Annotated in this window: 56 protein-coding genes and 1 pseudogene (2 of these 57 running past the window's edge); 32 read left to right on the top strand and 25 right to left on the bottom strand. The window is 42.8% G+C overall.

Features of this window, described 5'->3' with window-relative positions; all coding sequences use genetic code 11:
• A protein-coding gene (gene gcvT, locus M9194_RS01440) for a glycine cleavage system aminomethyltransferase GcvT (protein WP_250610509.1) crosses the window boundary here: on the bottom strand, positions 1-60 show its beginning. 1,068 nt of this gene lie to the left of the window's left edge; 60 of the gene's 1,128 nt are visible here — the first part of the coding sequence; its start codon is at positions 58-60; its stop codon lies beyond the left edge, outside the window.
• A 295-nt stretch (positions 61-355) separates the two neighbouring features.
• A complete protein-coding gene (locus tag M9194_RS01445; RefSeq protein ID WP_250610510.1) occupies positions 356-979 on the bottom strand; it encodes a helix-turn-helix domain-containing protein in 624 nt (207 codons plus the stop codon).
• Between the two features lie 385 nt (positions 980-1,364).
• Between M9194_RS01445 and M9194_RS01450 the strand changes: the two genes are divergently transcribed.
• The 3 genes from M9194_RS01450 (at position 1,365) to gcvP (ending at position 6,101) form a co-directional block, all read left to right on the top strand.
• A complete protein-coding gene (locus M9194_RS01450; RefSeq protein WP_250610511.1) occupies positions 1,365-2,660 on the top strand; it encodes a serine hydroxymethyltransferase in 1,296 nt (431 codons plus the stop codon).
• Between the two features lie 39 nt (positions 2,661-2,699).
• Complete coding sequence (gene gcvH, locus M9194_RS01455; RefSeq protein WP_250610512.1) at positions 2,700-3,080, top strand: glycine cleavage system protein GcvH; 381 nt, start codon at positions 2,700-2,702, stop codon at positions 3,078-3,080.
• 141 nt (positions 3,081-3,221) lie between these two features.
• The gene (gene gcvP / locus M9194_RS01460) at positions 3,222-6,101 is read left to right on the top strand and encodes an aminomethyl-transferring glycine dehydrogenase (protein ID WP_250610514.1); all 2,880 of its coding nucleotides are present in this window, start codon (positions 3,222-3,224) and stop codon (positions 6,099-6,101) included.
• 65 nt (positions 6,102-6,166) lie between these two features.
• Here the strand turns inward: gcvP and M9194_RS01465 are convergent, their stop codons facing one another.
• The 5 genes from M9194_RS01465 to M9194_RS01485 form a co-directional block, all read right to left on the bottom strand.
• Positions 6,167-7,105 carry a LysR family transcriptional regulator gene (locus M9194_RS01465; RefSeq protein WP_250610516.1) on the bottom strand — a complete coding sequence of 313 codons (939 nt, stop codon included), beginning with the start codon at positions 7,103-7,105 and terminating at the stop codon, positions 6,167-6,169.
• Between the two features lie 305 nt (positions 7,106-7,410).
• Positions 7,411-8,130, bottom strand: coding sequence for a substrate-binding periplasmic protein (locus M9194_RS01470; protein WP_250610518.1), 720 nt, complete (start codon positions 8,128-8,130; stop codon positions 7,411-7,413).
• Positions 8,127-9,863 (bottom strand): ABC transporter substrate-binding protein, encoded by a 1,737-nt coding sequence (locus M9194_RS01475; RefSeq protein WP_250610519.1) that lies wholly within the window; start codon positions 9,861-9,863, stop codon positions 8,127-8,129. The genes M9194_RS01470 and M9194_RS01475 overlap by 4 nt, the downstream gene beginning before the upstream one ends.
• A 195-nt stretch (positions 9,864-10,058) precedes the next feature.
• Entirely contained in the window at positions 10,059-10,268 is a 210-nt protein-coding gene (locus tag M9194_RS01480) for a hypothetical protein (RefSeq protein ID WP_250610521.1), read from the bottom strand.
• Positions 10,269-10,474: 206 nt separating this feature from the next.
• The gene (locus M9194_RS01485) at positions 10,475-11,050 is read right to left on the bottom strand and encodes an aldolase/citrate lyase/malate synthase family protein (RefSeq protein WP_250610523.1); all 576 of its coding nucleotides are present in this window, start codon (positions 11,048-11,050) and stop codon (positions 10,475-10,477) included.
• Between the two features lie 161 nt (positions 11,051-11,211).
• On the opposite strand from M9194_RS01485, the gene M9194_RS01490 reads away from it, so the two are divergent.
• The gene (locus tag M9194_RS01490; RefSeq protein WP_250610525.1) at positions 11,212-12,732 is read left to right on the top strand and encodes a DUF3612 domain-containing protein; all 1,521 of its coding nucleotides are present in this window, start codon (positions 11,212-11,214) and stop codon (positions 12,730-12,732) included.
• Between the two features lie 320 nt (positions 12,733-13,052).
• Here M9194_RS01490 and M9194_RS01495 read toward each other — a convergent pair whose 3' ends face one another.
• Positions 13,053-13,487, bottom strand: coding sequence for an Mpo1 family 2-hydroxy fatty acid dioxygenase (locus tag M9194_RS01495; protein ID WP_250610527.1), 435 nt, complete (start codon positions 13,485-13,487; stop codon positions 13,053-13,055).
• 187 nt (positions 13,488-13,674) lie between these two features.
• Between M9194_RS01495 and M9194_RS01500 the strand changes: the two genes are divergently transcribed.
• Positions 13,675-14,193 (top strand): GNAT family N-acetyltransferase, encoded by a 519-nt coding sequence (locus tag M9194_RS01500; protein WP_250610529.1) that lies wholly within the window; start codon positions 13,675-13,677, stop codon positions 14,191-14,193.
• A gap of 5 nt (positions 14,194-14,198) precedes the next feature.
• On the top strand, positions 14,199-14,807 hold the full coding sequence (locus tag M9194_RS01505; RefSeq protein WP_250610531.1) for an alpha-ketoglutarate-dependent dioxygenase AlkB family protein: 609 nt from the start codon (positions 14,199-14,201) through the stop codon (positions 14,805-14,807).
• A 24-nt stretch (positions 14,808-14,831) separates the two neighbouring features.
• On the opposite strand, the gene M9194_RS01510 is transcribed toward M9194_RS01505, so the two are convergent.
• Positions 14,832-15,758, bottom strand: a complete 927-nt coding sequence (locus tag M9194_RS01510; RefSeq protein ID WP_250610533.1) for a DMT family transporter — start codon at positions 15,756-15,758, stop codon at positions 14,832-14,834.
• 119 nt (positions 15,759-15,877) lie between these two features.
• Between M9194_RS01510 and M9194_RS01515 the strand changes: the two genes are divergently transcribed.
• Complete coding sequence (locus M9194_RS01515) at positions 15,878-16,765, top strand: LysR substrate-binding domain-containing protein (RefSeq protein WP_250610535.1); 888 nt, start codon at positions 15,878-15,880, stop codon at positions 16,763-16,765.
• Between the two features lie 190 nt (positions 16,766-16,955).
• Complete coding sequence (locus tag M9194_RS01520) at positions 16,956-18,140, top strand: GGDEF domain-containing protein (protein ID WP_250610537.1); 1,185 nt, start codon at positions 16,956-16,958, stop codon at positions 18,138-18,140.
• A gap of 82 nt (positions 18,141-18,222) precedes the next feature.
• Here M9194_RS01520 and M9194_RS01525 read toward each other — a convergent pair whose 3' ends face one another.
• A complete protein-coding gene (locus tag M9194_RS01525; protein ID WP_250610539.1) occupies positions 18,223-18,507 on the bottom strand; it encodes a hypothetical protein in 285 nt (94 codons plus the stop codon).
• Between the two features lie 292 nt (positions 18,508-18,799).
• On the opposite strand from M9194_RS01525, the gene M9194_RS01530 reads away from it, so the two are divergent.
• Positions 18,800-19,246 carry a DUF2850 domain-containing protein gene (locus M9194_RS01530; protein WP_250610541.1) on the top strand — a complete coding sequence of 149 codons (447 nt, stop codon included), beginning with the start codon at positions 18,800-18,802 and terminating at the stop codon, positions 19,244-19,246.
• Between the two features lie 50 nt (positions 19,247-19,296).
• Here the strand turns inward: M9194_RS01530 and M9194_RS01535 are convergent, their stop codons facing one another.
• Together M9194_RS01535 and M9194_RS01540 are read right to left on the bottom strand one after the other, a co-directional pair.
• Positions 19,297-20,664, bottom strand: a complete 1,368-nt coding sequence (locus M9194_RS01535) for a TrkH family potassium uptake protein (protein WP_250610543.1) — start codon at positions 20,662-20,664, stop codon at positions 19,297-19,299.
• Positions 20,661-21,323, bottom strand: a complete 663-nt coding sequence (locus M9194_RS01540; protein WP_250610544.1) for a potassium channel family protein — start codon at positions 21,321-21,323, stop codon at positions 20,661-20,663. The genes M9194_RS01535 and M9194_RS01540 overlap by 4 nt, the downstream gene beginning before the upstream one ends.
• Positions 21,324-21,593: 270 nt before the next feature.
• Between M9194_RS01540 and M9194_RS01545 the strand changes: the two genes are divergently transcribed.
• Positions 21,594-22,697, top strand: a complete 1,104-nt coding sequence (locus M9194_RS01545; RefSeq protein WP_250610545.1) for a mechanosensitive ion channel family protein — start codon at positions 21,594-21,596, stop codon at positions 22,695-22,697.
• Positions 22,698-22,766: 69 nt separating this feature from the next.
• Here the strand turns inward: M9194_RS01545 and M9194_RS01550 are convergent, their stop codons facing one another.
• The 3 genes from M9194_RS01550 to M9194_RS01560 form a co-directional block, all read right to left on the bottom strand.
• Positions 22,767-23,318 (bottom strand): disulfide bond formation protein B, encoded by a 552-nt coding sequence (locus tag M9194_RS01550; protein ID WP_250610546.1) that lies wholly within the window; start codon positions 23,316-23,318, stop codon positions 22,767-22,769.
• Positions 23,319-23,330: 12 nt separating this feature from the next.
• Entirely contained in the window at positions 23,331-23,486 is a 156-nt protein-coding gene (locus tag M9194_RS01555; RefSeq protein ID WP_250610547.1) for a DUF5993 family protein, read from the bottom strand.
• Between the two features lie 153 nt (positions 23,487-23,639).
• Positions 23,640-25,541 (bottom strand): methyl-accepting chemotaxis protein, encoded by a 1,902-nt coding sequence (locus tag M9194_RS01560; RefSeq protein ID WP_250610548.1) that lies wholly within the window; start codon positions 25,539-25,541, stop codon positions 23,640-23,642.
• Between the two features lie 265 nt (positions 25,542-25,806).
• Between M9194_RS01560 and M9194_RS01565 the strand changes: the two genes are divergently transcribed.
• From M9194_RS01565 to M9194_RS01600, 8 genes are all read left to right on the top strand, one after another.
• On the top strand, positions 25,807-26,004 hold the full coding sequence (locus M9194_RS01565; RefSeq protein WP_250610550.1) for a hypothetical protein: 198 nt from the start codon (positions 25,807-25,809) through the stop codon (positions 26,002-26,004).
• A 204-nt stretch (positions 26,005-26,208) separates the two neighbouring features.
• Positions 26,209-27,090, top strand: coding sequence for a LysR family transcriptional regulator (locus tag M9194_RS01570; RefSeq protein ID WP_250610552.1), 882 nt, complete (start codon positions 26,209-26,211; stop codon positions 27,088-27,090).
• A gap of 140 nt (positions 27,091-27,230) precedes the next feature.
• Entirely contained in the window at positions 27,231-28,235 is a 1,005-nt protein-coding gene (dgcN, locus tag M9194_RS01575; protein WP_250610553.1) for an N-acetyltransferase DgcN, read from the top strand.
• An 11-nt stretch (positions 28,236-28,246) separates the two neighbouring features.
• Positions 28,247-29,215, top strand: coding sequence for a dipeptide epimerase (locus M9194_RS01580; protein ID WP_250610554.1), 969 nt, complete (start codon positions 28,247-28,249; stop codon positions 29,213-29,215).
• Positions 29,216-29,604: 389 nt separating this feature from the next.
• Positions 29,605-30,138, top strand: a complete 534-nt coding sequence (locus tag M9194_RS01585) for a spore coat protein U domain-containing protein (RefSeq protein ID WP_250610555.1) — start codon at positions 29,605-29,607, stop codon at positions 30,136-30,138.
• Positions 30,139-30,231: 93 nt separating this feature from the next.
• Complete coding sequence (locus M9194_RS01590; protein WP_250610556.1) at positions 30,232-30,927, top strand: fimbrial biogenesis chaperone; 696 nt, start codon at positions 30,232-30,234, stop codon at positions 30,925-30,927.
• Between the two features lie 5 nt (positions 30,928-30,932).
• Positions 30,933-31,430: a spore coat protein U domain-containing protein gene (locus M9194_RS01595; protein ID WP_250610557.1), complete on the top strand. Its 498-nt coding sequence runs from the start codon at positions 30,933-30,935 to the stop codon at positions 31,428-31,430.
• 32 nt (positions 31,431-31,462) lie between these two features.
• Complete coding sequence (locus M9194_RS01600) at positions 31,463-33,889, top strand: fimbria/pilus outer membrane usher protein (protein ID WP_250610558.1); 2,427 nt, start codon at positions 31,463-31,465, stop codon at positions 33,887-33,889.
• 53 nt (positions 33,890-33,942) lie between these two features.
• Here M9194_RS01600 and M9194_RS01605 read toward each other — a convergent pair whose 3' ends face one another.
• Positions 33,943-34,806, bottom strand: a complete 864-nt coding sequence (locus M9194_RS01605; RefSeq protein ID WP_250610559.1) for a hypothetical protein — start codon at positions 34,804-34,806, stop codon at positions 33,943-33,945.
• Between the two features lie 198 nt (positions 34,807-35,004).
• Between M9194_RS01605 and M9194_RS01610 the strand changes: the two genes are divergently transcribed.
• The 4 genes and pseudogenes from M9194_RS01610 to M9194_RS01625 all read left to right on the top strand — a co-directional run bounded on the left by M9194_RS01610 (position 35,005) and on the right by M9194_RS01625 (position 38,645).
• A complete protein-coding gene (locus tag M9194_RS01610) occupies positions 35,005-36,240 on the top strand; it encodes a methyltransferase domain-containing protein (protein WP_250610560.1) in 1,236 nt (411 codons plus the stop codon).
• A 308-nt stretch (positions 36,241-36,548) separates the two neighbouring features.
• Positions 36,549-36,676, top strand: a pseudogene (locus M9194_RS01615) (IS1 family transposase); the annotation flags it as partial.
• Between the two features lie 163 nt (positions 36,677-36,839).
• A complete protein-coding gene (locus M9194_RS01620; protein ID WP_250610561.1) occupies positions 36,840-37,307 on the top strand; it encodes a type III secretion system chaperone in 468 nt (155 codons plus the stop codon).
• A 36-nt stretch (positions 37,308-37,343) separates the two neighbouring features.
• Positions 37,344-38,645, top strand: coding sequence for a hypothetical protein (locus tag M9194_RS01625; protein ID WP_250610562.1), 1,302 nt, complete (start codon positions 37,344-37,346; stop codon positions 38,643-38,645).
• A 242-nt stretch (positions 38,646-38,887) separates the two neighbouring features.
• Here M9194_RS01625 and M9194_RS01630 read toward each other — a convergent pair whose 3' ends face one another.
• The 3 genes from M9194_RS01630 to M9194_RS01640 all read right to left on the bottom strand — a co-directional run bounded on the left by M9194_RS01630 (position 38,888) and on the right by M9194_RS01640 (position 41,562).
• A complete protein-coding gene (locus M9194_RS01630; RefSeq protein ID WP_250610563.1) occupies positions 38,888-39,730 on the bottom strand; it encodes a DUF3626 domain-containing protein in 843 nt (280 codons plus the stop codon).
• Between the two features lie 103 nt (positions 39,731-39,833).
• A complete protein-coding gene (locus M9194_RS01635) occupies positions 39,834-40,610 on the bottom strand; it encodes a phosphotransferase family protein (protein WP_250610565.1) in 777 nt (258 codons plus the stop codon).
• A 52-nt stretch (positions 40,611-40,662) separates the two neighbouring features.
• On the bottom strand, positions 40,663-41,562 hold the full coding sequence (locus tag M9194_RS01640) for a type 2 periplasmic-binding domain-containing protein (protein WP_250610567.1): 900 nt from the start codon (positions 41,560-41,562) through the stop codon (positions 40,663-40,665).
• 231 nt (positions 41,563-41,793) lie between these two features.
• Between M9194_RS01640 and M9194_RS01645 the strand changes: the two genes are divergently transcribed.
• Positions 41,794-42,966 (top strand): CyaA/EF/ExoY family adenylyl cyclase toxin, encoded by a 1,173-nt coding sequence (locus M9194_RS01645; RefSeq protein WP_250610569.1) that lies wholly within the window; start codon positions 41,794-41,796, stop codon positions 42,964-42,966.
• 45 nt (positions 42,967-43,011) lie between these two features.
• Here the strand turns inward: M9194_RS01645 and M9194_RS01650 are convergent, their stop codons facing one another.
• Positions 43,012-43,866, bottom strand: a complete 855-nt coding sequence (locus M9194_RS01650; RefSeq protein ID WP_250610571.1) for an AraC family transcriptional regulator — start codon at positions 43,864-43,866, stop codon at positions 43,012-43,014.
• 143 nt (positions 43,867-44,009) lie between these two features.
• Here M9194_RS01650 and M9194_RS01655 point away from each other — a divergent pair, with 143 nt between their 5' ends.
• Entirely contained in the window at positions 44,010-44,411 is a 402-nt protein-coding gene (locus tag M9194_RS01655; RefSeq protein ID WP_250610573.1) for a hypothetical protein, read from the top strand.
• 5 nt (positions 44,412-44,416) lie between these two features.
• On the opposite strand, the gene M9194_RS01660 is transcribed toward M9194_RS01655, so the two are convergent.
• A complete protein-coding gene (locus M9194_RS01660) occupies positions 44,417-45,766 on the bottom strand; it encodes an MATE family efflux transporter (RefSeq protein WP_250610575.1) in 1,350 nt (449 codons plus the stop codon).
• A 152-nt stretch (positions 45,767-45,918) separates the two neighbouring features.
• Between M9194_RS01660 and M9194_RS01665 the strand changes: the two genes are divergently transcribed.
• Entirely contained in the window at positions 45,919-46,866 is a 948-nt protein-coding gene (locus M9194_RS01665) for a LysR family transcriptional regulator (protein WP_250610577.1), read from the top strand.
• Between the two features lie 9 nt (positions 46,867-46,875).
• Here the strand turns inward: M9194_RS01665 and M9194_RS01670 are convergent, their stop codons facing one another.
• Positions 46,876-47,796, bottom strand: a complete 921-nt coding sequence (locus M9194_RS01670) for a LysR family transcriptional regulator (RefSeq protein ID WP_250610579.1) — start codon at positions 47,794-47,796, stop codon at positions 46,876-46,878.
• A gap of 113 nt (positions 47,797-47,909) precedes the next feature.
• Between M9194_RS01670 and M9194_RS01675 the strand changes: the two genes are divergently transcribed.
• Both M9194_RS01675 and M9194_RS01680 read left to right on the top strand, forming a co-directional pair.
• The gene (locus tag M9194_RS01675; RefSeq protein WP_250610580.1) at positions 47,910-48,833 is read left to right on the top strand and encodes an SDR family NAD(P)-dependent oxidoreductase; all 924 of its coding nucleotides are present in this window, start codon (positions 47,910-47,912) and stop codon (positions 48,831-48,833) included.
• A gap of 29 nt (positions 48,834-48,862) precedes the next feature.
• Complete coding sequence (locus M9194_RS01680; protein ID WP_250610581.1) at positions 48,863-49,243, top strand: DUF4345 family protein; 381 nt, start codon at positions 48,863-48,865, stop codon at positions 49,241-49,243.
• Between the two features lie 46 nt (positions 49,244-49,289).
• On the opposite strand, the gene M9194_RS01685 is transcribed toward M9194_RS01680, so the two are convergent.
• A complete protein-coding gene (locus M9194_RS01685; protein WP_250610582.1) occupies positions 49,290-50,414 on the bottom strand; it encodes a GGDEF domain-containing protein in 1,125 nt (374 codons plus the stop codon).
• 357 nt (positions 50,415-50,771) lie between these two features.
• On the opposite strand from M9194_RS01685, the gene M9194_RS01690 reads away from it, so the two are divergent.
• Positions 50,772-50,975, top strand: a complete 204-nt coding sequence (locus tag M9194_RS01690) for a hypothetical protein (protein ID WP_250610583.1) — start codon at positions 50,772-50,774, stop codon at positions 50,973-50,975.
• 29 nt (positions 50,976-51,004) lie between these two features.
• On the opposite strand, the gene M9194_RS01695 is transcribed toward M9194_RS01690, so the two are convergent.
• Positions 51,005-52,126, bottom strand: a complete 1,122-nt coding sequence (locus M9194_RS01695; protein ID WP_250610584.1) for a threonine synthase — start codon at positions 52,124-52,126, stop codon at positions 51,005-51,007.
• 343 nt (positions 52,127-52,469) lie between these two features.
• On the opposite strand from M9194_RS01695, the gene M9194_RS01700 reads away from it, so the two are divergent.
• A complete protein-coding gene (locus tag M9194_RS01700) occupies positions 52,470-52,931 on the top strand; it encodes a hypothetical protein (protein ID WP_250610585.1) in 462 nt (153 codons plus the stop codon).
• A 62-nt stretch (positions 52,932-52,993) separates the two neighbouring features.
• Here the strand turns inward: M9194_RS01700 and M9194_RS01705 are convergent, their stop codons facing one another.
• Complete coding sequence (locus M9194_RS01705) at positions 52,994-53,773, bottom strand: sulfite exporter TauE/SafE family protein (protein ID WP_250610587.1); 780 nt, start codon at positions 53,771-53,773, stop codon at positions 52,994-52,996.
• Between the two features lie 888 nt (positions 53,774-54,661).
• On the opposite strand from M9194_RS01705, the gene M9194_RS01710 reads away from it, so the two are divergent.
• From M9194_RS01710 to M9194_RS01720, 3 genes are all read left to right on the top strand, one after another.
• Positions 54,662-56,404 (top strand): ABC transporter permease, encoded by a 1,743-nt coding sequence (locus M9194_RS01710; protein WP_250610588.1) that lies wholly within the window; start codon positions 54,662-54,664, stop codon positions 56,402-56,404.
• A gap of 56 nt (positions 56,405-56,460) precedes the next feature.
• Complete coding sequence (locus tag M9194_RS01715; protein ID WP_250610589.1) at positions 56,461-57,267, top strand: ABC transporter ATP-binding protein; 807 nt, start codon at positions 56,461-56,463, stop codon at positions 57,265-57,267.
• A gap of 149 nt (positions 57,268-57,416) precedes the next feature.
• A protein-coding gene (locus tag M9194_RS01720; RefSeq protein WP_250610590.1) for a DUF819 family protein crosses the window boundary here: on the top strand, positions 57,417-57,671 show its start. Its footprint extends 978 nt past the window's final position; the window shows 255 of its 1,233 coding nt (coding positions 1-255); it begins with the start codon at positions 57,417-57,419; its stop codon lies beyond the right edge, outside the window.

Below are 57,671 nucleotides of genomic sequence, written 5' to 3' on the forward strand. Positions count from 1 at the left end.
ACTCTCTACGTGTAGTGAGAACAATGGCGTTTGCAATAACTTTTCGGATTCTTGAGTCATTAGTATTCTCCATATAAGGGTTAATTCGTGACCCCGAATTAGCCCCTATCCAGTTTCGGTTGTTTTCAGTGTTTCCTATAATCAACAAGAGTGCCCGGCTTTTTCGATTTTAACAAGTAAAAAACCAACACAACCCCACATTGATAACATTTAAGAAACAAAAGTAGCATTGCTAAATATTGGTAATATCGCCCCTAATAAAGAGGAAGTTTCATCGTCCAGATTGTGAGCAAACGATTGCTGCATTTTAAGCAAACGTTTGCCTTCACTATTGGAAATTTAGTTTTATAAATAACTATCTTGCTGTAACCCATAAAATGTGCGCGTCATCATCACTTACTGACACCAACATATGCCCCATATTGGCGTCGTAATAAACACTATCACCTTGCGCCATTTTTACCGGTTCATAAAACTCAGAGTAAAATAAAATCTCCCCAGAAAGTATGAGAAGAAACTCTTCTCCGTCGTGTCGAACCCAATCGTTATACTCTTCAAAATTGCGAGCTCGGATACGACTTTTGAACGGCATCATCTTCTTATTTGAAAGTTGTGTTGCCAAGAGCTCGTGCTCATAAGTGGGGGTTGGATGAGGCTTCCCTTCCCCTACACGGTTTAACTCCCTTCGCCCTGTTGCCACTTTTTTCTTAGGTGGTTCAAAGAGTTGAGGCATGTCGATTTGTAGGCCATTCGCAAGCTTTTGCATTGCTTGAAAGGTTGGGGAAATCTGTTCGTTTTCGATTTTACTCAGTGTAGAACGCGCAAGCCCTGTTCTCTGACTTGCTTCTTCCAAGGTGATTCCGAGCGTTAAACGTATCTTTTTAATTCGCTCTCCTAGCTGCATTGGCGCAATGTTTCCTTCGCCAGATTCTCTGGATAACTTTATCGATGGATATTCACTCAAGGTGTCTTTTGACATACCTTTTCCCTCTCAATATTAGACGTCCTACTCAACAATTCAGCGACGGCAATAATCGGCAATTTCTCACCTTACCTGTTCTTCTATTAAAGCGTACTTTAATCAACTTTTAAAGAATTCATGTTTCGTATAGGAAATTTTTGATTGATTGTTGGCAAAACACAGGGTATGTTACTGGCTTGTTAGTTGATGAGATGTGCGCTCTATTTTGAGCAAATGAGAATGTTAACATTTACATTACTCATTTTTGCCCAACTTTTAGGGAAAATAAGTTGCCTGCTCTGACTCCTAATCATTGAGTCAACGTGCAGTTGTTAGTATAGGCCTAGCAAACCGACAACCACATAGAACACTCGGTGTGCTACAAAATCGGAAGGTCCTCAGTATGAATAACACATACAACAATCACAGCTTAGAAAGCTTTTTCACTACCAATTTAAACGCTACCGATGATGCGGTCTTCGCTGCTGTACAAAACGAAAACCAAAGACAAAATGAGCAAATCGAGCTAATTGCCTCTGAAAACATCGTATCTAAAGCCGTCATGCAAACACAAGGCACGTGCTTAACCAACAAGTATGCAGAAGGTTATCCAGGCCGACGTTACTATGGCGGTTGTGAACATGTAGACACAGTAGAAGCGATTGCTATCGAACGCGCCAAGCAGCTATTTAACTGTGAGTACGCAAATGTTCAACCTCACTCTGGCGCTCAAGCCAACGGCGCGGTTAAACTCGCACTATTAAAGCCAGGTGACACGATTTTAGGCATGTCATTAGACGCTGGTGGCCACCTAACGCATGGCGCGCGCCCTGCACTGTCTGGAAAGTGGTTTAACGCCGTTCAATATGGTGTCAGTCAAGACACGCTAGAAATCGATTACGATGCTGTCCGTGAGCTGGCTATCGAGCACAAGCCACAGCTTATCATTGCGGGTGGTTCTGCTATCCCACGCACTATTGATTTCGCTAAATTTAGAGCCATTGCTGATGAAGTGGGCGCTTTGCTCATGGTTGATATGGCCCACATCGCGGGATTAATCGCAACCGGTGCACACCCTAGCCCACTTCCGCATGCTCACGTTGTCACTACGACAACTCACAAAACATTGCGCGGCCCACGTGGTGGTATGATTCTGACTAACCACGAAGATATTAATAAGAAAATCAATTCCGCAGTGTTCCCCGGCTTACAGGGTGGGCCTCTCATGCACGTTATCGCAGCAAAAGCCGTAGCTTTTGGTGAAGCGATGGGGCCTGAGTTCAACTCTTACATTGATTCGGTCATCAATAACGCGAAAGTGCTTGCCGAAGTACTTCAAGCGCGGGGCTGTGATATCGTCACAGGTGGCACGGATACCCATTTGATGCTGGTTGACCTACGTCCAAAAGGCCTGAAAGGTAACCAAGTCGAAGAAGCCTTGGAGCGTGCTGGGATCACATGTAACAAAAATGGCATTCCATTTGATACTGAAAAGCCTATGATTACTTCGGGTATCCGTTTGGGTACACCAGCTGGAACCAGTCGAGGTTTTGGTGCAGACGAGTTCAAACTCATCGGTGAGTGGATAGGTGATGTATTGGATGGGTTAGTAGAGAGCCCAGAAGGTAATTCAGACGTTGAAAGTAAAGTTCGTAAACAAGTGAAAGAACTTTGCCGCCGCTATCCCCTTTACCAATAAATAATTTTAAATCCTTTTAGCTATTTTGGAGACAAAGCAATGGATAACACACTGAAGTTCGCAGATAGTCACGAGTGGGTTAGAGACAACGGCGACGGCACTGTAACTATCGGTATTTCACAACATGCGCAAGAGATGCTAGGTGACGTCGTATTCGTAGACCTGCCTGAAGTAGAAAGCGAAATTGACGCAGGTGATAGCTTCTCTTTGGTTGAATCTGTAAAAGCAGCTTCTGACATCTATGCCCCCGTCACTGGTGAAGTCATTGAAATCAATGAAGAGCTAGAAGACAGCCCAGAGCTCATAAATGAAGAGCCGTATGAAGGTGGTTGGATAGTGAAAGTCAAACTTTCTGACGAATCAGAGCTTGCTAATCTGAAAAATGCAGAAGAATACCAAAACTCTATCGAAGAAGAGTAAACAATAAACATTATTAAGCTGTCCATTTTTGGGCAGCTTTTTTACAGGTTCTCGTTTTTGTACCAATTGGTATACTTAAAGATATCAATGTAGGCACTGCGCCAATCATTGATAACTGAACCTTTAGAAGGTAAAGGATCCATGACTGATATACTTCAAAGCCCGCTTCTTAAGCAGCTGGGAACTCAAAATGAATTTGTTGGCCGACACAATGGCCCCAACAAAGCTGACCAACAAAAAATGTTGGATGCGATTAATGTTGCTAACCTTGACGCACTAATCGATGACACAGTCCCAAGCCAAATTCGTGTAGAAAAACCACTGTCTCTTGCTGAGTCCCTGAGCGAAGCAGATATGCTTGAGACAATGAAAGCGTTCGCCAGCCAAAACCAAGTGAAGCGTACGTTTATCGGTCAAGGGTATTACAACACCTTTACGCCAAACGTCATCCTACGCAATGTGCTAGAAAATCCAGGTTGGTATACCGCATACACACCTTATCAACCAGAAATATCTCAAGGCCGCCTAGAAGCTCTGCTTAACTTCCAACAGATGGTCATGGATCTCACGGGCATGGAGATCGCTAATGCATCTTTGCTCGACGAAGCCACTGCCGCCGCAGAAGCAATGACTTTGTGTAAACGTGCTGGCAAAAGCAAAAGCAAAGTATTCTTCGTTGCAGACGATGTTCATCCTCAAACGATAGAAGTCGTTAAGACGCGTGCTGAATACATAGGTTTCGACGTACAAATTGGTGCTTTAGAAACATTGGCTGAACAAGACGTATTTGGCGCGCTGGTTCAATATCCAAGCACTACCGGCGAAATCCGTGATCTGACGGATCTTATTGCTAAAGCTCAAGCTAATAAAATCGTCGTTGCCGTTGCCACAGATCTACTCGCAAGTGCGTTGCTAAAACCTGCTGGCGAAATGGGTGCAGATGTCGTCATTGGCTCAGCTCAACGCTTCGGTGTACCAATGGGTTATGGCGGTCCACATGCAGCATTTATGGCGACTCGCGATAAACATAAGCGTACTATGCCTGGCCGAGTTATTGGTGTGTCTATTGATTCAAATGGTAACCAAGCTTTGCGTATGGCGATGCAGACACGTGAGCAGCACATACGCCGTGAAAAAGCCACTTCAAACATATGTACAGCCCAAGCTCTACTGGCCAACATGGCAGCATTTTACGCGGTTTTCCATGGTTCAGAAGGTTTACGTACCATCGCTCGTCGCACTCACCACATGACTGCGATTCTTGCTGCAGGCCTCACTAAGTCCGGCTACGAATTGGCCCACAATAGCTTCTTCGACACAATCACCATAAATACTGGCACTCAAACCGCCGATATTTACAGCAAAGCGCAACAATCTGACATCAACTTACGTAAGTTCTCAGATAAACTTGGCATCAGCCTTGATGAAACAACGACCGTTGCTGATATTGATGCCCTCTTTAAGGTGTTTAACATTAAAGAAGACATTGCTGCGCTTTCCACAGAAATAGAGCAAAACGAATTTGCTGCTATTCCAGAAGCATGTCGACGCCAGTCTTCTTTCCTCACACACCCTGTGTTCAATACTCATCACAGCGAAACGCAAATGATGCGTTACCTGAAGCAGCTAGAAAATAAAGATTTCTCCCTCACACACGGCATGATCCCGCTAGGCAGCTGTACGATGAAACTCAACGCGGCTGCAGAGATGATTCCTGTGACTTGGCCAGAGTTCGGATCTATCCACCCATTTGCTCCTCTAGAGCAAGCGGCAGGCTACACTGCTCTAGCTGAAGATCTAAAGCAGAAGCTTTGTGAAATTACGGGTTACGATGATTTCTCACTGCAGCCAAACTCAGGCGCATCTGGTGAATACGCTGGCCTTATCGCTATTCAACGCTACCACGCAAGTCGCGGCGAAGGTCACCGTAACGTATGTTTGATCCCAAGTTCAGCGCACGGTACAAACCCAGCAACTGCGTCTATGGTTTCGATGAAAGTCGTGGTGGTCAAGTGTGATGATAACGGCAACATCGATATGGCCGATCTTGAAGCTAAGATTGAGAAACACCAAGACAACCTGTCTAGCATCATGATCACTTATCCTTCTACACACGGTGTGTACGAAGAGCAAGTCAAAGAAGTGTGCGAGAAAATTCACGCAGCAGGCGGTCAGGTTTACCTAGACGGAGCCAATATGAATGCTCAGGTTGGTTTAACCTCTCCAGGATTCATCGGTTCTGATGTTTCTCACTTGAACCTGCACAAAACATTCTGTATTCCACATGGTGGTGGCGGTCCAGGTATGGGGCCAATAGGCGTGAAATCGCATCTCGCCCCTTTCTTACCTGGACATATTGAAAATGGTGTGCAAGGAAAAGACTACGCGGTTTCCGCAGCCGATCTAGGCAGCGCTTCAATCTTACCAATTTCATGGGCCTATATTGCCATGATGGGTGCAGAAGGACTTACCGATGCAACGAAAGTCGCAATTCTGAACGCGAACTACGTGATGGAGAAACTGCTCCCTCACTACCCTGTTCTTTATCGCGGCACCAATGGCCGTGTCGCTCATGAATGCATTATCGATATTCGTCCATTGAAAGAAGAAACTGGCATCAGCGAAGAAGATGTGGCTAAACGCTTAATGGATTACGGTTTTCACGCGCCAACCATGTCTTTCCCTGTTGCGGGTACACTGATGATTGAGCCAACAGAATCAGAAGATCTGGAAGAGCTTGACCGCTTCTGTGAAGCCATGATCGCAATTCGCCATGAAATGACCGCGGTAAAAGAAGGTAAATGGCCGTTAGATAATAACCCATTAGTGAATGCGCCTCATACACAAGTTGACCTGTCTGCCGATGAGTGGAACCGTCCATACTCACGTGAGTTAGGCTGCTTCCCGTCAGCATCGACAAAAATTTGGAAGTATTGGCCAACAGTCAACCGTGTCGACAATGTTTACGGCGACCGTAACTTGATCTGCTCATGCCCTAGCATCGAGAATTATGAAGATTAGTACTCTTCTTTAATTAAAAAGGCGACTTAAATGTCGCCTTTTTTAATTTTTCAATCTGTTTATTTCTAACGTTTTAACATCTCAAAATAGCTTTTCATCATATCCAATATTTGATACGCACTATTTGACAGTGGTTTAGTACTTAAGTGGAAAACTGACAAAGGTATATCGTCAATTTCTATAGGTAGCTTTTGCAATATCCCACTCTTGACGTACTTTCTGGTTGAAATACTGGTCGACACCATAGCGGCTTGCCCAGATAGTACCAGCTTTAATCTCGCGTCAATATTATCAATTTGATAAAGCACACTGCCGTTAGCAACGATTTCCTTGTAATAATCGTTATAGAAATTATTCTTTGACGTTGCCAGCACCTCGAGCTTTGGAAATGCCCATGGGAACATCGTCATATTGTCTTCTGTTTTAAGAAATGTGGCTTTCGGCGACACCACCGCGTTAACTTCAACGTCAATAAAAGGTTTACATACCAACTGATCAACGCTATTTAAAATTTCTTTTGCGTCATCGTGGCAAATGAAAAAGTCTAGGTTGCCTTGCAATAAGTTTCGGTGCAAGGATGAAGGGTTACCCTCGGTAATAGAGACGCGTAGGTCGCTATATTTATCTGAAATAATTTTAGACATCAGCACACTACCAAGCGGTCCAACAATTTTTCCAAAACCGATTTTTACTTCACCAAAATCACCGTGATTGATCACATCAAGCACATTACAAATCGCTTTAGCTGAAGAGCACAGTTCTAAACATTTGGGGTACAATTGCTGTGCAGCATCCGTTGGATAGAAAAGTCGAGTATCTCGGTTAAACAACACGACGTTAAACTGCTTTTCTAAACTTTTTAGGCTTTTAGATATGGTTGGCTGCGAGACATTACAATCCTTTGCAGCCTTTGAGATACTACCAAGCTCATAGACACTGACAAAGTATCGTATGTGATTAATGTTGATATTTTCAAACCCAGTTTTTCCAACCTTAGCCGTCATAGAAATACTCTTAAAATTTAAAACGCAGCACACTGTATAATTAGAAATGTCAAAAGATTGTGAATTCATTCCAAATGAACTCACAAAACTAAGCGCGCGATACTAACTGCTGTTACCAAATAACACAAGGTGAACCCGCTATTTACATCATGTAAACAAACGACAATCAAGGCATTTAAAAGCCAATGGTTGACTTTCAAACAACCGTATTAAGTCTAAGATACTTATTACATAACAAGGTATTAGTACCCATGTATATTTATATATCAAAGTGCTGAGTGATCAAAAGGCTTGTATTGATTTTTTTACATCTGAGTATACGGCTTGAGCATGGCCTCGATCGTTCCATCCAAATACATTTGTTTAAGTTGTTCGGACAATCGATTGATCACTTTGATTGGCACTTGTTTGTTACAGGCGATTCCGCGTAGTGTACTAAAAAAAGCTAGCCGCTGCTTGATTGAGTCACTTTCTGACGACTGTCTCAATAAATAATTTGCGACGAGTATATCCGTCGCCCACACGTCGATACGTTGTCTACGTAGCTTATGTATATTTTGTTCATCTCGAATCGTCAGCTCAACATGAAACCCCTGACTTTGCAGGTATTGAGCAGTGGCACTTCCTAGATACGAGCCTATCCTTAACTTCGCAACATCATTAAGAGTCCGAATCGATGTGGTCGAGTCGGCATTAGTGAAAAACGCCGTCAGCGTTATTAAAATTGGGCTTACCCAGTGAAACTGCGATTCTCTTTCTTGGCTACGCTGAACGGGAAAAACACAACTATTGGGAAAGTGTTGCGCTGTCGCATAAGCTCGCTTCCACGGCATGATTGCAACTTTATACTCTAAACCTACATCTTTGAATAACTTCGACACAATATCAACGGCCACGCCTGATATTCGCCCCCCAGATTGTTCTGCATAGGGTGGCTGCGCCTCGGTCAACAGTGTATAGGTTTGGGCACTTACCGTTAACGAAGCAAATAAGAATGTGGCTACAAATGGTTTAAGCAGGTTCATGGGGTTACCTGATCTATCTCATCCCAAGCTTTCAACGATTCTTGGTAAGACAATGTAATGCCTGGTGGCTTTTCCTCATCCAGCACAGGTTTGGGAGCGCCGGGGCGAGCAAGCCAATAACTGGGCTCTCGACTTTTATTGAGCTTAGGCTCACAAAGCTGCTGCCCGTCCTCTGCCAATTTTTGTAAACGTCCATCCATTTCACTCGCCATCTTATTCATAGCTTGCTGCGGTGTTAACTCATCGTTTGATACCAGTGCTATATTTTTCCACCACAGATCAGCCAACTTAGGATAATCCGGAACATTTGTCCCAGTTGGCGTCCAAACATTACGAGCAGAACTTCGGTAAAATTCAATCAAACCACCATATTTATGAGCAACTTGAGTGAGTACATTCGAATGGATATCCGAAAAACGAATAGGCGTCAGTCCAACAAGCGTTTTTCTCAATGAAACCGTTTTTGATACTACAAACTGAGCATATAGCCAGGCCGCTTTACGACGCTCTAACGGCGTGCTGGTAAGAAAAGTCCACGCCCCGACATCTTGATATCCTAACTTCATACCCTGCTGCCAGTAAGCGCCTCTGGGAGAAGGTGCCATCCTCCACTTAGGCGTACCATCGGCATTAGCGACTGGCAAATCAGGTGAAGTGAGTGAAGCGGTAAATGCGGTATACCAGAAAATTTGCTGAGCAATATTCCCTTGTCCCGGCAAAGCGCCCGCTTCAGTAAAATTCATTGAATACGATTTTGGAGGAGCATACTGTTTTAGCCATTCCACATATTTACGAATAGCATAAACGGCTGCCGGGCTATTTAACGCTCCGCCTTTTTCAACCGATGCCCCAACAGGATGGCAATTTTCCACACGTATGCCCCATTCATCAACGGGCCTACCATTAGGCAGACCCTTATCGCCCGCCCCTGCCATAGACAGCCAGGCATCAGAAAATCGCCAGCCTAATGAAGGGTCATACTTACCATAATCCATATGACCATAGACTTTCTTGCCATCGAGCTCTTTTACATGAACCGTAAAAAACTCAGCGATATCCTCATAAGCAGACCAATTTTGTGGCACATTGAGCTCGTAGCCATATATTTTTTTGAATTTCTGCTTAAGTTCAGGTCGGGTAAACCAATCGTGTCGGTACCAATATAAATTGGCAAATTGTTGATCTGGAAGCTGATATAGCTTTCCATCTGGCGCGGTGGTAAATTGAATACCAATAAAATCTTCTATATCCAACGTAGGCAATGTGACATCTTTGCCTTCCTTAGCCATAAAATCACTTAAAGACACCACTTTACCTGATCGATAGTGCGTACCAATTAAATCACTGTCATTGATGTAAGCATCATAAATACTATAATCAAGCTCAGCTTGAGTGGAGATCTTCTTAACCACATCGTCCTCACCAGTAATTTCATGTATTACCTTCAACCCGGTAATATCTTCAAAAGCTTTGGCCAATGTATTAGCTTCATACCAGTGGGTGTCAATCCTTTCAGAAACGACTCTTATCGTCATATTTTGATAAGGCTTCGCAGCTTCAATAAACCAAGCCATTTCTTGCAGTTTTTGTTCATGGGTAAGAGTACTCTGCCCAAACTCTTTGTTAATCCAATAGTTAGCTTCATCTATTCCTGCATTGGCATGAGAATAAAATAGAAAATTAATGGTTAGACCAAACAATAGACTTTCCCTGCCAAATGATGCCCACCTCATAGCAAAACGCCTTAAAATCACCCTAGTGCATAACTGTAAAAATAGTCGTAAAAGCCTACTAGTGATAGATTTATCTTTAAAATACGTAAAAAGTATCAAGGCCTAATGAGATAATTGACAGGTAGGAGGTGTCGTGGCTAGAGGACATGATATCAATGAGATTAGCCTCCCTAGGTTCAGAGCGATGTGAGTGGTTCAGTCTTGATTAATTTTTTCTAAACCTGATATGAGTAAAATATGCGAATGCTTTTGCTGGTACTGATCGTAATATTGACATTCTGCGACTCCACCGTCATCGTCAATAAACATTACATCCATGACTGGAACCGTTTCTGAGATCAAGCCGAACACATCCGCTTGGGGCTTTACGTGATCACCAACAGCTAATCGATCTTTCTCACTCATTGCCAATACCATTGCACTTAATTACCGCTAAATGAGAGATAGTTTTCACCGAAAAGCACACAACTCATTAAACAGAAGCAGCGAAAAACACTGTCTAGGTAATTTTAAGTCTACATCAAATTTTGCCAAGCGTACGGACACCATCTGTGATAAAAGAAAGCCTCGGACTTCTACATCCGAGGCTTTCTTATAAGTCTATGATTTAGTTATAAGCTGTAGCAGTAACCTAAACTATAATCATCACCATTTTTGGCAACAAATTCTTTGTCTTCACTGCATACATTGGGTTTGCCGTTTTCATCACCTTTTACTAGGCTCACCCAGTGGCGCATGGCCGCCACCATTGTTTCACTTGAGTTTGCACACAACTTGGTACATGTTTCCAACTGCACATCCGCGATATTGACCAACTCAATATTTCCCGTACCTTTATGACAGCCAAACGTCACCTCAACATGACTACCCGCTGCGTCCTTCAACAAAATGGATGCTGGGTTTTCTTTCTCACCGTTGTAGGCCACGAAATGTTTAGGGTGCTGGAGACCACTGTGGCTCCCATCTTTAAAATAAGCCATGACGTGACGGTAATCGATAACATACGCCGTCACATTTTGGTGCGAGCCGCTTTCAAGAGGGAAAAGAGTATCTAATAATTGCTTTGCTTTGATTTGTTTTTCTTGTTGCTTCTTCGCGCTAATTGTTTCCACTGCAAACACAGCTTCAGCAACGAATGATTTTTCTTGATTTTCAATCTCATTTTTACCAAAAGTAAGCATGTTCATGGTCATCCCCTCGTGGATAATTCTTCAAACTCCGTAATGAAGCAAACATTTAATATTTAGTGATCTTGACTTCGCAATTTTGTGATTTTGCTTACTATGTAGCCTAGCTAATTTTTTACTACAATTTCACAACAAAAATTTTACAATGTGAATTTTACAAAATGTCGTTATCAAAAAGCTTAGTTCGCCAATCCCATTTCTTAGGCACGAAAATTCGTAACCTAAGGAAACGTAATCACTTGACGATGGAAGACCTGTCAGCTCGGTGTATTCGTTTGAATCCAGAATACGCTCCTTCTGTCTCCTATTTATCTATGATCGAACGCGGAAAAAGAGTCCCCAGTGTCGATATGCTAGAGGTCATCGCAGAGGTGTTTCAAAAAGACCCAGCTTGGTTTCTTGACGATGAACCCGAACAAACCGACATCACACCAGACAAGGGGAACCGAGGGGGAATCAGTGGTATGGCACTTGAGCCAAGCTTTCTCTTTTCCAACGAGATTTTGCAAATTGCCATACCTGAAATGTTGTCACAAACCGGAATTACTGGCAGACAGTTTGCACACCTGCTCATTCGAGCTCATCAAGAAAAAAACCAGAACCATTTTCCTGATTTAGAGAGAGCCGCTGAAGAGATCGGACACAAAAGGTTAAATCTAGCCGTCGATGATTTGACCGACGTCGCCAAAGGTCTTGGCATTGAAATTCGTTGGGTAAGTCGAACACCACAAGATGTGGTCGATGAACTTGGCGTCAGTGCGAAACAGCTTGTGACTTCCTTTTTTGAACCACCAAGTACAATTTACCTCAATGAAATTCTTAAAGAGTACCCCACGCGTTTAAAGTACGACTTAGCGGTTTATATTGGACATTGCATACTGCATAGCAAAGAAGGGTTGAAAAGTGTGCTATCTGTCGGGCATACCAACAGCTGGGAGAGTAACGAAGCCAACCAAGGTTCATCAGAGCTGAACTCAAAAGATATCCTCCAAGCGTGGCGTGATTTCGAATCAAGCTTTTTTGCTGGCGCTTTGCTCTGCCCTAAAGTCCCATTCAGACAATTACTAGACCGTACTGGATACGAAATTCAAGTACACAAAAAAGCGGGTGTCTCACCTTCAGTGGCAATGAGAAGAATGACGGTAGTGTCTCCCTACCCTCACTGGCACTACTTTGATGCCTACGGTCAAAATAAACTTAAGGCCGTTTACCGAGGAAATGGCATCCCCCTTCCTTGGGGGAATATGCGGAAAGTAAACGATCCATGCCAACACTGGGCGGTGTTTCGGCGCTTGTCTGAGGCTCAAGAAAGAAGTTCTTCACAAATTTCCATATTAAATGTTGGAGATGAGCCACGTATCTACTGCTGCGAGTCTATTAACATGACAGATCCCGCTGGGAACAATCGCGTATTGTGTGCAGGTATTGATTTAAATCCAGCTATTGATGCTCAAGGTGGAGATTCACGTCAAATCGCTGAAGAGCTGAAAAGCTCGTGCGTTTCCAATGGTGGAAGCGCAGATATTCCTAGACACATTAAAAAGGAATTCACTACTATTGCAAAAATACTAAATATCAACTGGATAGAAAGAGGAATTGAGTCCAGTGCTAGGCTCATTTGCTCCCGGGGAGCGGTCTGCCCTAGAAAACCCAGTTGCTATCAAGACTGTCAAAATACGTAGTTTCGAGGTAGGGAGTATTTTGAAAAAATCGCGAAGGCTTAAAAAGAAAAAAGCCAATCACAAAAGGGGTGATTGGCGGATATAAAATTGTGAACAAATACGTTCACTAACAACGTCAGTTGGCTAGGTAACCCTCGGCTTAATAAGGGTTACAATATACTAAGCACATAGTGTGCCAACTTTTGTAATTCATAAAAATCATAATTTTACAGTCAATTTCAATCAGTTTCAGCCTGATCGCGTGCATATGATTTTCGCATTTTGCAAACAATAATGAAAAACATAAACACCCCCTTGCATAATGCAAAGGCTATCGCTGACTAATTTTTATTAAAAACCCATATGGGCCCAATTAGCAAAAACAAACTACGCGTGGACAGTGATGGAATGTGACCTTCTACCTTATAACCGACAAATTGCGCCAGCCAAAAGAAGGAAAGAAAGCTAAGGCTTAAATGAAAAATGGGAAATATGAGTATAGATAGAGACCAAATAAATGCGGTTGAAGCTAAGGTAAAACCTAGCATCAGTATGAATACGGATAAAGATAATCGGAAATAGAATACCAGCACAAGGATATTGAAAACCCATACCCAATTAAGTGTCACTCCCAGAAGTTGAACCGGTGGAATAGACCAAATTAACCCCACAATACAGACAAAGATACCGGGTACGGTTACCTTGTGTATTTTCTGATTGATTGGGTTTTGGTGGCTTGATGAATATTCATCGAGCCAACATGACAGCTCTCTCATATTCCATTCCTTCAACAGGTTGAGTGTTTTATAACCACATATGGATATCGGTACTTGGTAATAAGCTTAGCTGAGACTAGGGACAGAGTTAGACTTTAAAAACATAGGTTTTGGGAAATATAGGGTCATAGTAAGCTATGATAACGAAGACAAGATCACTTAATCATATAACTACTCAGGTTAATTCATGCAAGATATTCGCGTTGAACTACTAAAAGCTAGTGATTTAGAGGACATTCTGGAATTCGAGCGCATCAATAAGGCTTGGTTTGAGTCCCAAATTCAACCGAGAGGAGACCAGTTTTTCACCCAAAATGGCGTTTTGGAGCATGTTAATGAATGTTTGTTATTTTATAAATGCCAAACCATGTTACCACTTGTTGTTAGAAACGCGTTGGGCCACCTTATCGCTAGAGTCAATTTGCACTGTTTGGATGTGAATAAAAAGTCCGCTCTTCTTGGCTATAGAGTCGACCAAAGAGAAGTGGGTAAAGGGATCGCTAGCGCAGCTTCATACCATATTATTTCTATGGCGAAACGAGAGTATGGCATCAACAACTTTGTCGCTATCGTCGCCAAAAACAACATTGCTTCGCAAAAAGTGTTAGCGAAAAATGGCTTTTGTCGCACTCGCTCATTTCAAAAATACGCAAAAATATCCGGCGAGTATGTGGATTGCTATGAATATGTTCTCGATACGGACTGAACATTGTGGACTTGTTTAGCGATATACAAAACCAAGGTGAATGGCTACCCATTGAGAATGGGCTCTTGTTTTGGTCGCCCAATTTTATACAAGCGCCGCTCGCGACTCAGATGTTTCATCAACTGAAAAGTGAAATTCAATTTGAACAAAAAGCGATCACTATTTTCGGGCAGCCAAGATTACAACCAAGGCTCCAATCTTGGCACGGCAGCGCAAGCTACTCCTACTCAGGCCTCACACTCACTCCCAAGCCTTGGACAAACACACTTTTCAAGCTAAAAGAGCTCTGTGAGAATACGTGTGACAGTGAATTCAACTCGGTTTTGGTTAACTTATATCGAGATGCTCAAGACTCAATGGGGTGGCACGCAGATAATGAGCCAGAACTTGGCAAGAATCCCACGATTGCTTCCATTAGCCTAGGTGAGACGCGAACGTTTTGTTTAAAGCACACTAAGTCGAAAAAACAAATTAAATTAGATTTGCCTAACGGCTCTTTACTTATTATGACTCAATCCACTCAGCACTTTTGGCAGCATTGCCTACCGAAATCCACCACACAAAAGTCTGAGCGCCTCAACCTTACCTTTAGATATGTCCTAGACAATGGCTAGTGCCTCCTAACCTCCATTCGTCATCTAAGAAATGGCATGATCTTTTCTATGTCGCCACTTTTCAAACACGATTGGTGTCGCCACGTTAATAACGTTAGCACTGACAATCACGACCAAACCAGCTAATTGTAAGTAGCTAAAACTCACATCAAAAAACAGCGCTTGCCAAATAGAGGTAAACAACAAATTGGTGAACAATAGTGGCGCTAACTGCGAGCTGGATTCAACAAGCTTATACGCTTTAGCTCTAAATACTTGAGTATTGATAATCAACACTGATACCACGAGTAGCGTCAATAAAATAATGATGTCACTGCTATTCCCAATATTAAAATGCGCTCCATGGTTGAAAAACCACCCCGTAAGCAATAACGGAATAAAAATGAGAGAAGCGAAGGCCAATGTCCAAGCATTAATTTCTACCGGACTTAAATCGCTTTTAGTCGCACGATGCAAACTCAATTGCGAGCCCGCATTAAAGACTCCAGCCGCTAAGCCTACCAATAGCGCGGGTTGAAAATGAAACCCAGACACATTACCCGACAACATCAATACACCAACAAAGGTCATTCCTAAACCAATAACCGTGCCCAGTTTAAGCCTTACACCAAATATTAGTTTTTCTAACAAAGGGATAAAAAGAGGCCCTGTCGCAAATAACACCACGCCTTCCACTAAGCTTAATGTGGAAAGAGAATAGATAAAGCATAATTGGCAAGCAGCAATACAACCGGCTCTGATACATAACGGAAGTAGCATCTGTTTAGGAGGAAAGCGGAATTTAGAGCAAAACAATATCAACATTAACAGCATTGAAGGCATGAAGAATCGAAGGAAACCTAACCATTCTATGCTTACCTGATCAGCAAGAAATTTTGACAGTAGCCCGCTTATCGAAACGCTAAACGTTGAAGACAGAATAAAAATATAAGGCAGATATTGGCGTTGCATAAGCCCTCCTTTCGCATAAATAAGCGGCATCAAAGCGCTGAAGAATAAATAAATTGTAAAGGAATGAAATCTTGTATAAAAACGATTAATATTAACCAAACAGTTAAGAAAAACTTACAATGAATAAGACGACGCCACTAAAATCTTTGTACTCCTTTGCCGCGGTAGCACAAACTGGCAGCATGTCGGCCGCAGCCGATATGCTTAATGTTAGCCACTCGGCTGTAAGCCAATCGATCAAATCGTTAGAGGAATATTTAGGAATTGAGTTGTTCCAACGTGTTAATAGAACCGTGGTACTTAACGCGAAAGGCAGGCGGTATTACAAGCAAATCTCACCAGCTTTAGAACAAATATCGAAAGCAACTCAATCGCTTATGGATAAAGGACAGTCACATAGGCTGACGTTGAACATGATCAATTCACTAGCCATGCATTGGTGGATCCCTAGAGTAGATAGATTTAATCAGTTCTCAGACAAATTGGATGTGCGCCTTTCCAACTTGCCAGGGCGCTTCTCTCTAGAACAAGAAGGCGTAGATATCGCTCTTATCCATGACTCGGCACAAGAATGGCAAGACTATTACTGCGAAAAGCTGGGCAGTGATGAATTAGTCATGGTAGCTAGCCCAGACATTGTTCCTGATAACGCCACTATAGAAGACTTGTTACATCAATTTCCCGCGATTTCAGTGACCAATGACAGGCGAAAAAATGATTGGAATATTTGGTGTAATGCACAGCGTCTGCCCATACCAAATTTTGGCCACAACCTTTCATTTGTCGCAACCATTCAGGCGCTGCAAGCCACCATTCGTCAGCTAGGGGTTTGCATCACTCATAAGATTTTTATCAAAGATTATGTGGCGCAAGGCTTTTTGATGGAAATTGGAGAGCCCGTTCCGAATCCTTACCAAGACTTCTATTTTGTCTGTCCACCGGATCAACTCAATAATGAATTTGTTTTGTTACTGAGATCATGGATCAAAGCTGAGTTTGCTAACTAACTTATTATTAATGGTAAATTGATGTAAAATCATCCACTCGAACTAAATTTACCCTAACTTAAAATTCAGCCCCATACGCATCAACACCCATATCGTAGGTGATTGATTATTTTGTTAATTTGGTTCAAATATTATTTATCTTCTATTATTAGTATGAGGCAATCTAAACTAGCGGTATAGAGTAACCAAAATGGATAATCTCGCGGGCACAAATTTGGAAGAAATGGCAGATATTCGGCTAAGCCGAAGACGCAATATTTTGCTGCTGTGTTCTTTATTGTGCAGCATCATTTTGTTCATATCCGGATCGCTCAATATTTCGGAAGGTCGATATGGCTTCGGTTTTTTGGAATTAACCGCCCTGATAACCATCTGCGCCATAGCGTGGTACTCACTCTACAATTTTAAAGCGAATTTTACTGATGTTATGTTTAGCGCCGTTTTGTTGTTTTTGGGTACAGCTTTACTATTTTATAATGGACCTATTCCCGGACGCTTTCTTTATTTATATCCGCTGATTGGCTGCTTAGTCTATGTCAATGACTTCAGAAATGGGCTAATTTTCAGTGTTACATTTTGCGTTCTTGCCGTTGTATCTGTGCTTTATACGCCTACCGTACTCCTACCTGAAAGCTTTTCTAGTACGCACTTTCTACTCAGCTTACTGGCATTGAGTGCGGTCTTTAATATCTCTTCCTATTACTATTCAAAAGCGGTTGATTACATTCATAGTCTGTATAAAGAAGGGATAGAAGACCTCGCGTATATGGACCAAATCACTGGGCTTGCCAATCGTTGGAGCTTCGAGCAGTGGGCATGCGATAAGTTAAAAGAAATCCGAACCTCTAAAGATTACACCGCGCTTGTTTTCTTGGATATTGACAATTTCAAGATGATAAATGATACCTATGGGCACGATATCGGTGATAAAGTCTTGAAGCACTTTGCTCATCGTTTAAAAAACAAGATCAGAAACAAAGATAGGAAAACGGGAAAACATGATTACTCCATTGCTCGATTTGCTGGTGATGAATTCGTTTTGCTTCTGTATGGGGTAAAAACTCAACGAGATTTGGACAATATTTTAGAAAGAATTTGTCATTTATTTCGCGATGGCTATCAAGGGACACAAAGGATTAACGAGTTAACGGTCAGCGTAGGTGCAGCACTTTTCCCAACTGATGCAGACTCGCTACCTGAGCTAACCCGCTGTGCCGACAAGGCTATGTATGCCGCCAAGCACGCCGGGAAAAACCAATATTGCTACTACAACCCACCTAGGCCCAACCCACCCCGTGAACAAGACCATTCAAATAATTCAGATGAATCAACCGTAGTTCCAATGAAAAGCAGTCAGAGTGACCTAGGCTCTTAAGCACATCTTCAACGCGCCACAACGCCAATACCCAAATCACTTCGAGATGTGAGCTTCAGTAAGATAGATAAGGCTAGTGTTGTTAGTTTGTGCTTGTCATGTACATCAACCAAAGGCCGGTGACACAAGCCACAACCAACCATATGGTATAGCGAAGTGTATTAACTTTTTCTTTTTTGGGTCTAACGATAGGCCGCATCGCTTTCTCTTTAACGGATGCGAATGTGGAAGTGCGACTACCCAGGGCTTCTTTTCGTTGCTGGGCTTTGTTTGCAACTTCTGTAAATCGATGCATCTGGTCGTTAGTAAAGTCCTTTTTGGGATCATAACGAGGATGCTGGTCTTCATGCTTTGGAACGACAGCCATCTTATCTCCCGAGTTTATTGCGTCATAAAATAATTATAGTCAAAAATTTAACGCATCATTGGCACCTAATTTTCACTCTCACTTGCAAAAGCTTTCGCACAGCTCTCAGCTATACTTATGAAAGAGACAATCTAGTATGACTTTAAGGTAAAATCGGCACACTTGCACACTTTTTGAACGCAAAGGAATGAACACAAAGGCTCAAAAGATTGCCTAGACATGTTGTGAAAGCGCTAGCAAATACAAGGAATACATTCAAAAACAAGCAATTGTTAGAATAAAGTGGCGAAACATGACTAAATCAGAAACGAGAAAAGCGATTCTATTCAGTGTGCTTGCTGTACTTACAGTAAGCTTTAGCACGTTAGTTTACGTGAGCTATCAGGATTATGTGGATCCTAAACATGTTTACGGCGATTGGATAGAAATTGGCGCCCCCTCTTACGACACGGATATTATTACCCTCAACGAAACAGGAGTGTACAAGAACTCACGTCTTGTCACGACCGAGTTCGAGTTCGATGGAAGTGAAATTTCTATCAAAACTGGTGGCGGCGAAACTGTCTATATCATCGCTGGCTCATTCGATTCCCCCCAGTTAAAAAGAGTGGTCCCCGCGACACCGAGTAAAAGGTTAATCAAAAAGGGTTACGAAAAAACCGTGCAGATGGATGGTGGTATTGGCGGAGCGAAAGCACGAAGAGCGGCACTCAGTGATCACTTCAGCGGGCGAAAATAAGCCTAGGTGACGTTCCGTTACAAACAACATTCACCTAGGCACGTATGTGTTTAACCTGTTAAGACGGAATCTTCAGGGTACTTCACCAATGAGGGTTCAGGCCTTGCCAGCATAAAGGCCAATGTCAGTGGGCCAATACGCCCAATAATCATGACAATGATTAGAATGATTTTTCCAGGCTCGGATAAATGTGCAGTCAGGCCTGCTGTCAGCCCAACCGTCGAGAAGGCCGATACCGTTTCAAAAACCACTTTCACAAAGCTGGCTTTTTCGGTAATCATTAACAAGAACATTGCGGTGGTCAAGAGAGCGCCGCTCACCACGATGATAGCAAGAGACTTGGTCACGATTTGCCAGTTCACAGTACGCTTAAACATGACAACATGCTTCTTTTGACGCAAAAATGCCCATGTTGCAACCACAGCGACGGTAAAAGTCGATACTTTAATGCCGCCCCCTGTCGAGGTAGAGCCAGCCCCTATCAGCATCAACACAATGACAACAAGCAGTGCCGGATGGGTGAAATAGCTCAAGTCGACGGAGTTGAAACCCGCGGTTCTCGCGCTAGCGGATTGGAAAAACGCTGACAGCCATTGACTCGATTCGGAAAGCGGCCCCAAGGTGAGTGGGTTATTATGCTCTAGTGCCCAAATCAATACCGTACCGGATATCAATAGCACAGGAGTCATTACTATCATGATCTTGGTGTGAAGTAGAAGCTGGGAAAAACCTTTGCGCCAGTTTTTCGCAATATCAACCACCACAGTAAAGCCCAAGCCACCGAATATAAACAGCCCAGCGAGTGTCAGTAGCACCAAAGGATCATTGACATATCCCATCATATTGTTGGAGAACAGCGAAAATCCCGCATTGTTAAACGCCGAAATCGCATGAAACAAGGCATAAAACATCCCCGTTTCCCACCCCAATTGTGGAACAAATCGAATAGACAATAAAACAAAGCCAACAAACTCCGTTGCAAAGGCAAATATGACTATTTGATTGACCAAGCTATGGATATCGACACTGGTGTCTTGTCCAAGAGATTCTTTTGCTAACGACTGCTGTTTGAGGCTCAATTTTACCCCAAACAAATACAGTAAAACCGCCGATAAGGTCATCTGTCCTAAGCCACCGACTTGCATCAGAAACATCAGCAAAATTTGACCTTCCGTTGTGAAATGCTTACCTGCATCGACCACGCCTAACCCTGTTACGCTGATCGCAGACGTTGCGGTAAACAGAGCATCAGTGACACTAAGCCCAGATACAGAGAAAACGGGTAAGGTTAGAAGCAAAGCAGAGGGAATAAGAACGCCGAGAAAAGTCAGTAGGATGACCCTAGGCTCATTACCTTTTCTCTGTTTCCTCTTGCGCTCAGTCGGAAACAGAGACGTAATTTTATCGTATGTGCTCATAACGATTTAATTTTTTTCGCCAAGGTGATTTTGGGTCCAACAATGATGATAACATCTCCAATTTCCAGCGGAGTGTCTAGTTCAGGGGCTTTTGTGATTTCTGGTCCGCGCTTGAAGCCAAGCACTTGAACATCACAATCTTTACATAGGGAAAGGTCAGACAGCGTTTTACCCATCAAACGAGAGCTGACAATGATCTCAGTCATAGCCATGCCACTGCCTAATTCATGAAACTCCAGTACGCGTCTATCTAACATCTTGCGTGCGACACGAATACCCATATCACGCTCTGGCATGATGATATGGTCGGCACCAATTTTCTGTAAAATCTTAAAGTGAAACTTATCGTTCGCTTTAACCCAAACCGATTGTGCACCTGATTCTTTTACCACTAGGGTTGCTAAAATACTAGAGTTCACATCAGAGCCAATGGAGATCATCACCATATCGTAATCTGCCAATTGTAATTCGGCAACGGTGTCTTCATTGGTACAGTTAGCTACGATTGCCTGAGTTACATAGGCAGATGCTTCACGGACTCTGTCTTCATCGATATCTACCGCTAATACTTGTACACCAGCGTCTTGTAGTTCTTTACAAACAGATAAACCAAAACGGCCTAGCCCGATGACTGCAAACTGCTTATCACTTGGTCTCATACTTTTGCCTATATATCGTCAAAAAAGCGGAGCTAAGTTTGCTCCTATAAGTTTCTCTTATCAAACTTTAAAATTACATTCTGACATGAAATTGACATAAAAATGTGAACCTCGTATGGATAAATTTCAATCGTCAAAATTAGGTTGATTTTTAAAACTTAGATTAGTAATTATAATCTGACTAGAACGATTAAAATCACCTAATTATGCCAGTGAAGGGCAATATTGGAAGCAATTGCACCTTTATTACTAACGAAAAGATGGAACATTATGAATGAATTATTGGCCCAGTTAAGGTCATATATCACGACTTTACCCGCGGATTGGGATACAAATGTCATTTTTATCACAGCAGCAAGTTTTGTTGCATGGATTGCATGGCGTGTTTTATATAGCCGGCTAGATCTATTGGTCGATAAGACCAAGTTCCAATGGGATAATTTGACATTGCATGCATTAAAAGCCCCGATCAGTACACTTATCTGGCTTTGGCCTGCCACGGTGTCAATTGGAATTTTGATACAAAATCGATTTCAGTCTGAATTGAACTGGCTCAGCACCCTCAAACATCTACTTGTTATTGCCATTTTTGTCTGGATTGTCATTCGCCTGATTAACAATGTCGAAAAGCATGTCCTGAGCCAAAAGAAAAGAGACGAAACAACGGTACAAGCTATCGCCAAAGTCACGCGACTTATCTTCCTCGTTATCGGCGGCTTAACCATAATGCAGTCGTTTGGCTTGAGCTTATCCGGATTACTTACCTTTGGTGGTGTCGGTGGTTTAATCGTCGGTTTAGCCGCCAAGGATCTTTTGGCAAACTTCTTTGGTGGATTAATGATCTACTTCGATAGGCCATTCAAAGTCGGCGACTGGGTCCGCTCTCCTGATCGTCAGATAGAAGGTACCGTCGAAAGAATCGGCTGGCGCATGACAATAGTGAGAACCTTTGATAAGCGCCCTTTATACATTCCGAATTCCGTGTTTAGTAACATAGTGGTAGAAAACCCTTCCAGAATGCTCAACCGAAGAATCAAGGAAAACATTGGCCTTCGATATGATGACAGCAAACGACTGTCAGACGTGGTGAGTGGAATAAAATCGATGTTGCAAAACCATCCAGATATCGATAACAACCAAACGCTCATTGTTAATTTAGTCCAATTTGGTCCTTCTTCGCTCGACATCATGGTGTACACCTTCACCAAGACGGTCAACTGGATACGCTATCAAGAGGTGAAACAAGATGTGATGTTGAAGATACTTGAAGTGATTCATAGCCATGGTGCCGACATCGCCTTCCCGACTCAAACCATCAGAGTCGACCCCCAAAGTGCTTCTGCCGTAGAAAGTTCAATACAGATAGAGCGTTAAACAAATCAAAAGAGCTACTGAACTTTCAACTCGCAGTAGCTCTTTCTAATCTAAAGTCACACTGTATTTTTATTTCATGTTATCTAACAACCAATAGCTGACCGGGTTGTCGGGGCACTGGAACGGACCACATTCAACAAAGGTAGAAATGACATTCAGCGCTACCACACACATCGCCAACAAGCAGGCAAATCGCCCAAATGTTGTCATCTCAAAGGTGCCATCTTTATTCCACTCTTCTCGCCATAAGATAAGTAAAATCGACACCGCAAAAATTGTGGCGACAAATAAAACAAACGCCCAAGTATAATAATGCATACCTAAAATTGGGCTTCCGTATCCTGGTGTACCTGGAATGACATGTAAGGATACCTGACGTAAAGCCGCAGCGGCACCAAACAATGCACCAATCAGTACGATCCCGTAATGACGCTGCTGTGGACCATATATGGCATTGAGCATAAGACCAAACATCACCATCGCAAAGCCCACTCTTTGCAATAGGCACAAGGGACAAGGTAGCTCATTAAGAGAAAGCTGCATCACAAATGCCATCAATAAAATGGCAGTCATGCCCAACAAACCTAAGATATTAAGCTGAGTAATTCGAGTACGGTTCATGAGGACTCTCCTTTACAATAATATGGAGAGTGTGTCGGTGGCATGATGTTTGAGCCAATAAAGACTCAGCACAAGCCCAACAACGAAAAATAGGTAGGATTTACACTTCTTACCCTTCCATGCCAAAACCATCGCAATAAACACGATGAGGAACAATAAGCTCATCATAATAGTGAGTCCTCTCCTAGCTGGTTAGATCCTCATTAAAATATAGTCGCTAATTGATTGATTCCAAGAATATTGATTAATTTGAATATATTCAATACGGATAAATAACCGACAGCCGTCTTTTTCACAAGGTGTTTTACGCAACTAGCTGGGTTACTTGAGCTTAAACTGGGTGAGTAAATCTCTCAGCTTGTGGGACTGCTCAGCCAGCTCGCTGGCTTGACGTATGCCACTTTCTGATTCAGCAAGAAATTCACATGCGACTTCACGTATCGTTTCTGTGTTTCGACCAATTTCATCGGTTACCGACGTCTGTTGCTCGGCTGCAGTCGCGATGTGAGCAGACATATCACTAATCTCATTCACTGCCTGAGATATTTCTTGGAAGGAGTCACTCGCATTTTGTGCGTCCGTCACACTCGTTTGGGCGAGATCATGGCACTGATTCATCACTTGAACGGCATCTTGAGTGGTAGACTGAAGGGTCGTGATCATAGCGTTGATCTCTTCAGTAGACTTATGCGTATTTTGTGACAATACGCGTACCTCATCGGCGACGACAGCGAATCCTCTCCCCGCTTCTCCAGCTCTCGCCGCTTCTATCGCTGCATTTAAGGCAAGTAGGTTGGTTTGTTCTGCAATATCACTTATGGTGCTGACAATGGAATTAATTTCTTGACCATGATTTTTTAACTCCATAATAATTTTAACTGCATCATTCACCTGATCGGATAAATTACTGATTGATGCCTGACACGTATTCGCGACCTGCTGACCCTTCGTGCTTATTTTTACCGACTCCGCTGAAGCGTTAGCCGCTTGCTCAGAGTTGGAAGCGATTTCTTGGGTTGCAGACGACATCTGGGTCACCGCAGCGGCGACCATAGTGACTTCATTTTGTTGATTATTAGCGCTTTCCGATAATTTTTCTGCGCTACGGGATGTATCGGTTGCTTGATCATCCACTTTATCTGTCACATCGTGCACATGAGCCAATAATGTCTGTAATTTCTCTACAAACTGGTTAAAATTCTCGGCAAGCAACCCGACTTCATCATGAGTTCGCACCTTAATTCGCTGGGTAAGATCGCCTCCTCCACTGGCTATTTGTTTTAGCGCATCGGAGACTTTGGTCAAGTTAGACAACAGATAACGAATCAGTGGATTTGAAGTAACGGCAACGATAGCGATCATTATCAACGCCGCGAGCAATAAAAATAGCGTTGTTGTTTTGATTGGCGCTAACATGACACTCTTCTTCCCTGCCATCACCAGCAACCATTCACTGCTTGCTATTTTTGCGCTCGAGAACAAGTAGGCTTCCCCACCGAGTTCTACCGTAGCTAGCTCACCAAATTGGCTTGATTTATTAATCATGCTTTCAAGTGGAATATTGGCACTAAGATCAGAATACGGCTTATTTCGTAACTCAGAGTTAGAGTGCGCCAAAATTAGCCCGTCATTAGTGATGAGAAACGAGAACCCCTTTCCTGGCGCGGGTAAGTCGCTAACATCTCGTGCCAGCGTATCCAAGTTGACGCTGGCCCCCACCGCTCCGACAAATTTGCCATCACGGTAGATGCCTTTGGCAATTGTGATGGTCAACTTTCCCGACGTCGCACCAACGAAAGGCTTCGTCACTATCACATTCTTTGACGCTTTCGCCATTTTGTACCACGCCCGAACTCTAGGATCGTAGTTCACCAGATGATTCGTAATTCCAGTATTTCGATACATCTCACCCGTCTCTGTACCGAAATACGTCAAATCAAAGTTTGAAGACTCATTCGCCTGAACCAGATGACTGGTTATCTGCTGTCTATTGGTCGTACTTTCCACCGCATCCGCCAACGCATCAATACCTCTTTTTTGTCCCTCAAGCCACAGCGATATCGCGTGAGCGCCCAACTGATTGTAGCTAGACACACTGCTAGCCAGAGACTGATGGCTTTGAGTCGACACACGAAGATAAGTAATGGTGGTGAGCAAAATCGTGGTGGCGACCAAAGCACCGATAAACGCAATGGTAATTTTATGAGTCAAATTGAGGTTCATTTACGTCTTCCCTGAATGGCAAATATCGTCAAATTACAGGAGCTACTGATACACTTCAGAATAGACATAACTTCAAATTTTCGCCTGCTGGAAGACAAGTGAAACGGGAACAGTGAATATAACTCACATTTATTGGGCGAGAATCCTGTGTTATTGCCGTAAACTGAGACTCAATATGTGTAAAGTGCAATTTTTCAACTATTTGTAAGCATTTTTTTCAGCCTATCCTATTCTTAAATAGGAACCTCTAAATAGGACTGTAGATATGCAACGTAAAGATCATGAACAAATGCCAATGACGATTTTGTTGGTCATCATTTCTATGATTTTCGTGTCATCGCCGCTGATTGTAAGTATCGCCTTTGACATTCATCCGCACCTTCATATCAGCTCTATGACGTTAGGTGTCATTGCTCTAGCAGGTGCTATCACATTTGCCTTAATCAAAAAAAGAAAAAAATAGGCATATACCCAGTGATATGAATATACCAACAACGATTGTAAAGTGAGAGGCGATGTACTCTCACTTTCGTCTGCTGTCCACCTAAATACTTCCTCCTATTGAAGACCAACCTACAAATACCTTAAAGTGTTCAAAGATTCGTCGGCGGCTACAAAGAAGTCGTTAGGCTTACCAAACAGCTCGTAAGCATTATAGGGTGTTTCAGTGAATTTACGTCAGTTAGAAGTGTTTTACTCCATCATGCAAAGTGGCACTGTTTCTGGAGCCGCAAAGAATTTAAATGTGTCTCAACCCAATATCACCCGCGTTTTGGCTCACACGGAGCAACAACTTGGTTTTCCATTGTTTGAACGAGTCAAAGGGAGACTCGTAGCAACCAACGAAGCGCGCGCCCTGCTTCCCGAAGCTGAGCGTGTTTATCAGCAGTTGGGTACCTTTCGCTCAATGACCAACAAGATAAAAAAAGGTGAACAACATATCAGGGTGGGTGCTCCCCCTGTATTGGCCTCCACAGTTCTAACGCCAATTGTCGCCAAGTGCTTAAAAGAAGAGCAGTTTTCAGTTGAATTATTGACTGGACATCAAAACCAAATGTGCGACAGCCTACTTAAAAATGAAATTGACTTAGCCATATGTTTTGGCGGGGAGACTCCTTACTCGATTGAACAAGTGACATTATTTGAAAAAGAGCTGGTCGCCGTTATCCCGGCCTCTCATGCTAAGGAAGCACAAAAAGCTTCACCTCTCACCATCTCTCACTTGTTGAATCTAGGCCTACCATTGATCGGTCTGGATGAACGCGATCCTCTTGGCAGACAACTGAATAACTTAGTGCAATCTTGCATTCCAGATTATCAATATGTGGTCAATGTAAGGAGCCATAATATCGCAGCGGATCTCGCCCTTCATCAAGCGGGGGTTGCGGTCGTAGATCCATGGACTGCCAGCCAATTTGCCCACTATTCTCAGGTCTCTTTGTTTAGCTTTACACCAAGCATCACCATTTCGGTTTCTCTGCTTCACGCAGAAAGTTATCCGCTCTCCATTACAGCTAAATCCTTTATTGAAAAACTAAAAAAGCAATAACTTCTTGTTATAGCAGAGCAACGGATAAGTATTCTACATTCGCAGATGGCGCGCCTAATATCTCTGTATCCAAGTCATTTCATGATTCGCATTCACAATGACTTGGGTATAGATTAAATAATAATATAGGCGGATAAACCATGAAGATAGCTCAACCTTACGTACTTTTCCTCGGTGATGTGACCGATCCTCTATCAGCAAAAACTGCACGTGGTATTTTGAAATGGCGTCCTGATGCTTGTGTGGGTCAAATTAGACTAAATGAAAACACCATCTCACTCGGCTTACCTGATTTCACCCTACAACAAGCGCTATATAAAGGTGCCAAAACTCTCGTTATCGGTACCGCAAACGCAGGAGGCGTCATCCCTGATAATTGGTTAGGTACGCTTATTCAAGCTGCTGAATTAGGCTTCGATATTGCTTCAGGCATGCATCAACGCTTATCCGATATTCCCGAGTTAGCTCAACTGCAAGATAAAACGCAAATTCGACTATTCGATGTACGACATTACGATGAGCCGTTAAAAGTTGGCAATGGTAAAAAACGCCAAGGCAAACGTCTTCTTACCGTAGGTACCGACTGCGCAGTTGGAAAAATGTTCACAGCCCTTGCCATAGAAAAAGCGCTAACCGAAAGCGGTACCCAAGCTCAATTCAAAGCAACCGGGCAAACAGGTATTCTAATCGATGGACATGGCATTTCTGTTGACGCTGTCGTGGCTGACTTTATTTCTGGTGCTGTGGAAACGCTCAGCCCAGCATTTAATGACCATGAATGGGATATTATTGAAGGTCAAGGATCACTGTATAACCCTTCTTTTGCTGGTGTAAGCCTAGGGCTATTGCATGGCGCACAACCTGACGCTTTAGTACTGTGCCACGAAGTCGGACGCCAGCACATTCGTAATTTACCGCATGCAGCACTGCCATCTATCGAAGACACCATCACTGCAAACTTGCAAGCCGCTCGTGTCACCAACCCTAAAGTGCAATTAGTTGGTATCTGTTTGAATACTTCTGCTATAAGTGAACAAGAGGCGCAAACATTGTGTGCAGATTGGAGCGAAAAGTATCAAGTGCCAGTTACCGATCCGGTGCGCTTTAGCATGGCCCCAATCGTACAACAAATCAAAGCAGTTTAAGGACAGTTAGGATGCATGTTAAAAGCGAACACCTACACATTCCGTTAGAGAGACCTTTCATTATCTCTCGCGGAGTGAGAACACATTGCGATATTATCCAAGCCACTTTAACCTACAAAGATTTTTCAGCGGTTGGGGAGTGCTCCCCAACCTCTCGTTATGGTGAAAGCATTGATTCTGTTTTAGAACAGATCCAGATCTTCAGCCAAGGGTGGCAAGATCTTACTCCGCAGCAGGCACGTACCGCTCTACAAAGCCAACCAGCAGGTGCCGCTCGAAACGCTTTGGATTGCGCACTGTGGGATCTAGAAGCACAAGTTAATGGCACCACATTTCCCAATCCATATTTTGCTATCGCGGCAAAAATCGAAACCGCAATGACCGTGTCGATAGACCAACCCGATGCGATGGCGAAACAAGCCAGAGATTATGTGGAAATAGGAGCCACATTACTAAAGGTCAAAGTCGATGCAGCAGATGTCGTAGAACGTTTGACCGTCGTACGCAATGCTGCCCCCAATTGCAAAATCATTGTTGATGCCAATGAAGCCTGGCAAGACCTTGATTTGGAGAACCTATTTGAAACGCTGACACCACTCAATATTTCTATGATAGAGCAACCCGTTCCTAGTGGGAAAGAAGCGCTATTAAGAAACATTCCCCACCCTATCCCGATTTGCGCAGACGAAAGCTGCCATACTGAGCAAGATATCCCTGCTCTCGTTGATTGTTACGAAATGATCAACATTAAACTCGACAAAACGGGTGGACTCACCGAAGCACTAAAGCTCGAACAAACGGCTCGCTCAAATGGATTGGACATCATGGTCGGATGCATGGTGGGTACGTCAACAGCAATGCAAGCGGCTTTTCCAATCGCTACCAAGGCTAAAATCGTCGACTTAGATGGCCCGGTATTGATTGGCAATGATTATCTAGCCGATCTGACGTACAAAAACGGGCATATCGTCGTTTATTAGACAGCCTATAATAAATAGAATATTAGAATGAGAAACCATTTCTAATATTCTATTTATTGATACTTTTACTTTCAAAAACCTAAAAAACAATAAAAATTCTTCCAAAAGACAAACTTGTGATGCAGATCTTTCTGTAATTAATCTATCAATGTTACAAGTAACTATTCTTTATAATTTTAAACATAATAATTTCTATCGTTATATTTAGCCCAACTCTTATTATTTTTCTTTCTAGTGAAGTGAAATAAATAATGAGTTGCAGTAGTCGTATATCGCGTACAACTTAAGCATTAAATTCATTAATAATTCAAGTTCTCACTTCATTATTTTGTTATTTAAAAAAAGCACAACCAGTGTGTTTATTTATCTAGCCAATAGGAGTATAAGCAATGAAGTCTTTAAATAAAATCGTGGTCGCTACTGCCATAACCTTTACGTCCATTTCCAGTTTCGCAGCATCGCCACTGTCACACACATCAAATAGCCAGATACTTGTTGTTAAGGCCACGGTACCCGCAACCTGTACTCTACAAATGATTCCCCCTATGGATTTCAATCAACTCAAGAACCAGCAAGAAGCCACAAGTACCACTGAAGTATCTGTGACCGATTGTTATACGGCTGATGGCAATACCCCTGTCGCCTATATAAGCACCAACACTGGTGAAGACAATCAGTACATTATGACAGCCACGGATAAGTCGGGAGCCACTATAAACTATGGGTTGTATACTGACTCCAGTTATAAGCCCTCAGAGATGATTACTCCATATAACGATGGTAAAGGGCACGGACAAGAAATTAGCTTAAAGAATGGACAAGGATCAGCAACCATCTATGGTGAAGTGCCAGCGGGGCAAGACTTATCGGCTGATGCCGACAAATCATTTACACAAAATGTAACGGTTGAAGTCGAGTTTTAGTCATACATTAATACCCAAGCAAACTGAATGTCATTATTCTTTTGTTTGGGTATTAAATCTTTATTTTTACGGTTACATCATTTCGGACTTATAATGACAAATAACGTTTTAAAATCAATCGCTCTTCTTATTCCTGTTATTGGGATTTCATTTACTTGTAATGCGCTACAACTCAATACGACATCATTAACGTTTAAGAATAACAGTAAACTGCAAACTTTAAATCTATATAATGAGTCTGACCAACCTGTATCCTTTCAAGTTGTCATATTTAAATGGCAAGTTGAAAACCATTCAGTAAAAAAGATTAACAGTGAGGACTTATTCCCTTCTCCCGCTATTTTCACTTTACCTGCACATGAATCACAAGCATTACGAGTTGGCCTGTTTGCTAACAATAACAGCAAACACGTAGAAACCTATCGAATTCAGCTAAAACAGATCCCTGACAAAGCCTCTGACACCCAAGCTAAAAATAGTATCAATATTCTTTACAACATTGAATTTCCGGTATTTGTCTACCCTAAAAACCCAATCAAGACTCAATGGAACTGGCAAAAAACAGGGCCTCAGCAACTCACGTTCACCAATTCTGGTGAATCTGTGCTGTCCTTTGAATCCATCAGCTTTATTGACAAAAATGGTCATCACGTCAAAGAGCAACCAAGAAAATATATACTGCCTGGTGTAAGTGTCAGCTTCCATGTTGATAACAGCAAAAACATCGTTTCAGTTCAACAAAAATTACGTGACCTATCATCGACCAAATCCACGCTCGTGACACTATGAAGCCAATGAGCAAAAAACAAATGAAGCTGGTCGCTCATATACTTATAATCTGCTGCGCGGCAGTTTCATTTGTGCCTACGGCAAAGGCAAATACTGACATCTCCTTGATGCTTCATACCTCGTGCCAATTGCAGACTAAGCCGCTTGATTTTGGCAATGTGCGCCGTTCTTCAACCGTAAGGCAAACCACAGCGTTCCAAATCACCTGTGGCTCAGCCAAGCTACCCAATGGCATTATCCGCTACCGTGTCACCATGTACTCAGTCGGAGCAAGAGCTAAGCTAGGTAGAGGGATGCCGTTCAAGATATTCAAAAAACCAGATTATCGACAACCGCTACTCAATGGTAAACGCGCTATCACCGGACAGTTCAGAATAAAAAATCACCACGGCGCAACACCATGGATCTCGGTTTACGGGCAATTAAAAGTGAGGCCCAATGTCACTGTATCTAGCCGTACCTCAGAGGTCATTGTCTACTATCAATTAAGTTACCTCGCCTAGTTTTACCCACTGTATCGCTACCAATGAATCCGATGAAACACGCAAAGCCGAATAACCTTGTTGTCACCTTGTTTCTGCTCTGCGCCATAACATCAAGTCCTGCAGTATTTGCGATATCCGTTCCCAAGATTTGCTTAAACATCAAAGCAAGTCCTCTATTACCTTCTATCAGTATCAATGGCAGTGCATCGCAAGTTTGGGCAGCCTGTCAGAAAGAGCAACAACTTTGGTTACCAAAAGAGGCATTTACCAAGGCCAATGTCGTGAATTTCAGCGGACTCGATATCCAAGAAGAAAAACATCAACCATTCGTCATCATTGATAAGAATTCCAAGGGCATTACATGGGATCCACGCTCTCAAGCTCTATCGTTAATCTTCCCTAGTTGGAGATTCAAAAAAGACCGGCAAAACTTACAGCAAAATACGCAAAGCAATTCGATCCAGCCTAGTTCTACAAATGGGGCATTTCTCAACTATAACGTGTCTGGATCCATGGTCGATCGGTCACAATACTATGCAGCTATATCTGGAGAGTTAGGGGTATTTACCCACCAGCAAGGCTTTTTTTCTCAGGCATTTGTCTACACACCGAATCAACTCAATAATCAAACTGATGATACGGAAACACCAGATTGGCTTCGCTTAGACACAAGATGGAGAAAAGATGATTGGTATCATTTAACAACGTTAGTGCTCGGTGACAGTACGACTTCCTCAGCACATTGGGGGGGAAGCGTTAATTTTGGCGGAATAAGCTTCTACAAGAACTACCAACTCAGACCCAAACTCGATATACGCTCACTGCCACAAATCAATCAAAACGCAACGTTACCTCAGGATGTCCAACTTAAAGTCAACGGTGTCCCAGTTGGTAACTATCAGGTCAATCCTGGTGCTTACCAGTTCTATAATATTCCCGTCACTGATGGCTCTGGCACCATTACAGTTACGTCGACAAACAGAAATGGTCAAGTCTCCACCTATAGCATTCCCTACTTCGCTGACACAAATCTACTAAAAGCAGGATTATCCAGTTATTCTTATCAATTTGGTTGGCTAAGGCAGCACTACGGCGAAAGTAACTCTGACTACGGCCCTGCGGCGGCAGTGCTCAACTACAACTATGGCGTGACCCCGATATGGACATATCAACTCCATGCAAGTCTGCTGCAAGAGCAGCAAACACTTGGTTCAACACAGTATCTTAGAACCGGCTCATTTGGCATACTGTCTGCCGATATTACGGCGAGTATGCAACACTCTCAATCCGGAACTCTAACTGGGCTTGGCTATAACATTCGCTGGGGAAACCTATCGTTAAACTCCAATGCTCAATATAGCTCTGAGCACTTTACGCAAATCTCAACGGCAAGTGATGAATCCACCCTGAATAATGGCCTACAAACCAGTGTTGGCGTCGCTTATTATCTCGGTGCATGGGGACACATTGCAACCAACGCCATGTACATTCACAACCAATATTCAGACAATCCGTCATCCCATATTTACACTGCCACCTACACCTTGTCACTCTCCAGCGGACTTAATCTCGTTGGTAGCTACCAAGCACAATATGGAGAGCAAAAGCAGTACTCATTTGGCATTAACTTGAGTTATCAGTTTGATCGCCATAGCTCGATGTCGAGCAGCAATGAACATACGCAATATGGAAACAGTCAGCTTGCTTCGTATATGACAAACCACGAACTGGGTGGAGGAAAGAATTTATCAACCAGTCTTTCAATGGGCCGTAGTGATGGACAAAACCAAGTCAGTGGAAGCGTTTACTTGGGCAACACGCCAAGTGGCGATTACAGCCTAAATTTTTATCAAGAAGATGCGAATAGACAAATCATCGCCAATGCTGATGGCGCTCTGTTGTGGATGGATCACCACCTTATGCTATCCCCCTCTTTGTACGATGGTTTTGCCCTCATCGAAACGTCTAAAATCGGTGGCGTTGGCATAAAACAAAACGGCCTTTCTCTCGGCCTCTCCAATGATGAAGGCGACTATGTCATCCCTAACCTAACCGCATACACCAGCACCAATATCGGTATTTCTCCAAACTTACCACTCAACATGAAAGCCATGGACCACCAATTTGACATCATGCCCAGCTATCGCTCAGGCATATTGGTCAAATTTGATATTAAGCGTATCCACCAAATCTTAGTCCGTCTGGTTGATCAGACGCAAAACCCCTTAGCGCTAGGGACTCATATTCAAGTGACAATTGACGGCAAAGAGCAAAAGCTGCTCGTTGGAAGCCATGGCCTCGCCTATTTCTCAGGCGAGGGGCACCTGTTTAAAGGCTCGGTATTAGATGGCGCTAAAAAACGGAGCAAGTTTACCATTCGCTTTCCGCAAAGTAACAACACAGTGATTAGAACTACGGCCGTGCTTCACCCTCCATTACAACTGGCTCGAAAACAACAGAATATAAACCGAACTTAGATGCGAAAAGTGGGTGACCAAACACCACCCACTATTCCTAAATTTGAATAGAATTAAAACTTCAGCCAATATTTGTCTGGGATATTTCGAGTGGCGTCAGATAAATTTGGGTTGGGGATATTGAACACACGGCGCTGCTTCATCTTCGCTTGCTCAAAGGTTTTCTTCACTAAGGCTGAATTGTCGAAAAATTCCAAAAAAGAGCCGTCTTGATAAGCTTTTTCAAAACCAGTGTTGAGTAGGTCAACTACAACCTTGTTCTGTGCGGCAGGTGAAACAAACAAGAACATAGGAAATTTATAAACCAACATCAACTTACTATCGACCACTAAGTTTGAATATTGTTTACGTTGGGCCAATTCACTATAGGGTTCAATGACTGCTCGGGGAAACAAGTCCGCACGACCTGCATCAACGATTTTAAAAATATTCTCAAAGCTTGGTACTTCTTTTACCTTAAATCCACCCGCTTTGAGCACACCGACATCAGCCCAACCTTCCCCTTGAATCATGCTAAATTTTTCAAGTTCTGCTTTTGTTGTTACGTTCGCCAGCTTAGCTTCTGTGGTTTTATTTGTAATAAATATTCGATGTCCTAACAAACCGCGAAAAACCGGGTAACGAATAGGAACCAGCTGACTTTCGAGTTTCTTATCGGCTCCCAACCAATCTACCGTCATTTTGCCCTCTTTGAGCAATTGCACTTTTCTCGATTGGGAGTCAACCGGGCGAGAATACGGCTTAATGGTGACTTGCTGTCCTGATTTTTTGGCAAGAAAGCCAATCAATTCGATGGCGTATTTATCAAGATCAGAGCCATCACGTGGAATTGGGTGAATAATTTCAACTGCCGAGATACTTGTAGCTGAAAACAATATCAATACGGCATAAAGCCCGCTGCGAAATAGTGTGCTCATCAGACATTCCTTTTTTGCTAGAACACTATAAAAACTAGTCAATAAATTCTTGATGTCAAAATTATCAATTGAGGGTTTTGGAATTGGTTTCTCGTTGTATCTAGTCATGCGTAATAAAAGATATTTTTCTTGCGCTTGCATAATACATTAGTGCTAATGTATTATGCTTGGCGCCTCTTGACTACATGGGTTTTGAATATGAAAGAAACATACACTCCAGGATTAGGTGAACTGTTAAGGCATTTTTCTGAGTTACTCGACTCTGGTGCTGCTAAAGCTTACCAAGACAAATCTCTTCATTATCGACCAAGATACACGCCAATTATGAGAGCCCTCGCTGATGGAAAAAGTACCGTCAGTGACATGACCGATTACCTTGAAATAACACAAGGAGCCGTTAGTCAAAGCTTGAAGTTGATGATAGAAGATGGTTTAGTCACCAAAGAAAAAAACTCTGATGGAAGAAGTTCCTATATTAAGCTCACCAAAACAGGTCAAACTTTGCTTGATGATCTCCAATCACATTGGCACAGCACTTTTACTGCCATCGAGCAACTAGAACAAGAAGTACAAACTCCAATTAGAGAAGGCCTCTTAAAAGGAATCGATGCACTAAAAAGTGAGCCTTTTAACGAGCGCTTAAGGCGTACTGAGAAAAGACAATTGCCCCTAAATACCAACAGCGCCGCGACTGTCAAACAAAGTCATTTCATTGCTGGTGGTAAAGACTACGCCACGTTTAGACCTAGTTACCCAAACCCTTTGGCAAAAGCATTGGCAGAACTTTCTCAACGTTCACAAAGAGTGCTAGATGTAGGTTGTGGGACAGGTCAGCTTTCCATTCATTTGGCTGACTACTTTGATGAGGTAATAGCAACTGATGTCAGCCCTGATCAACTCGAAAATGCCAGTAAAAAATCCAATATCAGTTATTTTCATTCCAGTGCAGAATCCCTTCCTGTCACAGACAATAGTGTTGATTTAGTGGTTGCAGCCCAAGCGGCCCACTGGTTCGAATTGCCGCAGTTTTACCAAGAAGCAAAACGTATAGCAAAACCTAGGGCTCACCTTGCGTTAATCAGTTATGGTGTGCCGCTTCTCAAAGGTGGATTAAACGCAGCATTCTCTCGACTTTATTGGCAAGCATTGGGATCGCATTGGCCACAAGAGCGCCGCCATGTTGAGAACGGCTATTTGGATCTCCCTTTCCCTTTTAACGAAATTGAATTTCCAGAATTTCAAATTCAGCAAAACTGGGACTTCGACCAACTAGCAGGTTACATCGGCACCTGGTCTGCCACCAAACAAGCAATAAAGAAAGGCGAGCACGCTGACCTAGAGAGTGCGATGAGCCAGCTAAAATCACTTTGGGGTGATGCAGAAGTGAAAAAAGACATATATTGGCCGATTTCTGTGAGGGTTGGGCAATTGTAGGGTTTTGTGACACTTTGAGTTACCTAGACACTTAAGATCTCATTTTATAGTTCATCACACCTTTGGTGGTGCATATGTACCTGCGAGTATGACGAAATAGTATGGCAGTTAGGGTACGGAAAAATTGCTTGGAAATAACAAATAACATCGAACCATCAAAGCTGTTTTTGGACAAAAGCCATTAAGTGAAAATACACTCAATGGCTTCATATATTCCAGAAAGGTTAATGAAAATCGATACCCTGTAGCGTCTTTACTGACGCCAGAATCAGTTTGAGCAAGTTAGTTTAACGATCTCTCATCCGAATTTCCGCACAGATGACTTCTAGTTTACTCATCCCAGTTACCGCTAGATAAGCATATCTTAGGTAAAAGGTATACACAGAAAATTAAGCGCACAAATCTAACATTTCGAATTCGGTTGAAACGATTGATATGGTCATTGAAAAATGAGTTTGATGTGTCGCTCTACAGGTTGGCGTCACACACTCTAAAGTTAATAAAATAGAATATCCTGCTATTTTTTGATAGCTTTTCATAGATACATCTATAATATTTATTTTTGAGTAATAATTCCATAAAATATAAGTTACCCAGCAATGATAAGTACTAATGTAATAGATGGTTATCTTATTGAAGCAGCTGACCTACTACCTGTTGAATCAATTGTTAAACATAATGATTTAAGTTGGAGTGTGCATTTTGAAAGTGGTGAAATAATCGAAGCTTTCTATTCTCCAGAGCAACACAAAATAACCCTACAAACAAATCTAGGTATACCACCAAAAAAGATTAGTCATTTTGTTAATCGTCTTTTACTACAATATAGCTTCAATTGGCCAGAGTCAGGAGGAATACAAATGGCTTTAAACCCTGATGACGACTCTGTTATACAAATTTTTCAGCTTTTCTCTCACGAGCTGACGGTACAGATACTAATTAACACGTTGTTGGCTTTTTTTGAACGCGCAAAAACATTTAGTGAAATGATCATAGACGAGAATTTTCTAAAGAGTTCAAATAGTGATGATAACCACTCAATTTCTAATAAATTCATGATCGTTTAACTATATTCCATAATTTATTCCCACTATGAAACCCATATGACTAATAATACTATCAACCCAAATTCGTTTAGTTTTAATGACTTATATTCATTGAAAAGCACGATCCCAGTTGGCCATGAAATTCGAGGTAGAAATTCTCGTACGACAAATGGAAATATAGTCTTATATAGTAAGTCTGGTGTAAAGGATAGTAGTATTACAATAAAAAATAAGACCAGTAAATGGCCATTCTCTACTAGTTTTTCAGCCAGGCAGAACAGTTATGACAAAGGACGAACCGAATTCAAAGCCGCGTTGTTACATTTATGTGGTCAATCCGATGCGAAAAAGAAACAAGTAGAGCAACTATTTCAAAGTATCGTGTCTAGAGAACCAAGATCTGATGGACATAGTGGAATTGTGACAGGCAATGATGTTCAATCAGCATATAACATCTTCAATCAAAGCACTAAGCCACTTTCTTCTCACAAAGTGTCTGATACTTTGGAGGTTTCTAGCCCGGAAGTTTCGGAGGTACATGAAGCAAAAGAGGTAAATTTAGTAAAAACCTTGAAAACTGCTCCTAGGTTAAAATCTCACATATTACCTAAACATGAACTGCTTCGGCAGAGTAAACAGTGTGAGGTAGCAAAGCAATCAATACTAAAGAATACAAAGCTACAGTCAGATGATATATGTATTGTTAACCCCAACATGGAGACTGGCGTTTGTCACAACTATGCGCTGCACAACGAGTTCCACTCCAAAGAAGTAAAGCTATCAAGTTCATTGGTTCCAAGTAAGAGCTCTCTCCATCGAGATTATCTAAAGTTACTGGAAAAAGATCCAAATGCTGTGGTTGCTGTTTTTTATCAAGGAGGACAAATTGGACATACTGCTCGCTACGACAAGGGCCTTGACGCGTTTGTACATACCTTACCAGAAGAAGCCTTATTTACTTGTCCACCTGAAATTTTTAAGAAAAGGGGTGGATACACAAAATTAGAAATTCTAACACCTGACATGAAGCCAAAATTAGAGAAAGAAATAAGGGAGTTAGATTTTCAGGAACAGAAACAGCAGCAAAGTGTGAAATTGAAGGACAATCAAGTTGTAGCATTGTTACAGAAAAGGCTTGAGGATGCTGGCCTCTATGATGTGGGGCAGCTATTAGAAGATGAAGTAGAATATGCGTCTCCAAACGATCAGAAACTAGCTGCTTTATATAAAGATATTGAAGCTAGGCAAATAAAATCTGGAGATGAGGGTATGGTACAATATTTAGCCGAACAGATAGTCGCTCGTGATATAGATTTTGATGTCGATGATTATTTTAAAAGTAACTCCGTTTGGCTTTAAGGCCCTGTAAATAATTTGTATTATACCCGAGCTACTTCAAGACACAGGATTAACATCATTCCAAATGCGTAAATACGAGTAGATAAGGCTTTACTACCCTTTCACTTGTCAGCATTTTTAGTAGGCTAGCATTGAATGAACAAATATGCATATCAAAGTATTGAGATTCGTGCTTTAACTATTCAGGAGAACTTCATTTGGGCAATAACTAGCCCCTTGGAAATAAGGGCTATGAGGGTTTGTTACAGTTGCGCTGTTCGGTAACCAAACCTCGCCAAGTAGTGCCAGACTTTCTTGACATCTTGCTCGTCATAACCCTGCTCTGTAACCGCTGCTCCCAGTATTCTCGCGTTTATTGTACCGTCCGGGGCTAGCTCTTTCGCTAGGTCAATAAACTGCTGTCCACGATAGTCAGGGTGACAGTTCATTTCTTCGAGACTTAACTCATAACCCTTGTGCCATTTTATTGGGACAGCCAAATTTAAGGCATGTTTCTCTACAAGAGTAGAACGGTAAATTGGGTCTAACACAACACACTCGACATCATCTTTTAGTGAAATAACACCATGTATATGAGCTTCAATATAATCATCAAGTAAATCCGCATTTGAAGAGGATGCTTTATCGATGAGTGCCTTAACACGGTTATAAACCGCGAAGTCTTTAGGCTCAAAGAAGCTATCTGGATAGCAAAATGTCGTTCGTTCCAAGGTATGGGGTTTCAACTGGAAGTAAGAAGAACCAAAACGAGGCGAAGCTCCCATCTCATAATTGCGAAAATTTAGAGCGCCATATTTAGGCCGAATACTGTCGGATGCATTGTCGTATGCAGCATCGAAAACTCTGTGCTCCCACCGCCAGCGTTCACCGCCAGTATAAGCAGTTAAACCACCATTGCTCGTGCCAGTTTCGAATTGGGATTTTAAGACACCATCATTTGCAATCGCCTGAAGCAGAGATTTATTGTCAGAGGTGTAGCGATCTGGGTGAAAGTTAATGGTCACAGCGCAACGAATTGGGCTCTCCGCCCCCACAGACTTCAATCGGATATTTTCAATTGCTTGCTCTACTGCACGGTTAACCATGAACTCTCCTGTTTTTAACGACAATACCAACGTGTTAAGGCGAAAAACTATCGCTTATAGTCTCCACATATCGCAGCCTCTTGTCATTTACTTTATGAGCCCATTAAAGCCTCTTTCTAACTGATACCACCCAGTCAGGTACATTACTTCGATACCAATTTATGTATGTGGATGCTGCTGGATTGCCTCGGCTCAATAATAAGTTGACCACTTCAACTATTATCCAGCATTTGGCAATGATGAGATGCCTTTTAAGTTCCTGTATCGACAGTGAGGGATTATATGGGACATATTTTTCGATCACTTCCTCGTAATCGGTAATACTTCCCAGCCCTTTGACCAAAGGAGCCAAGTCTATTGCCGGGCTTCCCTTACCAAAACGCTCCCAATCGAACAAGACTAACTCTCCATTGCTCCTTGTACCCCAATTGCCGTCGTTGGTATCACCTGAAATGAGCCCTGGGTACTCAAAGAGTTCAGAGGACTTGCTTTGAATATGTTTGACAGCATATTGTTCGTCTTTAGATAGTTTTAACGCTTGAAAAGCTATATCTGTCGCACTGTCTGACCATTCGTGCTTTTTTACTTCAAATGTCAGAGAGTATTGTGAGAGGTGAAGATGGGCTATTTGCTGAAACATATTTGAATTGGTTTGTAACTGCTCAAGCCCCATTCGGTTGGGGATATATTCGATGAACAAATCATCTTGTGTTACCCGAAGAAGTTTCGGCGTATTAATCCTCTTCAGATTTGATGCGGCGAATTTGTAGAAATTGATTTCTACGTCAGATGCACCTTTCTTGCGAATACACGGCGTACCTTCAATATCAGTGAGCGCAACATAAGCTCGCCCCATCTTGGATAAATCCTGTTTGTTCATCGCGTTTCTTTGTTTAAACGAATCAGTGGAGCAAATATTCGTTCAGTATGTTTCACTGTGAGCTCTTCACTTCAATTTGATTTGGGTCTATCAATAAGCTTTTTCTTTTGAAGGGTATACTGCTGGGTAAGAACGGATTCGACAGCTCGATAATGACGCGTTCATCCAAATTCGCTTTACTAACTGTGTCATGGAAGAATTGGTTAAAAGTGTCATCAAAACTGCCGTCTTCAATCATCATTTCTAATCCTCGCTCGACTTTGTCTCTTAACCTTCTGCCCTTGTCTGTCGGCATAAACCATACGTAGCGAACAAAATCATAGTGCAATACGATTGACTGTTCGATCGCTAACTCAGGAAAACTCGTGCTCCACTGCTGATGCTCGTCGAACACTTCTTGTATACCTCTCGGGAAAGCGTCAACGTTGCCGCTCGCCACCAGCGAAAACATCTTCGAAAATTGGCTTTCTTGAAATACGGGAATGCCGTTGAATTCATAAACTAAAATATCATTCCAACCCTGACCTTGAACTAGCTTCAAGTGTTGCAATTGTTGGATGGTTTTTATTTGGTCAAATTGAGCTTGTTTGTTTTTATTGATTAACATAATTCGCCAGCCTAACAATCCCCGATCCAATGGGATTCGAATAGGCAAAAAGCTGTGCTCCATGGTTTTGGTGACGGGTCGGAACACTAAGTCAACTCTCTCTGCTTCGAGTAAGCGTAGCAACAAGGACTCACTCGCCTCAGTATCGATTCCTTTCAAAACATAATAGGTATTGTCATCAGACACCTTATCCAAGGCTTGCTCAATAAGCGCGACATGGTAACGAAAGCGCGCCTTTCCTTCATAAGGGTGCATCACATAAACCGTTTCTAAGCCATAACTGCTCGTAGTGTGAGAGCCTAGAGTGATAAACATTAATACCGCAACGATATGTGCACAGCGCATAAGAGCCTACAAAAAAAGAAAGTGAACAGTTTAAAACTAGTTCGCTAGCGCTATTCACGCAAACGCACTTGACCATACCTTTGGCCTCTTCAGCGGCATTGATTGCGTGAAATGTGATATAAGTGTCAGTAATTTATCGATATTTTAATAGATACTGGATGAGTCAATAAGCAACAAATCCCTTACCCCAACGCATTGGGGACTCTTATGCCAACATGAAGAGGAGGCTCTATGTTATATGGAGACCCAGCAGTGAACGCATCTGGAATGCCCTTGGCTCATGGTGTTGTTTTTTCAAATATCGCAAGGCACTTAAATTGCGTCATCATATCGAGATCAGTCGGTAAGTACGCAACCCAATTAATTCAAGAAAACTACGCAACCAAAGGGTTTCACGTTAAAGCAAAATCATGCAACTGGGGGCCTATGGCAGGCTTTGTCCTCGCCGATCCCCGGTTTTCAAAGTACGGCGCTGATAACGGTAGAAAAGTAGCGGGTCAACAACGAGCGATCAACGATGCCATTCATCATGGCGCGGGAAAAGCTGGTCTCTACATCACAGAAGAGCGTAGGCTTGAGCTGATTAACCTGTTCAATGGCGATCCGACCACCACCTATAACGAAGTGCATGTCCTAGACAATGAGAAACATGTATCCACGTCGAAAGGAGGCACACAACTCGATTTTGTATTGAAACGCCAGCTTCCCAATCGAGTACCTGGTGGCGGTGCTAAGCGATTATGGGCAGTCTGTTATCGCCACAGACATCAACACCCCGACGACGCGGCGTTAGGCGCAAGAATTAACACCAGTGTTGGCCGCCTGTATCAAGTGATGGGGCTTACCGACCCACGAGGTGATAGAGCCACTAAAGCCACCTATCGAGGAGTTATGACCGGTGACTACGACTTGTGGGGCTGCTTTCCGAGAGAAGCAAACTATGACCCTGACAACCTTGATAGGCGCAGAGTACGTAACTCAAACAACGAACTGTTTAACTTTGGCCACTATGAAAGATATGAACATCGCCATATTGGCAACATGAGCCGAAGATTAAGGCTTGTCCGTGATCGATTAAATGCAGGGTTTAGAGCCGCAGGGTATCAAGGTGGCAATATGGTACATCACAGTGACGAAGCTGGACGCCCTATGGTGGATAATATTGAAGTGGATGCCGTGGCCTTTTTCCCTACCGGAGAACGACTGTTTTTCTCCACGACAGAGGAATATAAAGATTTTATCCAAATGTGCCGCACTCTAGGCTTCAAAACCCTCCTAAATGCTTGGTGGCACCTTTACAAAGAAATGAATCAAGAGCAAATGGATAACGTCATGGCAAATCGCAATCATCACCTGGCCGTACTCAGTAGTATCAAAGCCATGGGCGCAAGAGCTCCGATATGATATCGCTTCCCAAGTCTTATCGGCCAACTGGCCGATAAGACTCAATTACGACTGTAACAAAAACCAGCATTCTGTCACCAATTCTGTATCTGCAACTTCATGGTCAAAATTTTGATAACAGAATAGGCAGGGAAAGTCTTCCAACGATTCACCTGACTGCGGTAACCAATCACGCAACACTGCATAAATAGTGTCACCAATACTGTCGCGAGATCCTTTATGAACCGCGATGGCGTATTTTCCTTCTGGCAGACGTTTATCCAATATGTTCTTATCTTCAATGACTAGGCTTTCAGGAACTGTCAGTGCCAAATCAAACCTAAACTTCTCAGCGGGCGTTGTGGCTGGATCATCATATGCAAAACCAAATGCATCTCCGGCAGAAGGTTTTACATTAATAGGTAAAGACTTTGCCCAAGTCACCAACCGATTGACACTCTGCCCTAACCCGCTAGGATCTCCTCTATGTTCAAGCACTGCCAACCTACGTGAACTGACCTGTTTAACGATGACATCCATCGCATTTTCTCCTAATTTTGAGACTATATAAGGAGGGCTTTCCCATACACGCCAACTACCATCGGATCGGAATTGTCCAGGCGTTGAGCCACAAACTTGCTTAAACGCTCGAGTGAAGGACTGTCGAGATTCAAATCCGGCCTCTAAAGCCACTTCAATAATGGGGCGCGTATGATCAACAACCAATTGGTGAGCAGCACGTTTAAGCCTCAACCAACGTATGTATTGCTGTAAAGATAACCCTGTGTAAGCGGTAAAAAGTCGATGGAAGTGAAACTTCGAAAAACAAGCGACTTTACAAAGAGTATCTAACGATAGCTCTTCATCTAAATGTTGACCAATATAGTCAATTGTCGCTTGCACACGTTGTTCATCTTTCATTCCAGATTCCTCTTTAAACCTGCCACAAGCTTACTCTTCCCATAGATTACAGGTTTAACCATTTTTGCTTTTATTGCCTTTAGACATGATGGCATATACTAAACATTAGATAATATGGCTGAACATAGGAGTTGGAAATAAAGATGGAATATCATGTCCATGGTGATTACCTCATCGAACATTCTGGCGATATCTTAATCGTCCGACTATTTGGTAGCTGGAATAAAGAAGCAGCCATACTGTTTTCCCAACATCTTAAACAAACCGTGAGCCAATTCAACGGGCGTCCTTGGGGGAATATGTTAGATATGTCGAAGTGGAATCTGGCGACACCAGATATCTGGGAAGTGGTTGAAGAGCTCGCCCATTGGACCGATCAAAACAACCACCGATTCGAGGCGGTTGTTACAAACAAAATCATAGAAAAGCAGCTGATGAATCAAAGATTTGAATACAGCCCTCGGTTAACCAAGGCCTTCTTCCCTGATGAAGAGTCGGCACTGAATTGGTGCCGACAACAAAACGAGAAGTTATGTGAAATATAGGCTAACTAATGCTGATATTTCAGCACATTAGTGGTATTTCTTTGTTTGCCTATGGCGCTGTTAAGTTGCAATAATAACAACACACCGGTCACCGCTAAACCAATGCCAATACCAGACCAAATACCAGATAAGCCAAAATGAGACATCAAAACCCATGCGGAAGGTAAACCAAACAACCAATATCCCACTGCTGTAGAAACCGTAGGGCGATTAACAATCTTCATTCCTCGGAGCAAATTAATCGCCAGTAGCTGCCAACCATCGACCACAAAGCACAGCGCAACAATCCATATCACCGAATTAAACAGCTGTGACACATCCGTGTTCGTGGCGCTGATACCAAATAAAGACTGGATCGCATTTGGCCAAAGAATAAAAATGGCAGACAGCACGCCACTGATCGCCGTGACTAACACAAAACTATGCCAGGAAGTCCGTTTAATGCCTGCAGGATTGTCAGCACCGTAGTCTTGTCCCACCATGATTGCCGCCGCCTGAGATAAGCCAAAGTTGATATTCCAAGCAAAGCTCAAACACTGCAGTAAAATTTGATGGACGGCCAACGCAACAACACCAATCATTCCAGCCAGCAGTGTCCCACCATAGATTAAACCATTCTCCAATGTCGCCGCGAGTGCGATAGGCACACCTAGTGACAACAAAGGCAAGATCAATTTAAACGAATACTCCTTGAGATTTGACCACGGTGCAAATCGGTTAAATTCATGGCGGCTAAATACCCACGCACAGTAACCAATCATCACAAGAAATGCGGCTAACGAAGAGCCATAACCCAGGCCCGCTAATCCCATATTGAACACGAAGGCGAAACAGTAGCTAATGGGCACATTGATGAGTACGGTCAAGATAGACATAACCATGATTGAACGCACTCGACCAAATGCACTTGTTAGCCCTCGTAACACGAGTAACAAAAATGAAGGTAGTAATGCCCATTTCATTGCATCAGCATATTCCATCGCACTTTTTACTATTTGTGGTGACTGGTCTGCTAACACTAGCCAATGAGGGATAAAGACAAAGATAATACTGATAACGATTGTAAGAACAATCGAAAGCAATACGGCCCCTTTTATCGCTAGTCGAATCTGTCGCTCTGCATGCTCTGGTCTGGCGGCACGTTGACCAAAAGCAATGGCGATTAAATTGGCCACACAACCGACAATGCTGCTCGAGACAACAAAAATAAAAGTATAGACAGACGCACCTAGCCCGCCAGCCGCTAGAGCATCGACACTGATACGCGACATCATCCAGACGTCAGTCAATACCAAAGCAACTGAGATAAGCTGTGAAACAATAAGAGGTAATGCCAAATAAACAATTTTCTTCATTTTTAACTAAATTTTATTTCATATATTTGGGTTTCTTATTCAAAAAATACTGAATAATAGTTGATTTATACGGGTAGGTTAATAATTTATGCGCTACCATTCAATTAACATTTATGTCATGATGACATTCATTAAACTCATGCGAAAACGTAATGACTCCGTATCCAAACCTTCCCCATTCTCATCATGCGCTAAAAACGTTTGAAGCAGTGTCCAGACTGCTCAGTTTTACACTCGCAGCAGATGAACTTAACGTCACACAAAGTGCGGTAAGCAGGCAGATCAAACAACTTGAAGATGAACTCCACACAACACTTATCACAAGAAAACACCGCGCAATAGAACTCACCCTACGCGGACAAGAGCTCTCTTTCGCGCTCAGCAAAAATTATCAAACGATTGATTCGCTTATTTCTTCTTGGCAGTTGCAGAGCAAACAACGGCTAGTAATAAAAGCCAGTTTGAGCTTCACAACGCGGACTCTCATTCCCAAACTGAATGAGTTGTACGAGCGATACCCAGATTATGAAATCATCATCGTTCCCTCACTAGATGGGGAGGCGAGCGTCAACACAGATGACTACGATTTACTTATATTCTGCACTAAGCAACCTGATGATTTTCGCCACTGGCCCAATATGATTTTTCTCCGTGATGAGTACATGGCCCCGGTATGCGCGGCCAGTATCGCGGAAGAAGGCAGTGATCTCGACTCGATCTTAGCCATGCCAAGGGTTCACTCGACGCTCGATCACTACGACTGGAAACTCTGGTTAGCGAATCAGAACGTGGAAGATGTCAGTAACGTTCGCGATATCTCGTTCTATTCACTTGATGTGGCATTAAGTGCTTGTTTGGCTGGCCAGGGCGCAACAGTGACGGACCTTTTACTTGTTCTCCCTGAGCTGGAGCGCGGCTTCTTAAAATGCCCCGATAAGGTCAAAGTCCAGTACAGCGCCTGGCAATATTTTTGTTACAAACGCAACAACTCGCCGCTTATCGATGAAATCATTCAGTGGATAGGTGAACAATCCGAAAGAGAAATTCAGCAACTGCAAAAGTTGTCAAAACGTCATCATTGGACTGGAGTAGTGAAATGAAGGTGTTGGTTATGCACTTGCCACCGTCCCGGCCACCCAAAACTCGTTTTCTCTAGATTGAATTTGTTCACCTAGAAAGTCGACAAACCGGCGTATTCGCGCGGTTCGGCGTAAGTCGCTATGAAGCAGTATCCAAATGCTACGATAAGGAAGTGGTTTTTGGAACGGTGCACGAACTAGATCTGGATGCCTATCCCCAATGTTACACGCTAAATAGGCCATACCAAGACCAGAAGCGGCCAACGTGATAAGGGGTACAAGCTCCGAGACTCTATGCTTTAGTGTTGCTTTAGGATAGAAACTGTCTCTTAGCCAAGGGGCAGACGTGTCCTCTTCAGGCTCATTCCAACCAATAAAATGCAATCCTTCACCCGCATTATCTTTCACTTGATCGGCATACTCTCTCGTGCAGTAAGCGGCCTGTGACATTTGAACCAAACGTCGACCAACCGCATCGTCATACACCTCGTAGGCCACACGAATCGATACGTCGGCCTCTCGGCGGTTGAGGTTAACGATGTCATTACCAAACTGTAAATTGAGCGAGATATCGGGATGACGCTCGGAGAACAAAGTGAGGTCATCCATAATTGAGGTCATCGCCATACCATGTGGCATGGACACGCACACTGTCCCCACAGGCTCACTATCCCTGCCGATAATCATGCGAGAGGCAGACAGCATTTCATCTTCCACTCGTTCAGCAAAAGGCAGCAATTCTTCACCAATTTGTGTTAACACTAACCCCTGCCTAGAGCGGTCAAACAGCCGACTGCCTATTTTCTCTTCCATAATGGAGAGCCGACGAGTCAGTGTCGTATGGTTCACCTCAATACTTTCCGCACCACGACGTAAACTTCCCGAACGGACAACCGCTAAGAAAAACTTTAGGTCGTCCCAATTAAACGCATAGCTCTCGTTGTTTACCAAGTCATCACCTGTGGTTCATTTTTGAAACACCGTGTTCATATTTACCTATATACAGTTCATTTTTCAATCATGATAGCTTAATTACATGTCAACAATCACAGAAAGGGAACGACATGCATACCATTAAAACCGTACTCATCACTGGTGCCAACGCTGGGCTGGGCTTCGAAGCCGCACGTCAACTGGCGTCACAAAAAGGAATCACTAAAATTTTTCTCGGATGCAGAAATCGTAAAAAAGCAGTGGAGGCAAAAGACAAACTGATTTCACTGACCGGTAAAGATATATTTGAGGTACTGATACTTGACGTTTCAGATTCAAACTCAGTCCATAACGCCGTATCCGAGCTTAGCTCGCCTATCGATGCCGTGGTTTTAAATGCGGGTGGTACAGGTGGCAAAACCCCTCACCAACTCACCCAAGATGGTGTTACCAATATATTTGCGAGTAACGTGCTGGGCCATGCTGTGTTGGTAGAGTCACTGATAAAAAGCCAGCTTGTCACTTCCACGATTCTGTATGCAGGGTCAGAAACTGCAAGAGGAATACCCAAAATGGGAGTTGCTAAGCCAGAACTGAGCAGTACTTCCATAGAAGAGTTCACTGCGATAGCCAACGGCAATAAGTTTGGCTCCAATGCTGATCCTCTCGATGTCTATGGCACGATCAAATTGACGGCGACATTATGGATGTCATCGATGGCAAGGCAATACCCACACCTTCGCTTTATCACCATGAGTCCGGGAGGAACAACAGGTACGAATGGCATGGACGATTTGCCCGTACTCAAAAAAATACTGTTCAAGTACATCGGTAGCCTATTCATGCCACTAATAGGCATGATGCATAGCGTAGAGAAAGGGGCATCACGGTATATCGAAGGGCTGCTGGACCCAAGGTTTGAAAGTGGGCATTTCTACGCCAGCCGAGCTGGCTCCCCTACCGGACCTGTTGTTGACCAGCTATGTCTCGAACCACTCTTTGGCAACGTTGTCGCGCAAGATAATGCTCGCAATGCCATTCAAAAATTCTCATAAACCTAATTCGTCATTAATGGAGCACTACGATGGACTTAACACTACAAATTCTGATTGGATTGATCACCTTAATGCTTACTGGAATGGGCATCATGTCTATGTTTGCCCCAACAAAGATGGTCACTAACTTCGCACTAGAGCCCGTTGGTAAGGCTGGCCTCAATACGATTCGTTCCGTTATAGGGGGCCTTTTTGTAGCCAGTGTTGTCATGCTTGCTAACGGGCTCATATCGGGTGATACAGAAGGTTATTTCTTTGTGGCCATTATCATGCTGGTCGCTGCTGCTGGCCGAGTCGTTGGGTTGATATTGGATGGGTTTGATAAAGCGGTCGTACCGCCATTAGTTTTAGAGTTGGTTATTGCTGCAATACTGCTTTACGCCCATATGAAAAGTGGTGGGTTTTATTAATCCATAACCTAAGCTAATGATAAAACCCAGTGTACCCAAGAAGCCATTAACTACTTGGGTATACCTGGTTTCTACCCAAGCTTTTCGCTTGATATAGGTTTTCATCCGCTTTGGCGATCGTTGCATCGATGGAGACGTTGATGTCATGTTCAGAGATACCAAAGCTTGCAGTGAAGGTTATAGTCTCAGTATTGTATTCAAACGAGCTTTGCTCACAGTTTTTTCGCACTCGCTCTGCAGCAGTAATTGCATCGCTCATATTGCAGTTGGGGAGAAATATCAAAAACTCTTCGCCACCATATCGGGAAGAAACATCGACCTCTCTTACCGACGACTCTATCACATTAGAGAATAATTTGATGGCAATATCACCAGCCTCGTGGCCATAGTTGTCATTGATTTTCTTGAAAAAATCAATATCCGCTATGATGACACAAGCTTTTTGGTTATTTCGATTTAATCGGTCTTTTTGGCTATCCACTTCCTGAAACAGTGCTCTTCGATTTAGCAACCCCGTCAAAGAGTCTCTAGTTGCGTGAAACGACAGCTCAGAGTTACTGTCAAACATAAAGCTAGATAATATAAATATGCTGACCCCACTTAGGTAAGCTGGCGCGAAAATCAAGTTCCCCACCATCAACTCGTGAAAGTAATAAGCCCGTGTATATTGGTCAGTACTGATGATTTCAAAAATGTTCATTACCATCACCACTCCCCACATAGACAAACTTATAGCCAGCATTTTGTCGGCGATATTTGGTTTTGGAAAACGCGTAAAAATGGCCAAGAGTATAATTGCAATATTAATGATGATATACGCTGATGTGGGTATCAGATTGTAAGGGACGAAGAATATCAAAAATAGCTGAACAACAAAGGCAACATAACAAATATACTCCAATCGCTTTTTTTCAAACCGGATCATGTTGCCTAACGTAAGGCTAGTAGAGGCCAATATAATCGACATTTCTAGTATCAGTGGCTCAATCACATATTGAAACCTTGGGATTCTGTCGAGCATTACCATTGCCACGAATACAAGTAAAAAATAAGCCACGAAGTAGGGTTTCGATTTTCTTTTTTTATCAGGCTCTTGAATCAACAATATCGCCGAGGTGCTAAAGAGAATAATGACTAAAATCGACAGTATAAGTGAGTTATTTACAAGCATATCTTCCCTATATGATTGATGGTCTGCACTGGTATAGATCTGATTACCATAATCTTAGTACATGAGGCTTCGACAATAGAGCGAGTTGACTGTTCACTCAAATTTCGGTTGTCAGGCCAATTTTTTAGCGGGGCACAGGCATAAGTGGGGGATCTCATGCGAGACTCAACGAGCTAGGTAAGGCTTCAATGGTAGAGCGAACAATATGGAATGGATTTTATTCCTATTGAACTCTTCCCATCAGTGATAGCGTAGGCTAAAGTAGCGATTGTCGATATATTCTCTATAAGCCGCTATAACTTAACTATCCAATGTCCGAACAAACGGTCATCGGAAATGTGAGAGGGAGAGAGAAAAATGCACTTAGGTTCGCTAACAAAATCGATGTTAAAGATTGTTTTGTTTCTCACTTTGGTATTGGTGTTGATCTGGACGTCTACCATCTCTGATACTAGCGTCTCACGCCCTATCCATTTATCGAACAATCCACATTTAGGGCCCGTGACAATCACGGGCGATGGTGCGGTTATTGCACGCAGAGATTCGAAGCTGGCAAAATAAAAGTGGCCATAGTTTCACCAGAGCACGCCCTAATTGAAGAGCATTTTCTCTATCACCCCCGCCGCTTTTAACCCATTACCAGTGACCACACCCACCGTTGTTTGCTCAGATAAAATAATCTCTCGCTTAATCAGCTGTTCGACTCCAGCAAACGCCAATGCTGAGGTGGGCTCGATGAAAAAGCCCTGCTTACCCATCACTTCGACTGCTGATTTGATGTGCGCCTCTGAAACGGGTATAAAGCCTCCACAAGACTCTCTCACAAACCCAACTATTTCATTGAGGCGGGATGAACATTTGATTTTGATTCCTTCTGCCAATGTGTTGGCCGATCCAACCCGGATATCTTCACCATTAAAGCGCTGGACAAAAGGTTGAATACCCATGGTTTGTACACCAAAAAGCCTAGGTATTTGCTTGATTTCTCCTGAATTTCGTAACTCCATAAACCCAAGATAAGCCCCCGCCAATAGGCTTCCATTTCCGACAGGTACAACAATATTGTCTGGTGCGCGATAACCACATTGCTCCCATATTTCATAGGCGATAGATTTAACCCCTTCTATAAACAATGGGTGCCAATTATGTCCAACATAATGGCTGTTATGGGTATCGATACTTTCACGAGCAGCTGTTGCCACCTCTTCTCTCGAGCCTTCAATCTCGATGCATTGCGCTCCGTAGACTCTGGTCTGTACGGTTTTACTTGGCGATGTACCTTTGGGCACAAAGACATTGCACGTCATTCCAGCTTTAGCGGCATAAACGGCGTACGCCGAACCACCGTTGCCACTGGAGTCTTCAGCAATACTAGTGATTCCTTGAAGCTTAAGATAGTTCACCACCATCGCCGCACCACGGTCTTTAAACGAGCCCGAAGGCATCAAAGAATCCATTTTGACTAAAATAGGACATTGTCCAACTTGTGCCTTCGCAAGTGGAGTGATGGTTTCATCAAACGTCACATGGATATCTTGCCGATGTAGCGGGTACGCTTTGCTGTATCGCCACATGGTGAAGTCCGTATCGACAATATCCGACTTATTAAAAGTAACATTAGTCTTTACCCACAGCGCAGAGCCACACGAACATTGGACTAGCAATGGTGTAGCGTTCCACTCACTACCACAATTCATACATAGGTATTTCATACCACTCTACTTCCTGTATTTTTGCATCGATTGGTTTTAATTTATCGCGAAACGAGGAGCCCCAAAAACGAATCTTGCGTATAGGTTCCATTCCAAAAAGTAATGATTTCATCTAACACTTTGAAGGTATTAGATGTTTTGGTTTACATATATATGTGATCTAAGTTTAATTTTTCTCACTTTTGATACAGAGGTAATGATTGGGCTTTCAACACAGACAAAAAAGTGCTAGCTCAGCTAGACTCCACTTTGAAACCAAACGTCAGGCTATAAAAAATATTACTTCAAAAGCCAACAGCATATCTGCGACAAGCCGTCGGAGTCGCTATAAGAGTGGAGAAGAATGATGAACTACGAACAATGGGACAAACTTGCCAACGCATACATCTTTATTATCGGCGCTATGTGTGTGATATATATCTTCCGAAGTTTCTTTTCAACGAACTTCAAAACCAGCTCCTTACAACTCCTTACCACCTGCCTTTCGCTGCTGTTTATCTACGCCATCATGTTAATCGATAAGAATTGGCAGCTGTGGCCAACATTTGATGTGCAATACAGTATTAAAACCGCTCTGGCCCTCGTGTTCGTCTGCTATTTTGTTGTCCACGGTAGGCTATCGAGATGGCTAGCGATAGTGTCGATGCTCGGCTATATAGAACTTATGATGTATCAGAACTTCTATAGTTGGGTAGACGTTATAACAACAGCGATTGTCATAACGCCATTGCTGATATTTATTCAAAGCCAATCGTCCAACATTTTGGTACCAGCTCGCAGCAAACACCAAGTCACAAGAATTTAGTGCAAGAAAAGGCCAAACGAATCAATGATACGAGACGTTTGGCCACACTGATATAGCAGGCTCTAGAAACTGATTGTACGTACTGCACACACAAACATGACGATAGAAAACAGCATTTGCAGCTGCTCTTTGGATAGCTTTACAACCCACTTGGCCGCCAGCTTAGAGCTTATCATTGCTATTGGAGCCATAATAAACAAAGCAGGTAGATATAAATAACCCACTTGGCTTCCTGTATTCATACTCGCCACCTGAGTCGTGCTCAACATTCCGATGGTAACCAACACTAGAGAAACAGAGCTACTCACCAATGCACCCATTGCGCATGCAGATTTCACATCAATGCCACGCTTCACTAAAGATGAAATGGTTAACTCGTTGCCACTCACGCCCAACAATCCTGATACCACACCGATTTTCATGCTCATTCTATTCGATAGTGATTTATAAGTACGTAACAATAAAGTGCGCTCAGGCAGCATGCTATAACCAACTTGCACCATCATTGCAGCTAACAGCAAAGTCACAAATTGAGTCGGTATCCAATAGGAAATTGCCGTACCAACCATTAGCCCCGGAGCCAAAATTGGCAACATTTTTCTATATAATGCCCAGTTAAGATTGCCATTTTTTTGGTGGATCCATAAGCTAAATATCTTACTCATCAGTGAAATAGCCAAAGAAGTCGTCGTCGCAAAGTGAATTACGACATCACTGGGCCCAAATTGCTGGTTAAAAAACGCCATTAAAACAGGAATGAGAACTAGGCTAGCACTACCACCAATCAACCCAACCAAGACACCGGCAATTAAAGCCATAAGTGCTAAATTTACGAACAACATCGTAGTCTCCACTTCTTAAAGCTTTCGTCCCAATGCCCACAAATCATTTTACAAAGAGTAGATCAACGAAAGCACATCAAAAAGAATCTATTTTTATTCCAACGGGCAACACGACAGCACTCAAGAAGAATGAAAACAGAAAAATAATAGAAAGATTAATCTAGAATTTTAGAGACAACTCGGAGGCATTAATGGTTTAGAAATCATAGTGCCTCCGTGAGTAATGTGAATAGTGAAAATTGCTACGGAGAAATTGTTTCACAGATTTATTTGTAGGTAAAGATATTTGTTTATTGGATTTAGAAATTCACGAAATAAATATTAAATAAAATATAAAAAAGGGGTTTACATTTAGATTGGCTCAACTATCATATGTCGCAACCAAACTGCGGGCTAATAGCTTGCTTTCACCAACTAAGCGAAAGTTTAAGGAGACAAGATGTACAAACTCTATACTCCTCTACAACCTCCTTGTAGACACTAATACTGCATCCGACGAAACATTACTGTGGAAGAAATTCCATTTAACTTATTGTTTTAGCGCCTTAATATTTTCAAGGCCAAACGGGGACAGCGTTATGTATCGCTACTTTCCACTACAACCACCACCCATAGCTCAAATTGATCGCTAGGCATTCTTCTTGGCTCTGCTTTAGCACCTGTTCCTCAGGTCTGACGCTGGTTCAAGGATTATCTTAACTCACAAAATGAGTTAGCCTCTCGATACATTTATTTCGCCAAGCATTATGCCTAATGTTATATAAAGTAACATTGGCGGGCCTTTTATATTTATTAAAGTTCATTCTCACTGAAAAGTATTTTCAGGGTAGTGCTTTTGCATACTTTAAATTTCATCAAGATATCCATTTTAATAATGGAGGGTTTCTTATGTCCCTAACATTACAAAAAACATTTCCAAATAATAACAATAAGCCTTCAAGTCCTTTTGTTCTTTCATTTAATAGCAAAGATATTGTTGCCTTTATTATCTTCGTAGCATTTATCCTACTATACCGATACGGTTGGCAAGACATGCACCGCCCGTTGAATGACTTTCAGCCAGAGACTCAAGGCAGCCTATCTGAGCTACCTTATGACATGTTACGCACTACCATGCGTTTAGTTATCGGCCTGTTTTTCTCGTTTATTTTCGCAATCGTCGCAGGGGTTGCCGCTGCCAAAAACAAGCATCTTGAACGTGTCATTCTCCCTTTCATTAATGTCATGGAGTCAGTGCCACTTCTCGGCTTTATCACCTTTTCCACGATCATCTTTATTAATTTATTTCCTAACAGCGTCATGGGCTTAGAGGCTGCGGCAATTTTTGGCGTCTTTACTGGGCAAGCATGGAACATGGCATTAGTGGTCTACCAAACATTGAGAATCGTGCCAAAGGAAGTCGAGGAAGCGGCGCAGTTATTCCAACTCAATGCTTGGCAAAAATTTTGGCGTGTCGAATTTCCTTACACTATCCCAGGGCTCCTGTGGAACACAATGGTATCTCAAGCCGCCGCATGGTTTGCCATCGTTGCTTCTGAAATCATCCCACTAAATGGTAAAGACATGCCGCTACACGGTGTGGGAACCTTTATTCAGATTGGCTTGGATAACGCTGATGTGAAAATGATAGTATGGGCAGTGATTGCTATTATTTTGAACATTCTATTGTTTGATCAACTTTTCTTCCGACCACTTGTTCGTTGGTCTGAGAAATTCAAATACGAATCCATTACGACTTCACAACACAACACCTCTTGGTTTTATGATCTGTTGAGTAGCACTGTTTTACTGCCTAGACTATTACAACCCTTGAAAGTTATTGCAGAAATCGCCATCAACGGCAGTAAACGTTACTTGCCAACTAGGCAAAAAACGTCACTGCTACCAAAGTGGTTAAAACAACTCAGTGTCATGGCTTGGTATGGCGCCATCCTATATTTCTGCGCTACCTGGCTTTACAGCTTGTGGAACTACGTACCTCATCACGAAATTTTGGCGATGGCACCGCTGATGTTGGAAACGACGCTTCGTGTTGCTGCAGCCATGCTGCTCAGCTTAATCATTGGTGTGCCCGTCGGTGTATGGATCGGCCTAAGCCCTAGAGCCACACGAATTGCACAACCCATTATACAAATCGGCTCCGCGCTGCCACCAAACATATTCTTTCCGTTTGTAACACTCGCGCTAGTCGCAACGCATATGTCACTGAACCTTTGGACCATCCCACTTATTATGCTGGGCACCACTTGGTATGTGCTGTTTAACGTAATTGCAGGTGTTTCCACCTTACCACAGGAGATGAAAGAGCTGGCTATTCTATTTAAGCTAAAAGGCCGCACATGGTGGATGCGCTTTATGCTCCCAGCCATCTTTCCTTATATTTTAACCGGCATTATCAGCGCGGCTGGTGGGGCGTGGAACTCTGCCATTTGTGCCGAACTACTGCAATGGGGCAGCAATACCGTACACACTTCTGGGCTTGGCTATTACATCTCCAAAGCCACTATAGACAACGCTCTACCTCAGGCTGCTCTAGGCTGCGTGTCTATGTCAGTGTTGGTTGGGATTTGCATCGTATTCATCTGGAGACCGCTCTACAAGATGGCAGAGCGCAGATACAAAATTTCCTAAACCACATATACCCAAGTTACAACAAAGTATTCAGTAAAAATTTTGGAGACAACAACATGACTAAATTCAACAACCAAGTGCAGAACATTCAAACCAATGAAAACGTAGTAATGATGGACTTGCAAGAAATTACCCATACGTTTGAACAAGGAAAAGAGCAAAAAACGGTACTAAGCAACATCAATCTAGATCTACACGAAAATGAAGTGATCGCTATTTTAGGTCGGTCAGGTACTGGTAAGTCTACTCTGCTGAGAATCATCGCAGGTCTTATTCAACCTTCTCTTGGCTCCGTACATTATTGTGGTCTGCCAATGCAAGGCCCCGTTGCCGACGTTTCTATGGTCTTTCAGAGTTTTGCTCTACTTCCTTGGCTTTCAGTGCGAGACAACGTTGCCTTTGGCCTAGAAGCTCAAGGCATGCCGCCCGCTCTACGCTATAAAAAAGCCGAAGAAGCGATAAAAATGATTGGATTAGAAGGTGAAGAAGAATCGTTCCCAAGCGCGTTATCTGGGGGTATGAAGCAACGCGTTGGGATTGCACGAGCCTTAGTCGTAGAGCCAGAAATACTATTAATGGATGAACCATTCTCATCCTTGGATGTATTCACCGCCTCTCGTTTAAAAGACGACATCATTACCTTGTGGGACTCCAATCAGCTAAAAACCAAGAGCATGATTTTTGTTACCCATAATGTCGAAGAGGCAATCTCTATGGCAGATAGAGTTATCGTGATGGATAGTAACCCAGGTCGAATTAAATCCGATATCCGTATTGAGTGCACCCGTCCTAGAAACATTGAGAGCCAAGAACTTAAAGGGTTGAAAGCGCAGATCGTAAGCCAACTTATGCACAATGACTGAGTTGTATTTGTAGTCTAACACCGCGCATAATTTGCGCGGTGTTTTCAGTAAAGTAATTGTTGGGATGACCTGTTTTGTGTATAGTCACGCCTTTCATTGGATGATGACACCACGATATTAGATGTGGTGCTAAAACAAGGTTGTGTATTATGATCTCAAATGATGCCGTCATCATGGGCATTCTCGCCGTTATTTTAGGCGCAGTGTTTATTACTGAAAATAGCCAGCACCCCTTTTGGCGAAAGTTTTATACTTTCATTCCCGGACTACTTCTTTGCTATTTTCTACCTTCCCTATTAAATAGCTTTGGCATTATAGATCCCGGCCAGTCTAAGCTGTATTTTGTCGCAAGCCGTTATTTACTTCCAGCCGCTTTAGTGCTGTTGATCATTTCCGCAGATCTT

Origin of the sequence: Vibrio sinus (assembly GCF_023634645.1) — a bacterium.
Classification (GTDB): Bacteria; Pseudomonadota; Gammaproteobacteria; order Enterobacterales; family Vibrionaceae; genus Vibrio; species Vibrio sinus.

Coding starts and splice junctions, on each gene's coding strand:
- M9194_RS01445 (WP_250610510.1), bottom strand. CDS start 979: ATGTCAAAAGACACCTTGAGTGAATATCCATCGATAAAGTTATCCAGA.
- M9194_RS01450 (WP_250610511.1), top strand. CDS start 1,365: ATGAATAACACATACAACAATCACAGCTTAGAAAGCTTTTTCACTACC.
- gcvH (WP_250610512.1), top strand. CDS start 2,700: ATGGATAACACACTGAAGTTCGCAGATAGTCACGAGTGGGTTAGAGAC.
- gcvP (WP_250610514.1), top strand. CDS start 3,222: ATGACTGATATACTTCAAAGCCCGCTTCTTAAGCAGCTGGGAACTCAA.
- M9194_RS01465 (WP_250610516.1), bottom strand. CDS start 7,105: ATGACGGCTAAGGTTGGAAAAACTGGGTTTGAAAATATCAACATTAAT.
- M9194_RS01470 (WP_250610518.1), bottom strand. CDS start 8,130: ATGAACCTGCTTAAACCATTTGTAGCCACATTCTTATTTGCTTCGTTA.
- M9194_RS01475 (WP_250610519.1), bottom strand. CDS start 9,863: ATGAGGTGGGCATCATTTGGCAGGGAAAGTCTATTGTTTGGTCTAACC.
- M9194_RS01480 (WP_250610521.1), bottom strand. CDS start 10,268: ATGAGTGAGAAAGATCGATTAGCTGTTGGTGATCACGTAAAGCCCCAA.
- M9194_RS01485 (WP_250610523.1), bottom strand. CDS start 11,050: ATGAACATGCTTACTTTTGGTAAAAATGAGATTGAAAATCAAGAAAAA.
- M9194_RS01490 (WP_250610525.1), top strand. CDS start 11,212: ATGTCGTTATCAAAAAGCTTAGTTCGCCAATCCCATTTCTTAGGCACG.
- M9194_RS01495 (WP_250610527.1), bottom strand. CDS start 13,487: ATGAGAGAGCTGTCATGTTGGCTCGATGAATATTCATCAAGCCACCAA.
- M9194_RS01500 (WP_250610529.1), top strand. CDS start 13,675: ATGCAAGATATTCGCGTTGAACTACTAAAAGCTAGTGATTTAGAGGAC.
- M9194_RS01510 (WP_250610533.1), bottom strand. CDS start 15,758: ATGCAACGCCAATATCTGCCTTATATTTTTATTCTGTCTTCAACGTTT.
- M9194_RS01515 (WP_250610535.1), top strand. CDS start 15,878: ATGAATAAGACGACGCCACTAAAATCTTTGTACTCCTTTGCCGCGGTA.
- M9194_RS01520 (WP_250610537.1), top strand. CDS start 16,956: ATGGATAATCTCGCGGGCACAAATTTGGAAGAAATGGCAGATATTCGG.
- M9194_RS01525 (WP_250610539.1), bottom strand. CDS start 18,507: ATGGCTGTCGTTCCAAAGCATGAAGACCAGCATCCTCGTTATGATCCC.
- M9194_RS01530 (WP_250610541.1), top strand. CDS start 18,800: ATGACTAAATCAGAAACGAGAAAAGCGATTCTATTCAGTGTGCTTGCT.
- M9194_RS01535 (WP_250610543.1), bottom strand. CDS start 20,664: ATGAGCACATACGATAAAATTACGTCTCTGTTTCCGACTGAGCGCAAG.
- M9194_RS01540 (WP_250610544.1), bottom strand. CDS start 21,323: ATGAGACCAAGTGATAAGCAGTTTGCAGTCATCGGGCTAGGCCGTTTT.
- M9194_RS01545 (WP_250610545.1), top strand. CDS start 21,594: ATGAATGAATTATTGGCCCAGTTAAGGTCATATATCACGACTTTACCC.
- M9194_RS01550 (WP_250610546.1), bottom strand. CDS start 23,318: ATGAACCGTACTCGAATTACTCAGCTTAATATCTTAGGTTTGTTGGGC.
- M9194_RS01555 (WP_250610547.1), bottom strand. CDS start 23,486: ATGATGAGCTTATTGTTCCTCATCGTGTTTATTGCGATGGTTTTGGCA.
- M9194_RS01560 (WP_250610548.1), bottom strand. CDS start 25,541: ATGAACCTCAATTTGACTCATAAAATTACCATTGCGTTTATCGGTGCT.
- M9194_RS01565 (WP_250610550.1), top strand. CDS start 25,807: ATGCAACGTAAAGATCATGAACAAATGCCAATGACGATTTTGTTGGTC.
- dgcN (WP_250610553.1), top strand. CDS start 27,231: ATGAAGATAGCTCAACCTTACGTACTTTTCCTCGGTGATGTGACCGAT.
- M9194_RS01580 (WP_250610554.1), top strand. CDS start 28,247: ATGCATGTTAAAAGCGAACACCTACACATTCCGTTAGAGAGACCTTTC.
- M9194_RS01585 (WP_250610555.1), top strand. CDS start 29,605: ATGAAGTCTTTAAATAAAATCGTGGTCGCTACTGCCATAACCTTTACG.
- M9194_RS01590 (WP_250610556.1), top strand. CDS start 30,232: ATGACAAATAACGTTTTAAAATCAATCGCTCTTCTTATTCCTGTTATT.
- M9194_RS01595 (WP_250610557.1), top strand. CDS start 30,933: ATGAGCAAAAAACAAATGAAGCTGGTCGCTCATATACTTATAATCTGC.
- M9194_RS01600 (WP_250610558.1), top strand. CDS start 31,463: ATGAAACACGCAAAGCCGAATAACCTTGTTGTCACCTTGTTTCTGCTC.
- M9194_RS01605 (WP_250610559.1), bottom strand. CDS start 34,806: ATGAGCACACTATTTCGCAGCGGGCTTTATGCCGTATTGATATTGTTT.
- M9194_RS01610 (WP_250610560.1), top strand. CDS start 35,005: ATGAAAGAAACATACACTCCAGGATTAGGTGAACTGTTAAGGCATTTT.
- M9194_RS01620 (WP_250610561.1), top strand. CDS start 36,840: ATGATAAGTACTAATGTAATAGATGGTTATCTTATTGAAGCAGCTGAC.
- M9194_RS01625 (WP_250610562.1), top strand. CDS start 37,344: ATGACTAATAATACTATCAACCCAAATTCGTTTAGTTTTAATGACTTA.
- M9194_RS01630 (WP_250610563.1), bottom strand. CDS start 39,730: ATGGTTAACCGTGCAGTAGAGCAAGCAATTGAAAATATCCGATTGAAG.
- M9194_RS01635 (WP_250610565.1), bottom strand. CDS start 40,610: ATGAACAAACAGGATTTATCCAAGATGGGGCGAGCTTATGTTGCGCTC.
- M9194_RS01640 (WP_250610567.1), bottom strand. CDS start 41,562: ATGCGCTGTGCACATATCGTTGCGGTATTAATGTTTATCACTCTAGGC.
- M9194_RS01645 (WP_250610569.1), top strand. CDS start 41,794: ATGTTATATGGAGACCCAGCAGTGAACGCATCTGGAATGCCCTTGGCT.
- M9194_RS01650 (WP_250610571.1), bottom strand. CDS start 43,866: ATGAAAGATGAACAACGTGTGCAAGCGACAATTGACTATATTGGTCAA.
- M9194_RS01655 (WP_250610573.1), top strand. CDS start 44,010: ATGGAATATCATGTCCATGGTGATTACCTCATCGAACATTCTGGCGAT.
- M9194_RS01660 (WP_250610575.1), bottom strand. CDS start 45,766: ATGAAGAAAATTGTTTATTTGGCATTACCTCTTATTGTTTCACAGCTT.
- M9194_RS01665 (WP_250610577.1), top strand. CDS start 45,919: ATGACTCCGTATCCAAACCTTCCCCATTCTCATCATGCGCTAAAAACG.
- M9194_RS01675 (WP_250610580.1), top strand. CDS start 47,910: ATGCATACCATTAAAACCGTACTCATCACTGGTGCCAACGCTGGGCTG.
- M9194_RS01680 (WP_250610581.1), top strand. CDS start 48,863: ATGGACTTAACACTACAAATTCTGATTGGATTGATCACCTTAATGCTT.
- M9194_RS01685 (WP_250610582.1), bottom strand. CDS start 50,414: ATGCTTGTAAATAACTCACTTATACTGTCGATTTTAGTCATTATTCTC.
- M9194_RS01690 (WP_250610583.1), top strand. CDS start 50,772: ATGCACTTAGGTTCGCTAACAAAATCGATGTTAAAGATTGTTTTGTTT.
- M9194_RS01695 (WP_250610584.1), bottom strand. CDS start 52,126: ATGAAATACCTATGTATGAATTGTGGTAGTGAGTGGAACGCTACACCA.
- M9194_RS01700 (WP_250610585.1), top strand. CDS start 52,470: ATGATGAACTACGAACAATGGGACAAACTTGCCAACGCATACATCTTT.
- M9194_RS01705 (WP_250610587.1), bottom strand. CDS start 53,773: ATGTTGTTCGTAAATTTAGCACTTATGGCTTTAATTGCCGGTGTCTTG.
- M9194_RS01710 (WP_250610588.1), top strand. CDS start 54,662: ATGTCCCTAACATTACAAAAAACATTTCCAAATAATAACAATAAGCCT.
- M9194_RS01715 (WP_250610589.1), top strand. CDS start 56,461: ATGACTAAATTCAACAACCAAGTGCAGAACATTCAAACCAATGAAAAC.